Annotated in this window: 60 protein-coding genes and 4 pseudogenes (1 of these 64 cut by a window edge); 41 read left to right on the forward strand and 23 right to left on the reverse strand. The window is 68.8% G+C overall.

The window, feature by feature from the left end; translation table 11 throughout:
* Positions 1-1,034: IS21 family transposase (gene istA / locus ACIQMX_RS36430; protein ID WP_402484521.1), on the reverse strand; the 1,034-nt coding region annotated here is incomplete at its 3' end.
* Between the two features lie 110 nt (positions 1,035-1,144).
* On the opposite strand from istA, the gene ACIQMX_RS36435 reads away from it, so the two are divergent.
* From ACIQMX_RS36435 to ACIQMX_RS36460, 6 genes are all read left to right on the forward strand, one after another.
* A complete protein-coding gene (locus tag ACIQMX_RS36435; protein WP_402484522.1) occupies positions 1,145-1,720 on the forward strand; it encodes a hypothetical protein in 576 nt (191 codons plus the stop codon).
* A complete protein-coding gene (locus ACIQMX_RS36440) occupies positions 1,714-2,112 on the forward strand; it encodes a tyrosine-type recombinase/integrase (protein ID WP_402484524.1) in 399 nt (132 codons plus the stop codon). Before ACIQMX_RS36435 ends, ACIQMX_RS36440 begins: the two co-directional genes overlap by 7 nt.
* Positions 2,109-2,444 (forward strand): helix-turn-helix domain-containing protein, encoded by a 336-nt coding sequence (locus ACIQMX_RS36445; protein ID WP_402484526.1) that lies wholly within the window; start codon positions 2,109-2,111, stop codon positions 2,442-2,444. The genes ACIQMX_RS36440 and ACIQMX_RS36445 overlap by 4 nt, the downstream gene beginning before the upstream one ends.
* On the forward strand, positions 2,441-3,982 hold the full coding sequence (locus ACIQMX_RS36450; RefSeq protein WP_402484528.1) for a hypothetical protein: 1,542 nt from the start codon (positions 2,441-2,443) through the stop codon (positions 3,980-3,982). The genes ACIQMX_RS36445 and ACIQMX_RS36450 overlap by 4 nt, the downstream gene beginning before the upstream one ends.
* 313 nt (positions 3,983-4,295) lie before the next feature.
* Entirely contained in the window at positions 4,296-4,496 is a 201-nt protein-coding gene (locus ACIQMX_RS36455; RefSeq protein ID WP_402484530.1) for a hypothetical protein, read from the forward strand.
* 344 nt (positions 4,497-4,840) lie between these two features.
* Positions 4,841-5,128, forward strand: coding sequence for a hypothetical protein (locus ACIQMX_RS36460; protein ID WP_402484532.1), 288 nt, complete (start codon positions 4,841-4,843; stop codon positions 5,126-5,128).
* Between the two features lie 476 nt (positions 5,129-5,604).
* Here ACIQMX_RS36460 and ACIQMX_RS36465 read toward each other — a convergent pair whose 3' ends face one another.
* From ACIQMX_RS36465 to ACIQMX_RS36485, 5 genes are read right to left on the reverse strand one after another with little or no spacing between them, the layout of a single operon-like run.
* The gene (locus tag ACIQMX_RS36465; protein WP_402484533.1) at positions 5,605-5,958 is read right to left on the reverse strand and encodes a hypothetical protein; all 354 of its coding nucleotides are present in this window, start codon (positions 5,956-5,958) and stop codon (positions 5,605-5,607) included.
* Entirely contained in the window at positions 5,955-6,161 is a 207-nt protein-coding gene (locus tag ACIQMX_RS36470; protein WP_402484535.1) for a hypothetical protein, read from the reverse strand. Before ACIQMX_RS36470 ends, ACIQMX_RS36465 begins: the two co-directional genes overlap by 4 nt.
* Positions 6,158-6,595, reverse strand: a complete 438-nt coding sequence (locus ACIQMX_RS36475) for a hypothetical protein (protein WP_402484537.1) — start codon at positions 6,593-6,595, stop codon at positions 6,158-6,160. Before ACIQMX_RS36475 ends, ACIQMX_RS36470 begins: the two co-directional genes overlap by 4 nt.
* Positions 6,596-6,597: 2 nt before the next feature.
* Positions 6,598-7,191 carry a hypothetical protein gene (locus ACIQMX_RS36480; RefSeq protein ID WP_402484538.1) on the reverse strand — a complete coding sequence of 198 codons (594 nt, stop codon included), beginning with the start codon at positions 7,189-7,191 and terminating at the stop codon, positions 6,598-6,600.
* Complete coding sequence (locus ACIQMX_RS36485) at positions 7,191-7,796, reverse strand: hypothetical protein (protein ID WP_402484540.1); 606 nt, start codon at positions 7,794-7,796, stop codon at positions 7,191-7,193. Before ACIQMX_RS36485 ends, ACIQMX_RS36480 begins: the two co-directional genes overlap by 1 nt.
* 148 nt (positions 7,797-7,944) lie before the next feature.
* On the opposite strand from ACIQMX_RS36485, the gene ACIQMX_RS36490 reads away from it, so the two are divergent.
* Positions 7,945-8,145: a hypothetical protein gene (locus ACIQMX_RS36490; RefSeq protein ID WP_402484542.1), complete on the forward strand. Its 201-nt coding sequence runs from the start codon at positions 7,945-7,947 to the stop codon at positions 8,143-8,145.
* 114 nt (positions 8,146-8,259) lie between these two features.
* Here ACIQMX_RS36490 and ACIQMX_RS36495 read toward each other — a convergent pair whose 3' ends face one another.
* Both ACIQMX_RS36495 and ACIQMX_RS36500 read right to left on the reverse strand, forming a co-directional pair.
* The gene (locus tag ACIQMX_RS36495; RefSeq protein WP_402484543.1) at positions 8,260-8,964 is read right to left on the reverse strand and encodes an SIP domain-containing protein; all 705 of its coding nucleotides are present in this window, start codon (positions 8,962-8,964) and stop codon (positions 8,260-8,262) included.
* Positions 8,965-9,056: 92 nt separating this feature from the next.
* Positions 9,057-9,368: pseudogene (locus tag ACIQMX_RS36500) on the reverse strand (siderophore-interacting protein); the annotation flags it as partial.
* Between the two features lie 766 nt (positions 9,369-10,134).
* Here ACIQMX_RS36500 and ACIQMX_RS36505 point away from each other — a divergent pair.
* Both ACIQMX_RS36505 and ACIQMX_RS36510 read left to right on the forward strand, forming a co-directional pair.
* Entirely contained in the window at positions 10,135-11,064 is a 930-nt protein-coding gene (locus ACIQMX_RS36505; RefSeq protein ID WP_402484545.1) for a hypothetical protein, read from the forward strand.
* The gene (locus ACIQMX_RS36510; protein ID WP_402484547.1) at positions 11,057-12,322 is read left to right on the forward strand and encodes a hypothetical protein; all 1,266 of its coding nucleotides are present in this window, start codon (positions 11,057-11,059) and stop codon (positions 12,320-12,322) included. Before ACIQMX_RS36505 ends, ACIQMX_RS36510 begins: the two co-directional genes overlap by 8 nt.
* A 970-nt stretch (positions 12,323-13,292) precedes the next feature.
* On the opposite strand, the gene ACIQMX_RS36515 is transcribed toward ACIQMX_RS36510, so the two are convergent.
* Complete coding sequence (locus ACIQMX_RS36515; RefSeq protein ID WP_402484549.1) at positions 13,293-13,466, reverse strand: hypothetical protein; 174 nt, start codon at positions 13,464-13,466, stop codon at positions 13,293-13,295.
* Positions 13,467-14,027: 561 nt separating this feature from the next.
* Between ACIQMX_RS36515 and ACIQMX_RS36520 the strand changes: the two genes are divergently transcribed.
* A complete protein-coding gene (locus tag ACIQMX_RS36520; protein WP_402484551.1) occupies positions 14,028-14,456 on the forward strand; it encodes an NUDIX domain-containing protein in 429 nt (142 codons plus the stop codon).
* Between the two features lie 297 nt (positions 14,457-14,753).
* Here the strand turns inward: ACIQMX_RS36520 and ACIQMX_RS36525 are convergent, their stop codons facing one another.
* On the reverse strand, positions 14,754-15,524 hold the full coding sequence (locus tag ACIQMX_RS36525; RefSeq protein ID WP_402484553.1) for a hypothetical protein: 771 nt from the start codon (positions 15,522-15,524) through the stop codon (positions 14,754-14,756).
* A gap of 104 nt (positions 15,525-15,628) precedes the next feature.
* Here ACIQMX_RS36525 and ACIQMX_RS36530 point away from each other — a divergent pair.
* The 5 genes and pseudogenes from ACIQMX_RS36530 to ACIQMX_RS36550 form a co-directional block, all read left to right on the forward strand.
* Positions 15,629-15,758: pseudogene (locus tag ACIQMX_RS36530) on the forward strand (NUDIX hydrolase); the annotation flags it as partial.
* A 930-nt stretch (positions 15,759-16,688) separates the two neighbouring features.
* On the forward strand, positions 16,689-16,838 hold the full coding sequence (locus tag ACIQMX_RS36535; RefSeq protein WP_402484555.1) for a hypothetical protein: 150 nt from the start codon (positions 16,689-16,691) through the stop codon (positions 16,836-16,838).
* A gap of 105 nt (positions 16,839-16,943) precedes the next feature.
* Positions 16,944-17,078: a hypothetical protein gene (locus ACIQMX_RS36540; protein ID WP_402484557.1), complete on the forward strand. Its 135-nt coding sequence runs from the start codon at positions 16,944-16,946 to the stop codon at positions 17,076-17,078.
* Positions 17,079-17,108: 30 nt separating this feature from the next.
* Complete coding sequence (locus ACIQMX_RS36545) at positions 17,109-17,267, forward strand: hypothetical protein (RefSeq protein WP_402484559.1); 159 nt, start codon at positions 17,109-17,111, stop codon at positions 17,265-17,267.
* Positions 17,268-17,353: 86 nt separating this feature from the next.
* On the forward strand, positions 17,354-17,890 hold the full coding sequence (locus ACIQMX_RS36550; RefSeq protein ID WP_402484561.1) for an NUDIX hydrolase: 537 nt from the start codon (positions 17,354-17,356) through the stop codon (positions 17,888-17,890).
* Positions 17,891-17,911: 21 nt separating this feature from the next.
* On the opposite strand, the gene ACIQMX_RS36555 is transcribed toward ACIQMX_RS36550, so the two are convergent.
* The gene (locus ACIQMX_RS36555) at positions 17,912-18,367 is read right to left on the reverse strand and encodes a hypothetical protein (protein ID WP_402484563.1); all 456 of its coding nucleotides are present in this window, start codon (positions 18,365-18,367) and stop codon (positions 17,912-17,914) included.
* Positions 18,368-18,687: 320 nt separating this feature from the next.
* Here ACIQMX_RS36555 and ACIQMX_RS36560 point away from each other — a divergent pair, with 320 nt between their 5' ends.
* Positions 18,688-19,059, forward strand: a complete 372-nt coding sequence (locus ACIQMX_RS36560) for a hypothetical protein (RefSeq protein ID WP_402484565.1) — start codon at positions 18,688-18,690, stop codon at positions 19,057-19,059.
* Positions 19,060-19,061: 2 nt separating this feature from the next.
* Here ACIQMX_RS36560 and ACIQMX_RS36565 read toward each other — a convergent pair whose 3' ends face one another.
* From ACIQMX_RS36565 to ACIQMX_RS36575, 3 genes are all read right to left on the reverse strand, one after another.
* Positions 19,062-19,520 carry a DUF6262 family protein gene (locus ACIQMX_RS36565; RefSeq protein ID WP_402484567.1) on the reverse strand — a complete coding sequence of 153 codons (459 nt, stop codon included), beginning with the start codon at positions 19,518-19,520 and terminating at the stop codon, positions 19,062-19,064.
* A 514-nt stretch (positions 19,521-20,034) separates the two neighbouring features.
* Positions 20,035-20,571 (reverse strand): ATP-binding protein, encoded by a 537-nt coding sequence (locus tag ACIQMX_RS36570; RefSeq protein ID WP_402484569.1) that lies wholly within the window; start codon positions 20,569-20,571, stop codon positions 20,035-20,037.
* Entirely contained in the window at positions 20,568-21,065 is a 498-nt protein-coding gene (locus tag ACIQMX_RS36575; RefSeq protein WP_402484571.1) for an ATP-binding protein, read from the reverse strand. Before ACIQMX_RS36575 ends, ACIQMX_RS36570 begins: the two co-directional genes overlap by 4 nt.
* 250 nt (positions 21,066-21,315) lie before the next feature.
* On the opposite strand from ACIQMX_RS36575, the gene ACIQMX_RS36580 reads away from it, so the two are divergent.
* The gene (locus tag ACIQMX_RS36580; protein ID WP_402484573.1) at positions 21,316-22,638 is read left to right on the forward strand and encodes a DNA-binding protein; all 1,323 of its coding nucleotides are present in this window, start codon (positions 21,316-21,318) and stop codon (positions 22,636-22,638) included.
* A gap of 1 nt (position 22,639) precedes the next feature.
* Here the strand turns inward: ACIQMX_RS36580 and ACIQMX_RS36585 are convergent, their stop codons facing one another.
* Complete coding sequence (locus tag ACIQMX_RS36585; protein WP_402484575.1) at positions 22,640-23,653, reverse strand: NAD-dependent epimerase/dehydratase family protein; 1,014 nt, start codon at positions 23,651-23,653, stop codon at positions 22,640-22,642.
* A gap of 133 nt (positions 23,654-23,786) precedes the next feature.
* On the reverse strand, positions 23,787-23,999 hold the full coding sequence (locus ACIQMX_RS36590; protein WP_402484577.1) for a hypothetical protein: 213 nt from the start codon (positions 23,997-23,999) through the stop codon (positions 23,787-23,789).
* A gap of 739 nt (positions 24,000-24,738) precedes the next feature.
* Between ACIQMX_RS36590 and ACIQMX_RS36595 the strand changes: the two genes are divergently transcribed.
* The 4 genes from ACIQMX_RS36595 to ACIQMX_RS36610 all read left to right on the forward strand — a co-directional run bounded on the left by ACIQMX_RS36595 (position 24,739) and on the right by ACIQMX_RS36610 (position 27,753).
* A complete protein-coding gene (locus ACIQMX_RS36595) occupies positions 24,739-25,332 on the forward strand; it encodes a hypothetical protein (protein ID WP_402484578.1) in 594 nt (197 codons plus the stop codon).
* Complete coding sequence (locus ACIQMX_RS36600) at positions 25,329-26,261, forward strand: hypothetical protein (protein WP_402484580.1); 933 nt, start codon at positions 25,329-25,331, stop codon at positions 26,259-26,261. Before ACIQMX_RS36595 ends, ACIQMX_RS36600 begins: the two co-directional genes overlap by 4 nt.
* Positions 26,262-26,514: 253 nt before the next feature.
* Complete coding sequence (locus ACIQMX_RS36605; RefSeq protein WP_402484582.1) at positions 26,515-27,159, forward strand: hypothetical protein; 645 nt, start codon at positions 26,515-26,517, stop codon at positions 27,157-27,159.
* A gap of 204 nt (positions 27,160-27,363) precedes the next feature.
* The gene (locus ACIQMX_RS36610) at positions 27,364-27,753 is read left to right on the forward strand and encodes a hypothetical protein (protein ID WP_402484584.1); all 390 of its coding nucleotides are present in this window, start codon (positions 27,364-27,366) and stop codon (positions 27,751-27,753) included.
* A gap of 18 nt (positions 27,754-27,771) precedes the next feature.
* Here ACIQMX_RS36610 and ACIQMX_RS36615 read toward each other — a convergent pair whose 3' ends face one another.
* Complete coding sequence (locus ACIQMX_RS36615; RefSeq protein ID WP_402484585.1) at positions 27,772-28,893, reverse strand: IS630 family transposase; 1,122 nt, start codon at positions 28,891-28,893, stop codon at positions 27,772-27,774.
* Positions 28,894-29,059: 166 nt separating this feature from the next.
* Here ACIQMX_RS36615 and ACIQMX_RS36620 point away from each other — a divergent pair, with 166 nt between their 5' ends.
* Entirely contained in the window at positions 29,060-29,221 is a 162-nt protein-coding gene (locus ACIQMX_RS36620) for a hypothetical protein (RefSeq protein WP_402484588.1), read from the forward strand.
* Between the two features lie 414 nt (positions 29,222-29,635).
* On the opposite strand, the gene ACIQMX_RS36625 is transcribed toward ACIQMX_RS36620, so the two are convergent.
* Positions 29,636-29,866, reverse strand: coding sequence for a DUF397 domain-containing protein (locus tag ACIQMX_RS36625; RefSeq protein WP_402484590.1), 231 nt, complete (start codon positions 29,864-29,866; stop codon positions 29,636-29,638).
* Positions 29,863-30,780, reverse strand: a complete 918-nt coding sequence (locus ACIQMX_RS36630) for a helix-turn-helix domain-containing protein (RefSeq protein WP_402484593.1) — start codon at positions 30,778-30,780, stop codon at positions 29,863-29,865. The genes ACIQMX_RS36625 and ACIQMX_RS36630 overlap by 4 nt, the downstream gene beginning before the upstream one ends.
* 319 nt (positions 30,781-31,099) lie before the next feature.
* On the opposite strand from ACIQMX_RS36630, the gene ACIQMX_RS36635 reads away from it, so the two are divergent.
* The 14 genes and pseudogenes from ACIQMX_RS36635 (at position 31,100) to ACIQMX_RS36700 (ending at position 46,254) form a co-directional block, all read left to right on the forward strand.
* Positions 31,100-31,597, forward strand: a complete 498-nt coding sequence (locus tag ACIQMX_RS36635; protein ID WP_402484595.1) for a hypothetical protein — start codon at positions 31,100-31,102, stop codon at positions 31,595-31,597.
* Positions 31,594-31,839: pseudogene (locus ACIQMX_RS36640) on the forward strand (hypothetical protein); the annotation flags it as partial. The gene ACIQMX_RS36635 and the pseudogene ACIQMX_RS36640, both read left to right, overlap by 4 nt.
* A 29-nt stretch (positions 31,840-31,868) precedes the next feature.
* Positions 31,869-32,189: a hypothetical protein gene (locus tag ACIQMX_RS36645; protein WP_402484597.1), complete on the forward strand. Its 321-nt coding sequence runs from the start codon at positions 31,869-31,871 to the stop codon at positions 32,187-32,189.
* Between the two features lie 114 nt (positions 32,190-32,303).
* Positions 32,304-32,726 (forward strand): hypothetical protein, encoded by a 423-nt coding sequence (locus tag ACIQMX_RS36650; RefSeq protein WP_402484599.1) that lies wholly within the window; start codon positions 32,304-32,306, stop codon positions 32,724-32,726.
* Between the two features lie 405 nt (positions 32,727-33,131).
* Positions 33,132-33,295: pseudogene (locus ACIQMX_RS36655) on the forward strand (acyl-CoA dehydrogenase); the annotation flags it as partial.
* An 83-nt stretch (positions 33,296-33,378) separates the two neighbouring features.
* Positions 33,379-33,576, forward strand: a complete 198-nt coding sequence (locus ACIQMX_RS36660) for a hypothetical protein (RefSeq protein WP_402484601.1) — start codon at positions 33,379-33,381, stop codon at positions 33,574-33,576.
* 58 nt (positions 33,577-33,634) lie between these two features.
* Complete coding sequence (locus ACIQMX_RS36665; RefSeq protein ID WP_402484603.1) at positions 33,635-36,763, forward strand: lantibiotic dehydratase; 3,129 nt, start codon at positions 33,635-33,637, stop codon at positions 36,761-36,763.
* A 64-nt stretch (positions 36,764-36,827) separates the two neighbouring features.
* Positions 36,828-38,678, forward strand: a complete 1,851-nt coding sequence (locus tag ACIQMX_RS36670; protein WP_402484605.1) for a glycoside hydrolase family 15 protein — start codon at positions 36,828-36,830, stop codon at positions 38,676-38,678.
* 350 nt (positions 38,679-39,028) lie between these two features.
* A complete protein-coding gene (locus tag ACIQMX_RS36675) occupies positions 39,029-39,745 on the forward strand; it encodes a hypothetical protein (protein ID WP_402484607.1) in 717 nt (238 codons plus the stop codon).
* A gap of 256 nt (positions 39,746-40,001) precedes the next feature.
* Positions 40,002-41,669, forward strand: a complete 1,668-nt coding sequence (locus tag ACIQMX_RS36680) for a DEAD/DEAH box helicase family protein (RefSeq protein ID WP_402484818.1) — start codon at positions 40,002-40,004, stop codon at positions 41,667-41,669.
* Positions 41,666-43,555 (forward strand): type I-E CRISPR-associated protein Cse1/CasA, encoded by a 1,890-nt coding sequence (locus ACIQMX_RS36685; protein ID WP_402484609.1) that lies wholly within the window; start codon positions 41,666-41,668, stop codon positions 43,553-43,555. Before ACIQMX_RS36680 ends, ACIQMX_RS36685 begins: the two co-directional genes overlap by 4 nt.
* Positions 43,552-44,802 carry a type I-E CRISPR-associated protein Cas7/Cse4/CasC gene (locus tag ACIQMX_RS36690; protein ID WP_402484612.1) on the forward strand — a complete coding sequence of 417 codons (1,251 nt, stop codon included), beginning with the start codon at positions 43,552-43,554 and terminating at the stop codon, positions 44,800-44,802. Before ACIQMX_RS36685 ends, ACIQMX_RS36690 begins: the two co-directional genes overlap by 4 nt.
* 1 nt (position 44,803) lies before the next feature.
* Positions 44,804-45,541, forward strand: coding sequence for a type I-E CRISPR-associated protein Cas5/CasD (gene cas5e, locus ACIQMX_RS36695; protein WP_402484614.1), 738 nt, complete (start codon positions 44,804-44,806; stop codon positions 45,539-45,541).
* Positions 45,538-46,254 carry a type I-E CRISPR-associated protein Cas6/Cse3/CasE gene (locus ACIQMX_RS36700; RefSeq protein WP_402484616.1) on the forward strand — a complete coding sequence of 239 codons (717 nt, stop codon included), beginning with the start codon at positions 45,538-45,540 and terminating at the stop codon, positions 46,252-46,254. Before cas5e ends, ACIQMX_RS36700 begins: the two co-directional genes overlap by 4 nt.
* 982 nt (positions 46,255-47,236) lie before the next feature.
* Here ACIQMX_RS36700 and ACIQMX_RS36705 read toward each other — a convergent pair.
* The 4 genes from ACIQMX_RS36705 to ACIQMX_RS36720 all read right to left on the reverse strand — a co-directional run bounded on the left by ACIQMX_RS36705 (position 47,237) and on the right by ACIQMX_RS36720 (position 51,271).
* Entirely contained in the window at positions 47,237-47,944 is a 708-nt protein-coding gene (locus tag ACIQMX_RS36705; protein ID WP_402484618.1) for an HAD family hydrolase, read from the reverse strand.
* Positions 47,941-49,296 (reverse strand): helix-turn-helix domain-containing protein, encoded by a 1,356-nt coding sequence (locus ACIQMX_RS36710; RefSeq protein WP_402484620.1) that lies wholly within the window; start codon positions 49,294-49,296, stop codon positions 47,941-47,943. Before ACIQMX_RS36710 ends, ACIQMX_RS36705 begins: the two co-directional genes overlap by 4 nt.
* A gap of 358 nt (positions 49,297-49,654) precedes the next feature.
* Positions 49,655-50,794 (reverse strand): helix-turn-helix domain-containing protein, encoded by a 1,140-nt coding sequence (locus ACIQMX_RS36715; protein WP_402484622.1) that lies wholly within the window; start codon positions 50,792-50,794, stop codon positions 49,655-49,657.
* A gap of 36 nt (positions 50,795-50,830) precedes the next feature.
* Entirely contained in the window at positions 50,831-51,271 is a 441-nt protein-coding gene (locus ACIQMX_RS36720; protein WP_402484624.1) for an NUDIX domain-containing protein, read from the reverse strand.
* Between the two features lie 480 nt (positions 51,272-51,751).
* Between ACIQMX_RS36720 and ACIQMX_RS36725 the strand changes: the two genes are divergently transcribed.
* The 5 genes from ACIQMX_RS36725 to ACIQMX_RS36745 form a co-directional block, all read left to right on the forward strand.
* Entirely contained in the window at positions 51,752-52,306 is a 555-nt protein-coding gene (locus ACIQMX_RS36725; protein WP_402484821.1) for a TauD/TfdA family dioxygenase, read from the forward strand.
* Positions 52,307-53,295: 989 nt separating this feature from the next.
* Positions 53,296-54,576, forward strand: a complete 1,281-nt coding sequence (locus ACIQMX_RS36730) for a hypothetical protein (protein ID WP_402484627.1) — start codon at positions 53,296-53,298, stop codon at positions 54,574-54,576.
* Positions 54,576-55,013: a roadblock/LC7 domain-containing protein gene (locus ACIQMX_RS36735; RefSeq protein ID WP_402484629.1), complete on the forward strand. Its 438-nt coding sequence runs from the start codon at positions 54,576-54,578 to the stop codon at positions 55,011-55,013. Before ACIQMX_RS36730 ends, ACIQMX_RS36735 begins: the two co-directional genes overlap by 1 nt.
* A complete protein-coding gene (locus ACIQMX_RS36740; protein ID WP_402484631.1) occupies positions 55,000-55,353 on the forward strand; it encodes a DUF742 domain-containing protein in 354 nt (117 codons plus the stop codon). The genes ACIQMX_RS36735 and ACIQMX_RS36740 overlap by 14 nt, the downstream gene beginning before the upstream one ends.
* Positions 55,322-55,588, forward strand: the 5' end (the start) of a protein-coding gene (locus tag ACIQMX_RS36745) for a GTP-binding protein (protein ID WP_402484633.1). Its footprint extends 357 nt past the window's final position; only the first 267 of its 624 coding nucleotides appear in the window; its start codon is at positions 55,322-55,324; its stop codon lies off the right edge, out of view. The genes ACIQMX_RS36740 and ACIQMX_RS36745 overlap by 32 nt, the downstream gene beginning before the upstream one ends.

Genomic DNA, 55,588 nt, shown 5'->3' on the forward strand with positions numbered 1-55,588 from the left:
GCCGGCACGGAGTAGAGGTTGCCGTCGAAGGCGACGAGGCAGTCCTTGCCGACGTGCCGCAGCTGCCGTTCGGCCACCAAGTAGGGGGTCGGCGGCAGCGGTTTGAGAGCCGCGTGATCGCGGGCCGCCCGCTCCGCGATGACCTCCCGGTGGGTTTTGTGGATCTGGCCCCGTCTCAGGGGCACCCAGGCGGTGAACGCGGCGTCCATCTCCTCGAGAGAGGAGAACGACCTGCCCGACAGGACGTGGTCGCGGACGATCAGTACTTGTCGCTCGACCCGGCCCTTGCCCTGCGGCCGGTAAGCGGCCAGGACGTCGATGTCGAAGTCGTAGTGGCCGGCGAAGCCGACAGCTTCGGGATGCAGCGGGACCGCCTCACCAGGGGCGACGTGGCGGCGGACGACGGTTTTGGTCCGGTCGTAGACGATCGTCATCGGGGCACCGCCGAAGTGGGCGAATGCGCGGCGGTGGCAGTCGAAGAACGTCTGCAGGTCCTGGCTGGTGGTGAAGCAGCAGAACGGATCCCGTGAGTACGAGAGCGTCATGTGGAAGGAGTAGACCTTCGCGATCCCCATGTGGGCGAGGATCCTTCCCTCATCGCCCCAGTCGACCTGGGCCTGGGCGCCGGGGATCACCTCGAACCGGCGGTGCATCCCTGCCAGCTCCTTGGGCGTGATCCCCAGTTCCTCGGCGATTCTGGGCCGGGCCGTCTGGACGTAGAGCTTGACTCGCTGATAGTTGCCGGCGAAGCCGTACTCCTGGGCCAGTCGCTCGTGGATGACCGCGGCCTTCATCAGGACTTCGGCCCTGAGCATCGAGTCGATCAGCGGCCCGAACTCGTCGATCACCCTCACCCGCCGACCACTCGGGGACCGGCTCGGAGGCGTCGCCGGCCCCGGTGCCGAGAGGTATTTGCGGACCGTCTTGCGGTCCAACCCGGTCTCCCTGGCAATCTCCGACAGGCTCATCGCCCCGGACTCCAGCAGGCCGCGAAAGCGCCTGAGCTCCAGCCAACGCTGCGGATCCAAGACCACTGCCAGCCCCCTCCGCCGCCCGAATCGACCAAACAGCAGAGTGCCGAGCAGCAGGTCTCACCGCACCAGCAATTGTCCCCTTTCATCCGTACGAGGCTGGGGACGTTCACGTGTACGCCGACATCAAGGCGTTCGTCGCGTACGTGAACACCTACCCGTGGCACTGGACGCCGGCGATGGTCGACGAATGGCTCGGTGACCTGCGCTCGCTGAGGGACCTGCGCCGTTCCACGATCCGGTCCTACTCGGAGGCGGTCCGGGCGTTCTGCCACTTCGTCACCGACCCGCTCTACGCCTGGGCGGCCACCTGCGAGGAGCGGTTCGGCACCCACCCAGTCCAGGTCGTGCATGAGTGGAACACCGCGGTGCACGTCCAGGACAACGAGGCCGACGCGAAGAAGCGGGCGTTCACCAAGGCCGAGCTGCACGCGTTCTTTGAGCACTGCGACGACGAGGTCGCCCGGATCAGGGCCTTCGGCCGCAAGGGCTGGCTGCCGGCGTTCCGCGACGCCACCTGTTCAAGACCGCCTACGCCTACGGGCTGCGGCGCAACGAGACGCGGATGCTCGACGCCGCCGACTTCGGCCGCAACCCGCACGGCGCCGAGTACGGCGAGTTCGGCCGCTGCCAGGTCCGGTTCGGCAAGGCCAAGAAGGGGTCACCGCCCAAGCGCCGCGGCGTGCTGACCGTGTTCGGGTGGACCCCCGATGTCCTGGACGAGTGGTTCGCCGAGGTCCGCCCGCTGCTGGGCACCGACGGCAACCCGGCAGCCTGGCCGTCCGAGCGCGGACTGCGGATCGGCTGCCAGCGCATCAACTCCCGCTTCATCACCTACCGCAAGGCCCTGGGCTTGGACGACGGGCTGGACTACCACTCCTTCCGAAGGTCCTACGTCACCCACCTCATCGAGGACGGCTGGGACCCCCGCTTCGTCCAGGAACAGGTCGGTCACGAGCACGCCAGCACCACGTCCATCTACACCTGCGTCTCCTCGGACTTCCGCACCCGCACCCTGCGCCGGCACCTGGACGCCACCGTCGCCGCCGCCCTCCAAGCCCAGAACGGCAAGCAGGCATGAAGCGCAACGTCGGCTACACCTGGCGGCTGCGTGAGGTGATGGCCCAACATCGCGTCTTCACCGCGACCGAGTTGGTCCCGCTGCTGCGCGAACGCGGCATCGACCTGTCCGCCTCCCAGGTCCACCGCCTGGTCTCCGGGACCCCGGAGCGGCTGTCGCTGCAGGTCCTGTCCGCGCTCTGCGACATCCTCTCCTGCACCCCGTCCGACCTGGTGAACACCACTGCCGAGAACGCCGGTGTCCGCAAGACCGCCACCGGCGACCTGCCCACCCCGCCCGCGAACGTCGCGAATCTCCGGCCCCGCGCGGCCCGCATCCTGCCCGACGCATGAGCCGCCCTTACGCCACCGACGAGCAGTACGAACGCTGGTTCATGGCCGAGTGCTGCCGCTGCGGCCGCCGCAGACACAAGGCCGGCACCTGGCCGGATGGATACGTCTGCCGGACCTGCTCGGACCGCGCGGTGCGAACGCGAGGAACCTGCCCAGGATGCGGCCAGGACCGTGCCCTCCCCGGGCGCCAGCCCGTCGACGGCTCCGCGATCTGCACGACCTGCGCCGGCTTCTCCCAGACCTTCGACTGCTCGCGCTGCGGCTTCGAGGGCAAACTGCTGGGCTGCCGGCTCTGCGAACGCTGCACGCTCACCGACCGGCTGACCGCGCTCCTGGATGACGGCACCGGCCGCGTCCGGCCCGCGCTGACACCCTTGTTTAACCTGCTGGTGGCGATGGACAAGCCGGGAAGCGGCCTGTCCTGGCTGGCGATGCGCCGCAACCATCTCGGAAACGCCTCCCAGATGCTGCGGCGGCTCGGCCGCGGACAGATCCCCCTGACCCACGACGCCTTCCACGAACTCCAGCCCTGGCGGGCGGCGGCGCATCTGGAAGAACTCCTGATGGCCAGCGGAGTCCTACCCGCCGTCGACAAGTACATCTGCTCCTTTCAACGATGGCTGCCCGGCCACCTGGCCAGCATCGCGGAACCCGAGCACCTGAAGACGATCAAGCTCTTCGCGACCTGGCATGTCCTTCCCCACCTGCGGGAACGAGCCGATCGCAGTCGGATCACACCGAGCGTCCGCGGCTTCGCAGCCGAGCAGATCACCTGCGCGACGGCCTTCCTGCAGTGGCTCAGCGCCCGGAACAGTACCCTCGCGTCCTTGGGCCAGCTCGACATCGACGCCTGGTTCGCCGAGAACACCGAACGTGGCCGCACCTCTCTGAGGCCCTTCCTCAACTGGGCTATGCAGAGCCGCCGGTGCCCACGTTCCCTCTCCATCCCCGCACTGAGGATCTCCCGGCGGCCCACCCTGAGCGAGGACGAACGCTTGGCCGCACTCGGCCGGCTGCTGGCCGACGCGGACACACCGATGCGCCTGCGCGTCGCCGGCGTCATCGTCCTCCTCTACGCGCAACCCCTCACCCGGATCGTCCGGCTGACGATCGACGACGTGCTCCACGACGGAGAGACCACACTGCTGCGGCTCGGGGAGCCCGCCTCACCCGTCCCCTCACCGGTCGCGGCCCTGCTGCTGGCGTACATCGCGGACCGCGGCAACATGAACACCGCCACCAACCAGGCGTCCCGCTGGCTCTTCCCCGGCCGCCGAGCCGGCCAGCCAGCCCGCCCCGACCACCTGTCCGCGCTCCTGGGTGAGATCGGCATCCCGGTCGCCGCCGCCCGCGGCGCCGCCATCCGACAGCAACTCCTCGAACTTCCCGCCCCCGTCGTCGCGGACGCCCTCGGCTACCACGACAAGACCACCAGCCGACTCCTCCGAGAGAACGGCGGAACCTGGAGCCCATACGCCGCAGGCGACCACACCCGGTCACCAGCGGGCTGGGCTCCTTGGGGAACCCAGGGCAGTTGAATGCGCGAGCCCACCAGTACCGAGGCCGTTCAAGCCTTCGGCGGAGGCCATCGCGACCGGGCGAGCAAGCCGCACCGCCGCCGGGCCCTGTCGTTGACGGTGCGGGGCCAGCGGACGAGAAGGACGTGAGTCACGTTCCAGTTCCGAATAGGGTGACGCTGTGCCTCAACGTTCTGGTCAGCCGCCTCTCCCATCCCGCCAGCAACTTGCCAGCCTGCGGGACTTCGTCCATGGAAGGACCTACTCGGCTGCCTCGGTCGCCATCCGGCTCGACGGCGCTCCGCCTCACGCCGCGGGGTCGCCCCTGGACGACGTGAGCAAGGTCGCAAATGCCCTGTATGAGGTCGTGAACGCTCTCGGCAGGCCGGTGCTGGACGCGGTGTATTCCGGGCAGCCGAACGACGAGGCGTGCGACTCGTGGGTTGCGCTCTTGCTGATCGCCCAGCACTGGCGGGACTCACCTGATCTGCCAGTAGACCTGAAAGCCCTGGTCGATGGGGCGCTTCCTCTCTGACGCACCTCGCCCGGTCGGACCCCCGGAGGCTGTCACGTTCAGTAGCAATGCCGGAACGAGGTGGGCCAACTCGCGACGGTTGAATACGCGAGCCCACCAGTACCGAAGCCGGTATCCGCTGGCGGAGGGGCACCTGTCCGCTCAGCGGCAGAGGCCGGCGCCTATAGCGCACCGGGCGCAGTACGGGGCGGTGCTTGCGGCCTCGCCTCGCCGGCACCGGTGTTCGCGCCCGCTCATCGCAGGGCGGGAGCTGGCCGAACTCGCCAGGAGACGGCTCTCGGTCACGAAAGGGGTCTACTGCTGACAGCCGCGCAAGGCGGCCAGTTTTGCGAATCGAGGGCCCTATGACCACGACCTATCCCCCAGGCCTACCGGCTGTACCCGACGACGCCTGGAACACCGAACCTTTGGGCGACCTTGGCATCGACCAGCCAGAGGAGGGCCCGGCCACCGCGGTGTCCCGTCACGCTGTCGACGCCGAGAGCGCTGAGCAGGCTGAGCTGCGGCTCCTGGCGTACGTCAGCTGGGGCACATCGCCCGGTGCCGACCTGCGCGGGATGACCGCCAAGGCTATCGAGGAGCTGCGGACGGGACGCTGGAGCGTCGAACTGCGAGTTCCCGGCGAGTACTGACCAGGTCCCTCGGTCATTTCGATACGGCCTGATGGGCTGGTCGAGGAAGGGCCGTTCCGGCTGAGCGGTGGTCGACGGGCCCGAAGCAGATCACGTTTGACGGATAGGGAGGAGCGGCCTGCGCGCGGACCTGCCGATCTCGGCCTGCGCGTCGGGCGAGATCCACGCGCCCTCCGGCGCCTTCAGCGTCGCTCGCCAGACGGTGGTGTGAGTCGCTCCTCCACGACCTCCCGCGCCCTGCCGAGGAAGGTCGCGGAGCGAAGCTGCCCGGGACGGCGGGGCACATCGGTCAAGCAGTGACTCGCATAGCTCTCTCTGAAGGCGTGGGGCATGGATCGGGAACGCGGATGGCGGCGACCCACCCGGCTGCCGTCTCGTACGCCATCCCGGAGGTGACCTGGCGGACGCGCGGCGTCTCCTCCCCGTCGAACAAGATCTTCAGATACTGCCCTGCGGTGTCCACGATGGTGCCCTGGTTACCGTGACTGAGCACCCGCCCTCCGATCGCGACCCGGATGCCGAAGCGCTGCTCCAGCCTCGACGACCGGGCCGGTGAGCCGCCCTGCCCGCCAGGACTCGCGCAGTCCCGCGTCGAGGAGGTCGCCGCGGGTGGCCAGCAGCCGCACCTCGCCCGTCAGGCAGCCGGTCAAGGCCGTGTCCGGGGTGACTACGGTCAGCTTCCCGGCGCGGTCGGCGACGAGGACGGAGCGGTCGCGGCCCTCGTCGTCGACGAGCGAGGTCAGCGCCCGCAGGTGGTCCGGGCTCACGACAGCAGGCGTCCAGTTCCTCGGCGCGGTCTCGTCGCCGGGCGGCAGGGGGAGGGCGTTCACGCGGTGGTACCTCCGTCGTCGTCTGTACGGGCAGGCGGCTGCTGCCGGGTCAGGTGCTCCAGCGGCGTGCGCGTCACGAGCACCCACGCGGGGATCCGGGTGTCGCGGTCGGGGGCCGTCATCGCGTCGACGGCCGTTATCTCGTCGGCGAACGGCTTCATGGGCGGCGGCGTCCGGCGAGCGGACAGGCGGTCGGGGTTCACCGCTCCCCCTCTCCCGCCGCCGTGGCGACGCGGGCTCCCGCCAGGCGGTAGGCGGACAGGAGGCGCTCCAGGGCGACGAAGTCTCCGTCGGTAAGCGCACCGCCGTCATAACGCCGCCAGGTCAGCTCGGTACGCACGGCCGGGGCGGGCAAGGGCGGCTGGACGGGGCGCTCCGAGGCCCTGGCGACGGCGGGCGTGACGCCGTCGGACGTCAGAACCGGACGGCAGGCAGTGCACCAACGCTGCCCCGGCTCGGACAGGACGTCGGGTACCTCGCGCAGGCCGCCGGGCACGCTGACTCCCGGCTCGCCGCAGGCGATGGGGTGGTAGTCGCAGTCTCCGTCGCACGCGTCGGGGTCGGTGGGCCGGTGCCAGATGATCTCCACCGGTCCGAAAGGGCCCTCGGGGTGGAGGCGTTCGGCGGTCGCGAGCATGCTCAGTCCTCCGGGCAGGTCGATGCGGCAGCGGCCAGGGCGCTGCTGGGCAGCTCGGCGGCCAGCACCTCGTTCAGCTGTGTCCGCAGAGGGTCACGGCCGTAGGTCAGCACGGCGTCGTCGCCGCGCACCTGGCGGTGCTCGGCGCGGAAATCCTCGGCCAGTGGCAGGCCCCAGTACAGAGCGGCGTAGCCGTCCGGCAGCGCGGGGTCGGCCACCCGGCCGTCGGCGGTCAGGCACCAGGCGTGCTCGCCGACACCGTGCGGGACGGGCCCGGCGGAGGAGGGAATGAGAGCGAACCCTTCGCAGTAGGTCCAGCCGGTCCGGTCGGCGAGGGCGTGCGCGGCGGCGAAGCACTCCCCCGGACGCTGGATGCCTCCGGGCCACGGGGCCGGTGCGTACAGGCGGCCGTGCGCGAGGACCAGGTCCGCGAAGGTCGGGTAGGCCCAGTGCCGGAAGCTGTCGGGCGCCAGCGGACGGTAGAAGTCCAGGCCCGCGCGCAGCTGCCGCACCGTGCCCACATCGATTCCCCCCGGCGGGCGCGGGTCCGCGGCGGCCAGGCCCCCCTGCATCGGCGGGCAAGGAGAAGCGCTCATCACAGTTCCTCGTCGGCCTGGGGGTGCTCGACGTCGAACTCGACCATCTCGACGCCCCTGCGGGTGACGGTGCGCTCGGTGTACCGGGCCCCGCGGGCGTCCAGCTCGGTGCGGATCCGTTCGGCTTCGCCGGGCGTCTTGCCGCTGCGCATCGTCCCGGAGGCGACCGCGCCGCCCGCGCCCGGCTCGGGGCGGAGGCGGTCGAGGAGGGCTCGGACGGCGGAGCTCTTCCCCACGCCGCCGCGCCGGTGGTTCCAGACGGTGGCGCTGGGCTGCCGGTCGAGGTCCGGGATGGGGCGGCGGGAGGTGGAGGTTCGGGCGAGGTCGTCGATGAGGGCGTCAACGGTGGTGCCGCGGCGTTCGGCCTCGGCCCTCAGCAGCCGCTCGGCGTCGGCGGCCTCCGGCTGCTCGGTCCGCGGGTCGAGGTCGAGGAGCAGCGGGCGGTGATAGTCGCGGATGAGCATCTCGGCGATCTCGTCGGTGTCCAGGCCCTGGCGCGCGGCCTCGGCCTTGGCCTCGGGGGTGCGCAGCAGCCGCCGGACCGTCTCCTCGTACGACGGCACGGCGTGCCCGCCGGCCTCCCCCTGCGGGATCTCCTCGGTCATCCTGCTCCCCCGGTGCTCTCGGGCCGTCCTGGCGAAGTCGTTGCGCAGGTCGGTTACCCGCGCCCGCCTGTTGTCGTGTCCGCGCCGGATTCTGATGCCGGATAAGGGGAGCATATCCGGCATCGTCAACCGTGCACTCGGCTTTCAGATGATCTCCGATGTCGGTCGCAGGTACATGCAGCTCCACAACAGCGACTACTACTACTTCTTCCGCCGACCGGAGAACCTACGCATCCACCTCGCCGGGCTCCATGCAGTAGGCAAGATCACCGATGAGGAGTACGAACTCGTCACGACCCAGCTGATCGTCGCCGGCATGCTGCCCGCGTCACAGGGAACCCCTATGTGACCCTGTCGCAGGCCACTTGGTGCAGTGAACGGTCACCGTGAGCGCGCGAGGGAGTTCTGGCTCGTACGGTGACCCGGAACGCACATCCCGAGAGCGTGCGGGCATGCAGTCTTCTTACGTCGTCGACTTGGGGACGACGGGGACGCTGGCGTCGCCGTCACTCCTGCCGACGGCGGGTCTCGTTCGCCCCTCTGCAGTGGTCGCCGGTGGTACGCCGACAGAGACCACATGGATTCGCCGATCGGCGACATTACGGGCTGAATCCCGTTCGCTGTGCGTGGCAGCGGCACAGACGCTGCTGCCACCGCAACGGGAGACCTCGTTGGCCTTCGGGCCCATGTCCTCCCAGTGAGGAGAACCGCGTGAACGACTTGCCTCTCTCCAGCGCCGAGACCGGTGCCGTGGCCCTGACGATGGGTCCATGAGGTGTGGTTTCGCGGTGGGGTGGCTGGCGCGCCCGTGACTGAAGTAGCCACGGAAGGAGATATCGGACTTCGCCACGCAGCGTTCGCCGACCAGGTGGCGGCGGATCCCCGTGGCCAGCGAGGACTCGCCAGCCGCCCAGGCATAGAAGGGGCCGTCGGGAAGACGGGCCTGCTTCACCGCGTCCAGGGCGAGGGTGCCGGGTTTCGCGCCGGCGTCAGTGCGGGGCAGCCAGTGGACGATGCTGCCGGGCGGCGCGGTGACGTCGTTGCGGATGTCCTCGGGCGACGGGACTTCCAGGAAGACCTCGGCGGGCAGGTCCGCCGCGGACTGTTCCAGGATGGCGCCGATCGCCGGAAGAGCGCTCTCGTCACCAACGAGGAGTTGCCAGGCCATGCCGGGGCGGGCGCGTAGCTGTGTACTTCGTCGAGGAACGCGACCCTGGTGCCGGGCTCGGCGGCCCGCGCCCATCGGGTGCCCGGGCCGGCCGCCCTGGGGCCATCGTCGGCGTGGAGCGAGATCTCGATGTCGAACGCCGACGCGTCGGGCCGAAAGCGCCGGATCGAGTATGTCCTGACCCGCGGGCGCTGCTTGCCGCCCTGAAGCGTGAGCTGAAGGATCCACCGCTCGCTGGTGGGCAGGAACACGTCCGCAGCGTCGTCGTCAGGATCGGCGAAGAACAGACGTCCGGCCTGGTCGAATCCGGAGCGTTGGAGGTGCTGGACGTCCTCGCCGCCGAGCGTGATGGTCATGAAGTGCGGACTGGGCTGCTCAATCCCTTGCACAGTCAGCGACAGCATGCGCCACTTGCGCGGGCGCTGGATCCGGGAGGCTATCGCTACCTCCCCCGAGGACAGGACTTGGGCTTCGTCGTGGTCATGCGACCACTTTCGGCGCGGCGTTGACGCCGGCCCTCATGGCAGGCAAGGTCGTCTCAACTACCGCCAAGACCGTCTCCGTCGTGATGATCCCAACGCCACATGACGGGTGGGAGTGCAATGTCGAGGTGCTACGGCTTGCTTGGCGCACTGGCTCTCCCTCGGCAGGGACCCACGCGCTCGGATAGTCGGCAACGCCCCTTCGGTGTCGGCGAGGCGTGGCTGTGGCGCCATGTTCGCGCAGGACAGTCGAGCAGTTTGCAACTATGGGTTGCATTTGAATGCAACCCATAGTTGTATATGGATGTCCAGGCGGCCAATCCGACGCTCCGTACTGCTGCTGGACTCTCCAACAGGGCACGTACCAGGGAGCACCCCATGCGCTGCATCCGGCCGTCGCTGGCCAGAACACGAGGAGTTCACCCTTTGTTTTCGAGGCCGCGTCCGGCTTAAGACCGGGAGCCGTCCAAACCGCTGCCTTGCGGGTGACGGTGCCCGGCACAACGGTGACGGGGTCCGTCTGGCACTGCTCTGTCCGCGAGTTCGAGCCCGCGCGGTTGACGGAGGCTGACGCCGAGCAGCGCACCCCGCAGTCTGACCGGCCCATCAGGTGAGCGGCCTTGCCGCAGCACGCTATTCCTGCCCGCCCCAGTACTGGCGCACCATCAAAAACGATCAAAGGGACGACATGAACTTCGAGGAGACTGCGGCCGCCATCAGGGCCATGGCCGACCCAGCCGACCGGGCCAAAGCAGCCGCCGAGGCCGCCCTGGATGCGACCCGGCAGTTCCGGGGTATTGAGCTGGCGGCTATGCAAGACCTGGTCAACGCCCACGGCGGAACCAGTAAGCATGGGGCTGTTGCGGCGGCTGCCCGGGAGCTGGGCCGTACCACGGAGGCGGTCCGTAAGCGGATCGTCTCCGTCAGCGGAGAGGATGGCTCCGAGCCGCAGGAGCCGGGGGGCGAGCCCGGCCGGTACTTCGAGTCGGCTGATGAGGCCTACGCCGCACTCCTGGACTGGCACCTCCAGCAGCAGGAGATGACGCACCGCCGCGACCCGCTGGTGCGCGGCGCCCTGTCCAAAGGCCTGTCGCCGCGCGTGGTCCGGGACACGATCGCCCTCTCGCTCGACACGATCGACCGTCTGGAATCGACGTCGCCGGGCACCGCCGTGGACGTCCCCTGGGACGTGTGGGAAGGGGTTATCGCCTTGCTCGCTGATCTCGCCCCCCGGCTCGGCCGGCACGACCTTGCTGCCCGCTCGGCGGCCCGTCAACTGGCCGGCGTAATCGACGTGCCGGTCGATGACGCAGGGCGCCCGGCCGAGTTGCCCGACACCCTGCGCGGCCCCGAGTTCGAGGCACTGAGCCCCGAGGAAAAGGCCGAGCTGACCCTGTCGACGCCGTGGCCCGAGAGCGACAATCAGCCCGCGGTGAGTCCCGAGGACGTGCTGGGAGGGCCCGACGGATGGGCGGCGAAGTTCTGCGCCGAGCTGGAGGAGGCAGCCGGCGGCCAGGACGAGCAGATGGCCGCGGCAAGTCGCAAGGTTGCCGCAGTGCTCCGTCACGTCCGGCTCACCGGCACGCTGCCCGTGGCTGAGGGGGTGGACCGTGGCTGAGCCGATGGACTGGATCGGCCTGGTGACCTACCTGCACCAGGAGAAGTCGATGGCTGTCACGGGGCACTATCGGGACGCCATCGCGACCCTGCTGTGCACGGTCGACTCGCACGGCGAGGATCGCGACCGGGACCAGATCGCCCTGCGGATTCAGGAGGGCGCCCACGCCCACGGGGGGCGTGGTGATCGCCTGCCCCTAGGGCTCGCCTCGCTGGCGGCGCACGCCGCAGCGATCTGGCTGGCTTCGTATCTTGAGTACCGTTTGCCCCGCAATGTCGGCACACCGAGTCTGCACGCCGACGTCGCCGACGTCGCCACCGCCGTGTGGAGCCTCTGGGACGATCGCTATCCGCCAGGTCGGCGTCTGTTTCAGAGCACGCACGACCGTGCCGGTGAACTGCGCGAGATCGGCGCGTACCAGGCAGTGCGGCGGCTCTCCGCGTACACGACCAGCAACAACATCACCGCCGCCCACGGCGCGCTTGTTCACCAGGTACTGCGCCTGGCTCTGCGCCTGGACACCGCCCACCGCGACCATCGCGACGGCGACGGTCCCGCGCACCTGAACGTGTCTCGCGCCATGGACCGGGCCCTTGGGTGGGGCCCGATCACGCCGCGCGCCACCGGTCAGAAGACACTCACATCCTTTCAGGCGCTCGACAGGGCGTTGGCGGCGCGGCCGACGACCCTCTCCAGCACTTCGGTGGGCACCTGGCGCGGTCTTCCCGCCATGCTCGGTCCCGGGACCCAGTCAACCCCGGGCACATACCAGGCCGAGATCGCGCAGGTCCTCGAAGCCGGCCGACTGCTCGGCGCCGCCTACACGCGCCACGGGGAGTGGGGCCAGGTCCACTCCGGCCTGGTCGTCCTCACCGGGCAGATCGCCGCCCGCACCCTCCACTACATGATCGCCCAGGAACACGGCGGACCCGACGGGTTCGAGGCCCTGGACACACTCATCGACCACGTCTACCACCGGCCCCACCAGGAGTTCGAGCCCACACACTCCGATCCCGTCATGGCGGTCAGCCGCATGCTGCGCACCCCGTACGGTGCCGCTCTGCCTCGGTGGCAGCATCAGAGCATCAGAACGATCGCATTCCTGCACGACACCAGCAGCAGCGACAAGAACCTCCTCGTCCATGCCCGTCTCAGTGCCGAGGTCGCCGGCCACTGCCACGGGCACAGGAACACCATCGTCCGCGCGCGCGCTCACGTCATCGGCGAGCAGTTCCAAGAGATCGGAGTTCCAGGCTGAATTGTCACAGCCAGTGGGGAGCCGCATGTTCGTTGCCGACGAGCGGGCAAGCGGTCCCTGGCCAATAGATGCCGGGCGAGGACTCCGGCAGTCAAGGCGGCCACAACTTCGGTGGATGCCGCCCCTGCCGGTGCTTCTCGGGGTGGTGCCGGAGCCCACCAACCGCCCGGTCAACGAGCACCGGCAGGCGGCGTCACCGGTCCGGCCTGTCCGTGCCCCTGTGCTAAGGGATTGCGGCCACGCAACCGGTAGGGAACCACCGCTCGGCGTAGCGTGAGGTCTCGGCCAGGACATCACGCCGCGGCCGGTGCCGTGCAACATCACGCGGGCGGGATGTCGTCGCACACAGACGTCGGCCGCGGCAACACGTCCTGGCCGATGAACAGGTCCATGATCCGGTCCGGGCATAGCCTGCCGACTGTGAGGTGGGAGAACATCGGCCCCACCTCCACCCGCAGTAGACGAACGATCGGGGGACCGGGTGAGCGACATACCGTCGGCCCACACCACAACGCGGGCGACGCTCGTCCGCGTGGGCACGCAGACGGCTCACGTCGTGCTGCCTCTCTGGTACGGCGGGCAGATACTCGCACCGGTCGAGACTTGGGCCGTCATGATGGACACCGGTCTCACCCGCGCCCAATTGCTGGGCGCAGCCCTGTGCGTGAGCGCCCGACTCGATGCCCGTACCGAGCGCGGCCTGGAGCTCCGCGACTGGGCACTGCAGCCCCTGGCAGGCGCTGGCACTCACGGAGGGTGCTGCGACCCGCGGCCGTTTTCCTGCGACACTCCTGCCGGCCCCGTGTTGTAGGGCACCAGTCCGCGGGTCGGAGAAGTCGCTGTTTGCTTTCGTACTCGTCAAAGCGCACGTGTGTCAGGGATGTTCTCTCAACCTGCTGCGATCGCTCCGCCGTCCGCCTCGGGGACGGCGCCGTTGCGGGAGGCAATCCCGCCATTGACTTCACCGGCCTCACTGGCGAGGGTCATGCCGAGCCAGACAACCGGGTCGCCCGACGTCCAGCCCATGCTCCGCTGCCCACTCCAGGATGACGTCGGGGATGTCGACACTCTCATCGCCGGGCTCCACGATGCTGGCGCCGGAGAACTCACCCCGCACGACGGACCAGACGACCTTGACCGGCACGCTAGGCATCATCCGCAGTGCGCCCGGGCAGGACACGCCGGGAGCGGCCCGCTCCGCAAGGGCGTTCGTGCCGTGGCCGCTGTAGGCCTCCAGGGCGTCGCCCAGCTTCGAGTACCTGCCGATCCAGCATCTCGGCGTACAGGACGGCCTCCCGGGCGGCATCCACGGCGGGCAGGAGCTCGCGGCCGCAGGCAGCAGCGGTGCCCTCGTACTTCTCCGCCTCATCGCCCCGGCTGAGGACGCCCCAGGTGGGGTCCTCGGGTTTTCGGATACCTCGATCTAGTGCACGTAACGCATAGCGGAACCCTCCCCGTTGCAGTGGCCAACGCCATGACCAGACCGTATCGGTCAACGCGTTGACCACTTGCGCACGCTTGTTCCATGACTGCGCCCCATGGCACGGCTTCCGGCCCCGCTCCGACCGCCACCGCGTGCCCGAGATCCGCTGCGTGTCCTGCGACGCTCCCCGCCGGCGCCGTGTCGTAGGACACGGCGCCTGGGTATGACCATGTGCTGCCTCTTGCGGAGTTGGACCCGGTGTCCGGCGGGTAGCTTCGCCAGATGGACATTCGCGTGACGGGCATTCTGATCGAGGACGGCAAGCTCCTGGTGCTGGACCAGGACACCGGCGGGAAGAGGACATGGTCGCTTCCGGGTGGCCGGGTCGAGGACGGCGAACCCCTGGACGAAGCGCTGATCAGGGAGATGCGCGAGGAGACCGGTGTGGCCATCCGGGTCGGTCGGCTGCTATACGTGTGTGACAACACCAAGGCGACCATCGTCCACATGACTTTCGAGGTCAGCCGGACCGGCGGAACACTCGGAGCCATCACCGCCGACACGGAGACGCATCCGATCAGGGCGGTCGCATTTGTCGATCTGAACGACTTGCACAGGCTCGGCTTCAACCACCGGTTCGTCACCCTGTGCCGTGAAGATTTCCCCGGGGCAGGTTCCTACATGGGGCCCAAGTCCATCATCGGACTCTGACGGCCACGGTGGCTACGCGGGGAGGTCATCGCAGCGGCCCCCGCACCCGCCGGACGGTCCGACCGGCACGAAACAGAGCGTGACCGACATAGCCAGTGGCACTGCGCAGATGCGGAAGACCCGGTTGGACCAGGTCGGCTTGGTCGGCAGGATCGCGAGATCACTCACCATCGAGCCGACCGGCCCCACCGGCTGGCCGGCCGCCCGACCACCAGAGACAGCGGAAGTCGTCATCGCCGACCGAAGCAGTTCGGCCACCCGACCCGCATCAGAAGATCCGAGTCCGAGACACAGTGCCTAGACCACTGCCGCGGCCTTTTTCCCCGTCTCCACCGGTGCCGCCTCGCCAACTGCGGACGGCCCGGAAACGTCTGTGCCGCCATTGGCGTACGCGGTGTACATCACGCTTCCCTGCTGGGTCGACCTCTCGACACTGCCCTTCTTGACCAGGGTCTCCAGAGTGTTGCGAACGGTCTGGACAGACGTCGAACGATCGGGATGATCCTTCGCGAGTTGGTCGGTAATCTCGCGGGCCACGCGCGGCTCTCCGGGCACCGCGAGGAGAATCCCCAGAATGAGCTCGCGCAGCGGCAGCTCCTTCCGCTCCCCCTTGGCGGACGTGGGCTGGGCCGCTGACGCACCCGCGATCGCGGTCTTCTTCGCCACCCTCTTGCGGGTGACGGACTTTACCGCCGGCTGCTTGGCCGGGGCCTTCTTCGTCGCTCCTGCTGCCTTGTCCTGAGCGGCGGCCGCCTTGGCGGCTGCGGGCCTGGACATCGCCTTCTTGGCCGGGACGTCCTGCCGGGGCAGTGACACGGACGCGGTCGCCCCAGCCGTGTGCTGATTCCCTGCGGGCGCTGGCGACTCCGGGGCCACAGCTGCGTCTACCGTGGTCGTCTCAGAGCCGGGCACACCATCCAACTGCTGCAGCAGCCACGCCTCGTCGGACCTAAGCTTCTCCAGCGCCTGTGTGAGATCGTCCTGTTCCGCGCGATTGGCCTCCAGGTCGCGGCTGTACTGCTGCGCGTACCTGCTCTGGATGGTGGTCGCGGCAGGGTCGGTGGTCACAGTATGGGCTCCTTGTTCCGGGCGTTTCCACCGGATGTTACTCACTCAGGCAGAGCAGTCCGGGCTATACGTCACGAGGGCCACTCGCGCGGGCTCGTAGAGAGGGCGGCAAGCTGGAGCGTGCCGAGCTCATCCACTTGGTCAGCGACGAGCTGGCGGGCCGGCGTCGGCGTGCAGCACATTCTCGCCGCGCGGTTGGAGTCGATGGACCTGGCCGCGCGTACGGGGACGGACTCTCCAAGCCGAAGGGTGGTGCGGCAGGCGACTACGCTCGGTGGTGGCTCGGGACGTCAGGTTCCTACCGCTGCCCGCCCCCGACTCGTACCTGAGCGGCGAGCACCTGCGCACGGCCCGGCCTGTACCCGACTACGACGACGACACCCTGACCGGTGCGGGCCAAAAGCAACCGACAGCTGCGCACCGCTCCCACCCTGGAATGGGAGCGGTGGCGCACCGCGGCCCACGACGCTGATCTGCGGAGCGGGTGCCAAGGGACTCTGGGGCTACCTCGATCCCGACAGCGGCCCATCGGCCGCGCCTTCCCCGCTGGCCGCGCGGAGGCTTATGCGGCAACCTCCCGCCGTGCACGACGAACTGATGCGGATCAAGGAGAGCGGCAGTCCGGGCAAGCGGACGAAGCGGAAACGGGAGGACGGATCTCTGGCTCGGCGGGCCGAGCCCACGGCACCCCAATGGGCGCCGAGGGGACGTCAGGCCCCGCAGCGCCGGGCTCCGAACCGGGACAAGGCCCCGCCCCGCCGGAGCGCACCCCGCAGGACGTACGACATGCGCGATCTGTGCCGGGCCTCGGCGGGTCTGGCCCGGCCCGGGGTCTCCGACATGTGCCGCAGCACGTACGGGAGGTGACGGGCCAGTCGGTGGCGAGGTGACGCGGGCGAGCGCCGGTGGCCGCTGGTGACCTTCGGCGGCCCCCAGGCCCCCGCTGCCTCGGTGTCCCGCAGCGCGGCTCGGTATCGTGGTGGCAGGACGCCGTTCTCGTCGCGGGACACCGGGGACTGGGATGTTGTTCGCGGCGCCGTGTCACTGCGCACACGACCCGCCGAGCCGGACGGGAGCGAGGCCTCGGAGTTGTCCTATTTCCAGGGCGTACGTGTATCGACATCTCAGAACCCTTGGAGGACGTTCGTGCATACTCTGACCCGCTTGCGCGACCTGGTGGCTTTCATCTCCGTGCTGGTGACCGGCGTTGTTCTCGTCACGCTCTCACCAGGCATGTCATCCGGCGAAGCCGTGATCGGAATGGCTGCGCTGTACGGCGCATGGAAGGGCGTGCCCGCCAGTAACCGCTCCTGACTCAGAAGGGCTCTCGCCGGAATCGGCGAGAGCCCTTTGCTATGCCCTGCGATCTCGCCTGCAATCACTGCTATATGTACGACCCTGCGTGCTTGCTGGTCCAGGGTGAGCGGCCAGGACCGCCTGCACATCCCGCTCGGCCAGGCCAGCCTCTCCACCGTCCGCGGCCCGATCTGGCGGATCACCCCCATCCCCCTCACCCCCACCGGCCGGCTCCCCATCGCGGTCGCGGGAAAGTAGAACCCAGCCACCACCGCACCGAGCCTCCTGGTGGAAGAACTCGACCCCTGCCACCTCTCACCGGTCATGCGCGCCACGGGCTGCCGACTGCGCCGCCACGTCCTGCGCCTGCCGGACGGCTGGATCGAGCACACCAGCATGAACGAGGGACGCAGAGCGTTCGCCCTGCCCGGCCTGCCCGCTTCCTGACCGCCCGCGCGTGACCCCGGTGCCGGGCGGGTGAACTCAGGGCAAAGCCCGCCCGGCACCGGTGCCACGCCGAGATACTGGCGGTCATGACGACCACCCCGTCACCTACCCCGTTCTCCCGGATCAAGGTCCGTACCGGGGCGCTGGTGTTCTGCGGCGACGACGTCGCCCTCATCCGCCGGGACCGCGCCGACTCCACCCACTACACCCCGCCCGGCGGCAACGTCGAGGACGGCGAAGACCTCGACATCGCGCTCGCCCGCGAGCTCGCCGAGGAACTCGGCCTCGACACCGCGCAGGCCGAGGGCGGGGACCTGCTGTGGGTTGCCGACCAGCGTGTCACCCGCCCCGGCCCCACCCCGCCCCCGCGCAAACTCCACCTGATCTACCGCTTCCACATCACCCCCGGCCTTCGCGCCACCCTCGCCGAAGAGGAACATGACAAGCAGCCCGACGGAAGCCACGAAGTCGGCGTGATCGAGTGGATCGACTACCGCAAGACCGCCGACCTGCCGATCTTCCCGCCTATCGGACCTGCTCTCGCCGCCCTGCCCGACCCCCGGGCCGCGGTCACCAACGCCGCGCTGCCCGCCATCACCGACGAGAACTACACCTGGGTCTGACCTGACAGACCACCACGGGGATCAGACCCGGGCGGTCGTTTCCCGGGTCAGCGGGGCAAGCAGCCGCGCCAGCTCGTGGAAGCCGTCGCGCAGGATCAGGTGATCGGCGGCGGGGAGCCGGGCCGTGCGGCCGTCCTCCAGCTCGATGTCCTGGTGCGCGGTCTCGTGCGTGAGCCGGACCGTGGCCGACCGGCCGCCCGCAAGAAGGAGCTCCGCCGACAGGCCCTTCTCTAGGTTGCTGTCGACCAGCCCGGTGGTGCAGGCCTCCAGCTCGGGGACCGGCACCGTGGAGGCCATGTGCTCGTGGACGTGGAGCGAGGCCTGGCGCAGCCGCTCCACGGCGGCCTCGCCCTCGGCGAGCTGGTCGTCGGCGTCGGCCTCGACCAGCCGGGCGAACGCGCACAGCGCGATGGCGAGTTGCCCGGCGGCCTCCCTGAGCGCCTTGGCCTGGTCGCGGGGGCCGGTGGCCGTGGGCATTAGGACGTCCATGGCGTGGCGGGCGAGCTGGTGCACGGCCTGCGGGTCCAGCGGCGACTGAGCCCGGGCCCACGAGGTACCCGCCGCGGCGGCGGCCGGGCCCGCGCACGTCGATCCCGGGCCCGAGCCGCGTGCGCCCGCCGGAGACGCTGTCGATGACACAGTCCGCCGGCGCCCGGAAGTAGAGGTGCTGCCCACCGCTGGTTATCGACGGTTCGCGGCCGTCTCCTGGCATTCACCACAGGTGAGAGTGATGATGCGATCGATGGAACGTTGACTGGACGCGCTGCTGTGTCCGTCGTGGGTGATAGACACTCGCTGTGGCGACGTTCATGGTGTTTGTCGAAGATGAAGCAGCCGGATGGCGGGTCGATCGCGAGGCCCTGACGTCCGCGATCCGGGATCGCTGGACGGATGTCGAAATCGATCCGACCCACCACAGCGTGGCGCGGAGCTTCTGCTGGTCCTTCGAAACGCAGGACGGTCCGGGAGAGGTGTATCTCCATGAGGACGGCACCGGCGTCTATATGGATCTTTGGCAAGACGATGCCGTTTGGCTGGCGGTCGTGTTCCGCCGACTGACTCCAGCGGGTCTTGACCTGGTGTTCTGCGACGAGGGATACAACTTCGACGTCCGACTCCGGTCTGATGCCACTGACGCCGAGCTGATCAAGCTGATGAACGACGCCTGAGCTCAGGAGGGCTCGACGGCCCCGCCGCGGCGGGCGAGTTCGCGTCGGAGGTCGAGGTTCTCGCCGTGAGCCTGCTCCAGAGCGTCCCGTAGTCCCTGGACTTCTTCTCGGTGCTGCCTCTTAAGGCGGGTGATCTGGCTGGTCAGCGCGAGGACGAGAGTGCTGCGCTCGTCGGCCGGAGGGGCCGATGCCGGAACTGGGCGGGCCTGAGCCCGCAGGCGTTGGATCCGTCCGCGCAGGTCGGCATGGTTGTAGAGGAAGGCGTGGGAGACGCCGGCCTCTCGCTGGACGGCCTGGAAGGTGATCGACTCGCCCTGCTTGATTAGCCTGCGGAGCGCCTCCTCTGCGGCCTTCGTTTTGGCCTCGGACTTCGCCTTCGCCGCGGCGGCGAGGGTTTCGGTGCGCTCTGGTGTGCGAGGCGGGAGTTGAAGGCCCTCTTCGACGGCCGACAGGGAAATCACGGGGGTGTCAAGACCGTCGAAGAGGGTGTCAGGGGGTAGGCCGGTCACGACTGCGGCAGCCAGCGCGGGTGATCCCCGCGGTCGGTCGGGGGCGGGGAAACAAGTCGCGCAGTTTGTCCAGTGGAACGCGCCGGTCGCTCACGCCGCGCCGGAGCCTGTACAAGTCGGGCGGAGCGGGTTAACTGAGGGCGGGAAGGCCAAATGGGCGCGGTGGTGTGCGAGGCTCCGAAGTACAAGGCGTGCGTGTGTGGCTTCCACGATGCGGCGGAGCCGGGCGGCACGAGACAGAACCTCAGGCAGCCTTGGTCGGGGCACTCGATGGCAGGCCCGCACTCGGTTTGGACCTTGACCAGCTGGGCGACGACCTCACGATGGGCCTCTCCGGCGCCGCTGATGAGCATGTCGAACAGATCACCGCCCAGGGGCATGCGTACTTCAATCAGTCCTCCATGCCTTCGGTGACGCCCCGGAGGCCCGGGGCGGGCAGGGCAGGCGGGGCCGGGATCGCGGGCGCTCACGGTGACACCGGGCCCGGGGCTACAAGGGCGCGTACGGTCTTGCCGTTCATGCTCTGCGGGAGGAACCAGGACAGGTGCCCTCCCATGCGGCTGATCTCCCACAGTCCCTGGCCCCGCTCGCCGAGAACGGCATCAGCAAAATTGGGGAAGCTGGGGTTGGAGTCGCTGACTTCGATCAGGAGCTGGCCCTTCTCGGTGACGGCAAGACGCAGCCGGATGGGGGCGGGCTGCCCGTCATAACGGCCACCATAGGCAACCGCGTTGCGAACAAGCCGGTCGGTAATCGCGATCGCGGCGTGGTTGCGGCCCCTCCAGCCGAGCACGGTCAGGCAGGTGCGCGCATGGACGCGGGCGACCCTGGAGGCGCTGCCGGTTGGTGCCAGATCGAGTTGCCATTCCTGCGCGATGGGCAGCACGCAGACCGTGTTGCAGGAGGTCGCACCGCCGGAAGTGTCGTACGGCGCGGTGGCCGGCGGCCCTGGCGTCGCGGGGCCGGCCGGGGTGTCGTGCGACACCACCTCGGTGGGCTTCATGACGTGCGTCCTTCGGTCAAGGACAGCGAGCACCAGACGCTCCCGTCCTCGGCGACTCCCCAGGCATCAGCGAGCGCATCGACAAGGAACAGACCCCGGCCGCATTCGTCGAACGCCGATGCCTGCCCGAGGGTACGGACACCGGCATCGGCGGTTCCGCCACGGACCTCGATCCGTACCGTCCGGGTGGTGTGGATCATGCGAAGCTCAATCGAGTCGGTGAGCCCGTACCGGAGTGCGTTCGTCACCAGTTCGGTGATCAGGAGAGCGGCAGCATCCGCCAGCCGCCACAGACCCCACCGATGCAGATAAGAGCATGCTGTGAGCCGCATCTGCCCCGGCCACCGGGCATCGCGGTCCGTCAGCACAGCCTGCCCCGGCCGGGTTGTGCGGGCCATGCTCGCGGCCATGGCAGCAATGGCTGTGTCGGGGGCGCCAGCGGAGAATTCGGCCGGCGCTGCTGGCGTCGCGGTTCTCGGTTGCACGGCTTCCACTCCCAATCCGGGTGTGTCGGTCCGCTGCCTCAGCGGTGACTGCGGGTCACACTGCGCCTTCCATGGATGGCCTTGCCATGACTTTCGGGTAGCTCTTTGAGCCACTTCTGAGCGACAGGCATGGCTTCGGGGTAGCTTCTGAATGCCCTCTGCCCAGCACCAGTTGCGCTGCCGAGCGCACTTGGGTTCCTCTTACAGGGGGGCCTGCCGACGCTTGGCTGACGATGACACGCTACGAACTGGTGGTGCAGTGAGCGAGCCGAGGACACTACTCAAGGCGCTGATCGATCAGCGTAAATGGACCTGGGCAGTCTTCGAGCGCGAGTTCGCAAGAGCCGCGGCACGGGTCATCGGTGCCGGGTTCCGCACCCCCACAGTCGGTGAGACGCAGTACCGCCGGTGGACGAGCGGGACGCTCAAGGGCTTGCCGAGCGCCGATGCGTGCCGGGTGCTTGAGGACATGTTCCGGGTGGAGGCGTCCGCGCTGTTCGGGCCTCCGCCCCAGCCGTCAGAGCCAGCTGTTGCACAGTTCGATCTGGAAGCCGAGATCGCAATGACCGCACGTGAAGCCCAGGACGACGCTGGCGCCACCGCTGCGTCGTCTCTGTCAGACCTGACCATCGACCAGTTACGCGATGACGTGTATGAACTGGCCAGGACCTATAGCCACGAATCACCGGTCGAGATCTGGCGGCAGGCCAAGATCCTGCGCGACCAGGCGGAGAGGCATCGCGACCGCACCGCTGTGCCGGCCCAGCAGCAAGCCCTGCTCATCATTGCGGGCCAAGCCGCTGCACTCCTGTCCACGGCCGCCTTCGACCTTGGGTCTTTCGACGGCGCAAGGCGGCTGGCCCGGGTATCCGCGCTCTACGGCGAAACCGCCCGGTACGAGCCGCTGCAGGCTTACGCGACGGGCAACCTGGCGTACATCGCCTACTACTCTGGAGAGCAGTCCCAGGCTCCGGTCCATGCTCGGCGGGCACTCGCCTACGCCGGGCTCGGAAACACCGCCGTGCGGCGCCTGCACGCGATCGAGGCACGAGCATACGGGCACCTCGGCGACAAGCCGTCCGCCCAGCGTGCCCTGGCCCTGTCTCAGGACACCGGCGTCGACGGGCAGGACGAGTTGCACGACACCGTCGGCGGGGAGTTCGGATTCACCGACGAACGACTGGCTATGTCGACCGCCTCAACCGCCCTCCTCCTGGGCGACGGGCGCACCGCCGAGTCGGCGGCGATGCGCGCGCTGGAGCTGATGGCCGCCCGGCCTCCCCGGCACCGGTCCTCCGAGGTGTTCGGGAAGGCCGCCGCAGATCTGGCGATGGCCCGGTTGTTGTCCAACGATCTCGACGGAGCAGCCGAGGCCATTGAGACGATGCTGTCGACCCTCGGCACGCACCGGGGAACCGGGTTGGTTGCCAGGGCGCTGACGCTGCGGCAGGCCCTCACACGCAAGCACTTGCGGAGCGCGCCGCTCACTACCGATCTTGGAGAGCGCCTGGAGGATTTCACCCGCTTCCACAGCCACAGGCAGGTGCATTCCCCATGCAGCGCGCCCGCCCTGGACGCCTGATTCAGAGGGAGGCGAGAACCGCCGCTTCCTTCGCCGGATCGATTCCGTGCTCGGCCCACCGAGGGTGAGGCACGGGACGGCCCTCGCTCCGCAGCCAAGCCCACGTATCAGCGATCGTCTCAGCCACAGGGCGGCACCGCAGTCCCGCGGCCGTGGCCCTGCTCGCATCCACCGCCCACACCCCCTCATGAGTGCGCCACAAAGGGATCTCCGTCCACTGCTTAACACCGTTGGCAGAGAGAGTCTCTGGCCCCACCCACACCGGATCCCCTGCAGCACCTGTCACGGTCAGGCAGGTCTCCAGGAACCTCGTGAAGGTGATGCCCTCAGGGTGCGCGACGTTGAAGCTCCCGGGCAGGACACCCTGCGCCTGGTCGAGGGCGAAGGTGGCCACATCACGAACGTCGACAGGCTGAATGACCCGAGAACCCGGCGCCGGGGCCAAGATCCGGCCCCCTCTCTCAGCACGGTTCAGCCACCATGGCAGGCGCCCCACGTACTCTCCAGGGCCGAGGATGACACCAGGGCGCAAGAACACCGCACGGCCAGCGAACGCCCTGTCGACCGCCCGTTCTCCGCCCGCCTTCTGGAAGCCGTAGACCGTGGGACTTCCTCCCTCGCCGGTATAGCCATAGGTGCTGTCCGCGTCAGCGGGGCACTCCAGCAGCGCGGAGCTCTCGGAAAGGGGATGGTGGGGCCAGTCCTGGTAAACGGACACAGTCGATACGTGTACCCACCGGGACACCACGTCCTTGAGTGCCGAGGTGGCCAGCAGGACATCTCGGGGAGCAAGATCGGAACTCGATGTATCGATGACCGCATCCCACGGTCCTTTCGTGGCAAGCCCGCGAAGATCATCAACCGCTGTCCGGTCCCCGCGCTGCGCCTGAACGCCGGGCACGTCAGTTCCGGAACGGCCTCGGGTGAATGTGCTCACCTCCCAGCCTCGCTTCATCGCATCCTCGGCGATGCGCCTGCCGAGAAACCAGGTGCCGCCCATCACTAGAAGTCTCATAGGCGGATCCTGCCGTACGCGCAGGGCGGCCACGCCACCGGTAGGAGAACCCGTCGAGGAGGGCTCGGACGCCGGCGGGCGGGCTCAGCGGGACAGCGGCGGAACTCTTCTCCACGCCGCCGCACCGGTAATTTCAGTGGGTGGCGCTGGGCTGCGGGTCCAAGTCGAGGTCGAGGCGGGGGTGGCGGCGGGGCGCGCGGATGAGGTTCTCGGCGATCTTGTCGGTGTCCAGGCCCCGGCGCGCGGTCTCGGCCTTGGCCTTGGGGGTCCGCAGCAGCCGCCGGACCCTCTCCTCGTACGAGAGGGGGTTCTCGCCGCCCTCCCCCTGCGGGATCTCGTCCGTCATCCTGCTCCCCCGTGCTCTCGGGCCGTCCTGGCGAAGTCGCTGCGCGGGCCGGTTACCGCTCGACCCGCACTAGGCCCTCGCCCCGTCGACGCCCTGCCCAGCCACCGTGGCCCATTCGATGACCGGCCTCGACGCCGCAGCCACCAGTCCGGTGGCCGACACCGCACGATGCGCCCAGCCCACCGGCGCCAGCTCGTCCGCGGCACGTGTCGACCGGCATGGTGCCGGCTCCGTGTCACACGACACCCAGTGCCGTATTCCACTATGCCGCCCGGCACATCCTACTGAGGTTCGGTCACCGAGGGGCCGAACTCCGCCCTGCCACGGGAGCAGGATTCGCAGCAGCTACAACTCGCGCGGCATGACGCCAGTCCGGCAGTTCGGGTGAGCGGTCTTCGGCTACCCACCGGAGCCGGTCACGACGTTCGCTGTCGGAAAGCCAGGCGCGAAGACCGTCCGCCCAGTCGGCAACAGAACCTGGCGGAAGGAGAAGGCCGGGGCGGCGCTCGCCTCGTGTCTTCCCCCATGACCTCTGGGATCCCATCCACGTCCAATGACGACGGGAATCGATCGGGAGAGAGCCTCCCGGACGACAAACCCGGAACGCTCCGGCCGAGATGCTTGATCGTGCCGCCCTGTCTCGGACGCCTGATGACCCTTCTCTATTTTTCGGGATTGAAAAATATGTCACGGCGGGCTATTTTAGGATCCTGGAAAATAGCCGTCGGAAGGTGCAGCGGTGACTGACGTACGACTGGAACAGCTGGCGGGGGGGCACCGGATCGCGGTGCGCACCCCGTACAACGCTGAGTTCATCTCCCAGGCCAAGGACCTGGACGGCGTATGGGGCTTGCCCGACGCGCCCGCGCGCAGTTGGGTATTCGACATCCGGGACGAGGAGCGCGTGCGGGGCCTGTTGCGTAAGGTTTTCGGCACTGACGGCAGCCTCGAAGCAGCCATTGACGTGGTGACCGTCCGGGTGCGGCTCACCGACCACATGGTCGCGCGCAACCGGGCCGAGTTCGCCGGCCGGAAAATCGCCGTTCGCCCGTCCCGCGACGAGCCAGTGCAGCTCGGCAAGGGCGTCGTACTCATCGAAGGCACACTCGCCGACGGGGGCGGCAGCGTCAGGTACCCCGAGATCAACGCGGGCGGCGACGTGGTCCTGGAGATCCGGGACATTCCGCGCGGGGCACTGGAGACCGAAGAAGCAGACTTCTACCAGATCGTCCCCGACGAACGGCCGGTGGGCCTGGAGGCGCTGCGCGCCGAGCGCGCGCGGCTGCTAGCCCGGGTTGCCGACATCGAGGCTCTATTGGAGGGCCAGAAATGAAGACACTGCCCGCCGCCCTGTTCGTGGAGGGCATCAACGACCACACCCCGGTGAAGCCCCTGCGCACCGCGCTCGCCCGAGTCGCAACCTGGCCCACCGAAAGTGGCCGTACCCACGCGGACCTGACCCTCTACCCCGTACACCAGGACCGGGCCAGCGCCTCGCGCTGGTATGAGGTGTGGTGGACCCACCGCACAGTCGTCGCGGCCCACGAGAGTCCCTGGGACGAGACCGAGGCGCACCCCGAGGTCAGCACCGTGCGTATCGAGCAGGCTGCCGTTCTGCCTGCCCCGCCCGTGGTCCCCCTCGACCAGCGTCTTGCCGCGATCCCGCCCGTGGATATCACCCGCTTCACCGAGGCCGAGCTGAGGCTCCTGGGTGGTGAGGACAAGGCCCGCACGTTCTTGGAGCGCCGTCAGAAGGTCGCCGTCGCCAACGACTCGACGGTCGATACCTACGACTGGGCCGCCTACGTCGTCTCGGTCATCGAGCACCTCGACGTCCCTGCCCGCTCCCTGACCGCTGGCCAGCGTGCCGCCGCGGCCCTGGCTCGCTACCTCGACGCCCAGCGCGCCGAGCGCGCCGCCCGGGCTTCCGTTCTCGGCATGACCGCCAACGCCATCCAGGCCAACGACCTGATCCCGTTGGATCACCTGCGCCAAACGGCGCCGCTGCTCGATCCGACGCTGGTCACGGAACCTACGGTCGCCGAGGCCATCGCCCACACCGCACAGACCCCGCAGACCGCAGGCCGACGCGGACGCCCGTCCATTGGCCCCGCCATCAACGTCTCCTACCCGGCCGACCTCCTCAGCCGGATTGACGCCATGGCCTGTCAGGCCGGCCTGCAGCGCGCCCCCTGGCTCCGCCAGGCTGCTGCCGCCGAAGTCGCCCGCGCCGAGAGGCGCGCCGCCGGTCTGCCCGACTAGTGCTCTGACCGGAAACGATCACCGGGGTGTCCTGCTGGCGTTGTCCACGAGAAAGGGTTCTGGCTCAACTTCTGTGAAACCGCATCCTGGCCTGCCCAGTAGTGCACCCAATCGCTGCTGTGACCTGCGGTTTCACTCGGAAGTACGGACAGCGCCCGCGCGGATCCAAGAAGTTGAGCCAAAACCCGAGAACGGACAGCGCATGTGATCGCATGGTGACATAGTGCGATGGGTGACCGCTACAGCGAACCGCTTGGACTTGCCCGCCCGTCGACGCCGCCACGCGCGGCTGATCGCCGCCCTGACCGAACTGATCGGGGCCGCCGCGGAAGCGGCGGGCGCGGTGTACCGGCCGATCGCCGCCGCCCCGCCAGGTCAAGAGGCCGTCGAGGTGAGCGTCTTGCCGTGCGTCCAGGTCAGCCTCGCCGCTGGCGCCCTGCTGGACCAGGCTCGTACCGAGGACTATGCCCGGTGGCCAGCCGCAGTGGCCTGGGAGCGGACGCAGGCCCAGCGGACGTACGCGGCACGATGCGCCGTGGCCCAGGCCGAAAAGTATGCGGCGCCGGCCGCCCCGCTCGGCGATCAGCCGCGCGTGCCGTTGCCGACGGCGGAGCAGACCGCAGCAATGGACCTTGTGAGCGCCGGTACCGAGGTTGCCACCCGCTGGCGGGCCGATCCGGAGGAGGCGGTCACCCTGGTGCACGAACTGGCCGCCAGTGGCGAGCTCGCCGTAGACGAGATCCTCGACGAGGCACTCGACACTGCGGTGGTGGCCGGTCTGCTGGTACTGCTGGAGGCGCGCACTGCCAAGGACCCAAGCACGGCGGCCGAGCGCTGCCTGGGCGCCCTTCCCTACATCACGCTCGCGATCTCTCTGGCCTCAGCCGACCTGGACTGATCGAGTTCAACGCTCCCCAGCGCTGCCCGATCTCGGGTTCTGGCTCAACTTCTGTGAAACCGCATCCTGGCCTGCCCAGCAGTGCACCCAATCGCTGCTGTGACCTGCGGTTTCACTCGGAAGTACGGACAGCGCCCGCGCGGATCACAGAAGTTGAGCCAGAACCCGTTCTCGTGAATAAAGCCATCCTGCGATGATCGGTGAATGAGTGAGCGTGAGTGGCAGGCGTTGACCAAGTCCGAGGAAGCGTTCATGGTCAATTCGTATGAGATCGATATCCTGGCTGGTGTTTGGGGCGACCTCGACGATGCCGATCAGTCCCGGCCTGTGAACGAGCTGGCAGCGATCTTGCTCACTCTCATCGATCGTGGATGGATCGAGGTTCGTAGAGTCGCCCCGTGGACGTCGCCGTCAGGGGAGAAGGGCCTCCAGCCTGGGGAGCTGGTGCCTCGCGGTCAGCTTCCCGCGGTCCTCGAAGATGCGGCCAACTGGGAGTACCCGGATGACGGCAACTGGATCGGTGCGGTGACCCTTGTGGAGACCGAAGCGGGCAAGAAGATCACCCGTCGTTCTCCCGAGGAGATGGCCGGGTAGACCGCCGTGACGGGCCCGTCAGACCGCTGCCGCCTGTGGTCGGCCGCCCCACCGCATTCCCCTCTCACTGCGGACACGTGCGCGTTCGCGCCGTTGGGCGGCCAGGACGTCGGGATGGCGGGCGTTGTGGTTGCGCCAGCGCAGGTATCGCTGCAGCGCCCGTGTCTGCACGGTGTGGTTGGGGTGGTGGGAGTTGGCCAGGGTGAACTGTCGTAGCGGCCCGAAGTGGGCCTCGATCGGGTTGGCCCAGGACGCGTAGGTCGGGGTGAAGCACAGTTCGACCCGGTTCTTCTTCGCCCAGCACCGGATCGTCTGGCCCTTGTGGGCGGACAGGTTGTCCAGGATGACGTAGATCGGGGCGCCGTTCGGGCGGGCCGCGCGGACTGACCTGAGGGCGGCCAGTGTGTTCGCGGCGCCCTTCTTGCGGCGGTTGACGCCCCAGAGCGTGTCGTCGCCGATCGAGTAGCAGCCATGGAAGTACCTGACGCCGTGAGTGCGGTGGTAGGTCGCGGGGTGCCGTTCGGGCCGGCTCTGCTCGGCCCAGCACGACCCGGCGGTGGGCCGGATGCTGAGCGGGCCGAACTCGTCGAACGCGAACACTCGGTCCGTGAAGTGCTCCAGCACGTGCTCGATCCGGTCGAGCTTGGCGTCCCGCTCCGGGTCGGGCGACTCCTTCCAGGTCTTGGTGCGCTGGAAGGTGACGCCACGACGGGCGAGCAGGCACCGTAACGCCTCACGGCCGATCCTGATCACGCGGCCGTGAACCTTCCGCAGGTAGGCGGCGAGTTTGCGGATGGACCAGCGAGTGAAGGGCTGGCCGCGTTTGGTCGGGCGGGTGGTGGCCGTCTGGATGACGAAATCCTCGTCATCAGGATTGAGCAGGCGGGGACGGCCTCCCGCCCATCGAGGGTCCAGACAGGCCAGACCAATCTCGTTGAACCGGTGGATCACGTCCCGGACGGTGTCCTCATCTGCCTGCACCAACTGGGCGATCACCGGGACCCGGTTCCCGCCGGCCGAGGCCAGCAGCATCATCGCCCGCCGATAGCGCACCGAACTGGTGCTGCCCCGGCGCACGATCTGCTGCAGCTTCTGCCCTTCCTGGTCAGTCAACCTGCGCACACGGACAGGCTCAGCCACCACACCCCCAGCGAACGGACGCACGTCGTGGGACATCCAACCGCCATGACCACCAACCCGGCGAACCTTCCCGGTCAGAGCACTAGCCGGCGCCTACCTGGAGACCAACCCGCTCGTGCCGGCCGCCGACGTCATCGCCTGCGCCCGGGTTGCGCTGCTACAGCTGATGACCAGTTTGTACGGGGTCAAGCAGCACTACCTGGGGCCCGGCCTCCTCCAGGAGGACCTGGACCAGTTCGGGCTCCTGCGGCACGCCGCGGCTCAGCGACTGCTGGCAAGCCTCGGCGAGGTCGAGAGCACCCTTGCACGAGCAGCACATCACCGCTGACGGCCCTATCTGGGGAGTCTGGCGAGGGCCAGGGCGCGGCGTGGCGGCTTGCGATGGTCGGGGCGGTGGAAAGCTGCTGCGGCTGCGCACTTCGCTTCTGCCGCCGGACAAGAGGGGCTCATCCGTGACTCGGTCCCTTCCGGCGATCCCCGCCCAGGGCTTCGCTGCTCTCGGCGTTCAGCTGCCCGCGCTCGCCGCGGTCCGCGTGGCGCTGACCGGCGGGCGTGGCGGGAAGTATCACGTCCCTCCCTCCGATCTACGCCGTTACTAGGCCGCTTTGGCCGTTGGCCGGGACCGGCGCTGGAAGGTCGCCGCAGGTAGGCTTCGATCGCCCATGGGCGTAGTTGTACGACAACGGCCCGCCTCCCCCCGCATATGCCGTGGGGGGAGGCGGGCCGTATGCCGTAAGTGAGATCAGACGTTGAAGCGTCCGTTTGCGACATTGCCGATGAACTCGGCAAACGAAGCCGGATTGATCAGCAGCGCAGGGCCGTTGGGGTCCTTCGAGTCACGGACGGCGATGCCCTGGTGCGACTCAACGACGTTGGCGACCTCGACGCACTGGCCTTCCTGAGCGCCGCTGTACGACGACTTGCGCCAGGCGGCGCAAGGCAGGTCAGTGGCCATGAGGGTCTTGGGTGTCACTTGGACTGTCCTTCCAGATACGTGGTGATGAGATCCCGTGATTCGTCCACGGGAAGTGCGATTGCGGCAGCGAGCGCGAAGACGTTCTCCATGTAGGCGATTTCTTCAGGATCTTCGCTGTGGGTGCCGCCCATCGGGTTGTCGACGCTGACGACAGGTACCCACGGGTGCCCGAAATTCAGAGTCGTGGTTGCCCCGTTGGAGCCGTAGGCCGGGTGCGCGTTGAGCGGGATCACCTGAAGATCCACGTTCGGCTGGTTCGAGGCGTCGATCAGCTTGCGCAACTGGTCACGCATGATGCCGGGGCCCGCTTCGAAGTGCGCGTGAAATGCCGACTCAGGAACGAGCGCGTGCAGCTGGACCGGGTTGTCCTTCCGCGTCAGCACTTCCTGCCGCGAGAGCCTGATCGAGACCAGCATTTCAGCCCGTTCGGGGCTGACGGAGACCGGCATGCCACCAATGATTTCCCGTACGTAGCCGGGCGTCTGCAGCAGGCCGGGTACGACGACCGGATGGTGCGTGCTGATCTTCCTGGCCCGTGCTTCGAGCTGAACGAAGTCGACGAGCGGCTGACTTACACGGCTTTCGTAAGCCTTCCACCAGCCGTGGTCACCTCCTGCCGGCTCCTCAGCGACCTTTGCGACCTCGTTGATCCCCGCCGCGTCGTCGACGCCGAGCTTGGCGCAGAGGTCTCGTACCTCGTCGCCCGAAATCCGATACAGGCCGCGCTCGATGCGACTCAGTTTCGTGGTGTCCCAGCCCGGCATGAGCTTCGCGGCTTCGCCTGACCGCATTGGCTCACGCCACCGACGGATCTGGGCGCCAACGCGACGTCGCATGACGGTTGGTGTGGCGCGCTTGGGGGTCTTCGACGACGCGCGCTCACGAGTCGTCGACGCACGATTCTGAGTCATGGACGCAGTGTTGCACGACGGCGACTCATCTGACGATGCCGGACACGTGTTCGCTCTTTCAGGCAATTCTGCCATCGCTGTTGCGAGTTGACCGCCAAAAGGAGCAAGCTGAGTGCAGCGAAGAGCGCGACGGTACCTCCAGTCGCACTCCAGACATCACGCTGCGTTACATCTTGTTGTTTGAACGCGGTCGGGGTCCCAGGCCCGACCGGAATGGCCCGTCCGTGTCCCGTCAGGACGGAGCCACGCCCCCAACGACGGAGACCCTGCGATGCGAGCGCGAGCGTTACCAACCGAGCCCCGTCCTGTCAGGACGTGGATGGACCTCGACAACAAGCGCCAGAGGCAGTCGGCGCTCAGGCCGGCGGCGAATCGCGGCCTGTACCTGCAGCGGCTGCGGGTCGCCAACAACCGCCACTGGTGGGACACCCTGCCGGCCCCGGAGAGCCGTCGTCAGACGCGTTACGTCACATACGCGTTGAGATGCACGAACGGCAGTGCCGACGAGGACCTGAGCGCCCTCCGACGGTGCGTCGAGGACGCGGACGGCGCGGTCGGCTACTACGTGACTGACTCGTACGGAACCACCAACCCGAACGACAGGCCGGGCTGGCTTGAGGCGTGCCGCCTGCTACAGCTCGGCTTCGTCGACGGCATCGCGGTCATGAACCGAGACGTGATCAGCCCTTCGGACGACCACTACGAAGCCGTCGTCCAGTGGATCGGTGGAAGGCCCGCGCTGCTGATGCTCGTCCGCGCAGAGGGCAGCGACTCGCGCCTGTCTCCTGTCACGCCCACAATCCGGAAAGGCTTGTGACCACGTCTCGCGGGTTTTCACGCCCGCCCACCCGTAGCCCGCACCTCGCCCTGTCTGAGCCCAACGCTCTGGGCGCGCTAACCACGGCGCAGGCCAAGAACCCCGCTGGCAAGCGGTTCAGAAGAGGTGCTCGTGTTCAGCCAGGGCCAGGCCCACGTGCCCTGGCGGTTGTCGATTCCGAACTGTTGCGTAACGCGGTGGCGGTGGCGCTCTTCCGGGTCCCGCTGCTTGCCGTGCCCACGGGAGCAACCCGGCGGGGCGGGGCGGCCAGTTGCACACGGTGGAAGAGGTCTTCGCCCGTCAGACCGCGGCCGCGTTGGAAGGGCTTCCGGGCTTCGCCGAACTGTCACACAGCGGTCCGATCGTCGAATGGGGCGAGCAGCCTCCGGCGCATTACCGACCGTACGAGTGTCACCAGTTCTACGGCCTGGTGGATCCGGCCGGGGACATGGACAGCCCTTCGACACTGCCAGCTAGGCGAAGACGATACGGCACGGAGACGGGTCTCTGTCCTCCCCCAGCCGAGCAGGTATCCGGCCGTGTTCTAGCACCTCGCGAGTCCGCTCGAACCGTCGCCGCGACGCTCCCTTAACGCCGCGCGACGTCACATACCCGCCCTGGTGCCGTGCCGGCATCCCCCGCTACGGCGCGGCACCAGGGCGGCCCTACCAACCGGACGGTCACCACCGTCCCTATCGGAGAGCTGATGAGTCCCCATCTGAGCACTCGCCACCCTTGGCGGCTGCAATTCGGCGAGGCCCCGCTGCCTTTCATGCTCGCGCCGGAGCTCGATGTCGTGCGCGTGAGTATGGGCCTCGGTATGGCCGCACTCGACGAGATGATCGACTGCGGGAACCGGGTCGGACCGCTGTTGTGCTGCATCGCCCACCGAAGGCTGCTCATTCCGGTCTCCTCCGGCACCGCCCACGTGTGGAGGGCCGCGCACTCGGCGTGCGAGCCGGGGCCCTCGCTTCGGTGCTCGCCCGAGGGGCCGCCCCAGTCGCTGTGCCACAGCCGTTTCTGGGTGGCGCCACCTGAAGCGCTGGCCTATCCGACCACTGACGCAGTCGTACTGCACGGCAGCCTGAGTCTGATGCGTGCCCGGATGCGGGAGATGTGCCATGTCTGATTACTCCGCAGAAGTCACGATGCCCTCCAGCTGGCGTCACCGCGCTCACGCCGGCGACAGCGTGCCCCTTCCGCCCGCGTTCGTGGAGAGTGCTCTCACGGGCGTGGTGGTGGCTGGCGGCGGTCGCTCCGCGCGCCGCAGCTTGTCCAGGATGGGGGAGTTCCGCGGGGAACACGACGCCGCCCTCCGGGCCCTGGGCGGGAGCGAGACGCCGCGCTTCAGCCTCTGCATGAGGTCATCGCCGCCAACGGGAAGGGCCGGCAGTGCGTCCGCTGGGCAGCGGAGCAAGCTGAGCAGGGCACAGACCAACTTCACGCCGCTCGCTGCCCCGCCGCGCACCGGAAGCCCGTGCGCTGACGCCGTTGTCCTGTTGGACGAGGCGTGGAAGGCGGTGTTGCTGGCAGCCCCATCGGCCGCTACCTGCGCGACGCACACACATCTTTGCCTCCGCCGACACCTCGGACATTCAGCTGCTGCGGCTTGCCGAGGTCGCGCTCGGTCAGATCAAAGGCCAGTGGTCGCGGCGTCTCTCGGCCGTGCTTTCTCCCGGCCTAGCCCCACGGCCCTGACCTGATAGAGCCCGCAAATCCGCCGCCCTGGTCAAGTCGAGCTGTCCCCGGCCGGTGGTCTTCCAGCCTTCCAGGAGAAGCACGTGCCGCACCTCGCCCTTTCCGCAGCCACCCACAGGCCCCCCGCCGCTGACCGTGGTCCGGCGGGATCCCTGCCCCCCACCGCTCCGTACGCGCACGACCAGCCCACGCGCCCCAACCTCGCCGATGCCCTTGACCTCCAGGAGAGCGAAGTCCCCCACACCGCGGACGCGCTGCGGCATTTCTTCCCGGACGCCTGACCGCCGCCCCCGGCCCTGACCCTTACGACAGCTGTCTCCAACAGGAAGGCCAGACGCCATGGGCTCCCGCCCGCTGTTCCGCGCCCAGTCCGGCATCATGGTGCGGTCCGTGCTCCTCCACGATCGTCCCCTCCCCCCGGCGCCGAACTTGCCCACGGCGACGCGGGCAGCTGCGGCGGCATGGCGGTGCTGGGCGCTTGAGATCTGGGATGTCCAGCTGATCGCGTCCGCCGTCCGGCATGCAAGTCCAGACCTCGCCCGAGAGCTCGACAGCCTGAAGGATGCGCCCGCCGACGCCGAGGCCATGCGGCGCATCGCCCTGACTCTGCTGAGCTACGTCCTGCGCCTCACCCACAGAGCCACCCCTTTCGGCCTCTACGCCGGCATCGCTGACGGGCACTTCGGGGCACGTGCCGACGTCCGCTGGGGGAACGAGCACCGAACCCTCACCCGGGCCGCCGGGATGTGGTTCGCCACGGTCGTGCAGCAGCTGGAAGCGGTTACCGAGGTCCGGCGGCATCTGCGGCTGATCGCCAACAACGCGGTGTGTGTACGCGGCGAGCGCCTGGTCCTGCCCTGGCAGGTACGCGAGCTGGAGGAGACGGGCACGGCCGTGCGTGAGGTGTCGGTCCGGCACACCCCCGCAGTCAGGTCAGTCGTCCAGCTGGCGCGCACTCCAGTGCCGTACGAGGAGATCGTGCGCGAACTCGGTGTCGTCCACCCCGGTCTCGGCAGGGGCGGCGCCGAGGAGGTCCTGGACGTTCTTATCGCCAAGCGGATAGTGCTGACCAGTTTGCAGCCGTCGGGCACCGAGACGGACGCCCTGGGGTACGTGGTCGGTGAGCTCGAGCGGGTGGGCGCCATGCACAGCGGTCCGGCGGCGGAGGTGGCCCTCGCCCTGCGGGAGATCCACGTGCAGATGCGTGAACTCGACGACCATGACCCGCTGTCGGAGACGGCCAGTCGGCAACGGACCGCGATCGTCACCCGGATGCGGCGGATCGCCGACGAGACCTCACCGCTCGCCGTGGACACCCGCCTGGACGCGGAGCTGGTTCTTCCGCGGGCGGTTGCCTGGGAGGTAGAGGCGGCCGCCGGTGTCCTGGCCCGGGTCACCCCCGAGCCGCGCGGGACACAGGCGTGGATCCGCTACCGGAAACGCTTCCGCGACCGGTACGGGGAGGGCACGCTGGTCGCGCTGACGGACCTGCTCGACCCGAACCGCGGCATCGGCCTGCCCGAGGACTTCCACGGCACCGCGCGAGCCCCTGAGCCCGACACCCAGCACCGTGATCGGCTGCTGATAACGCTCGCCCAGCGCGCCTGGGCGGCGGGGGAAGACCTCGTGCTCGACGAGGACCTCATCCGCCAGCTCACCGCAGGGCAAGGGCCCACGGCAGCCCAGGACGTGCCGGCGCACGTGGAGCTGGCAGCCTCTGTGTTTGCCGCCAGCGTGCAACGCCTGGACGCCGGTGACTTCAGCCTCGCGACGCACCGCATCGGCCGCGGGTGGGGCCACTTCACCGGCGGCCGGCTCGCCGCGCTGCTCGCCGAGGACAACTCTCCCAGCGACCTGCTGGGGATGCTGGCCCGTCGGCCGACGACGGTAGAAGGCGCCTTGCCCGTTCAGGTGTCCTTCCCCTCGTTGATGCCGAGAGCGTCCTACATCACGCGCACACCCCGCCTGGTCGCCCCCCTGATCTCCCTGTCCGAGTACCGGAAGGCAGACCCTGACCTCATTCCACTAAGCGACCTTGCAGTGACCTGCCACGGGCAGCGGCTGCACCTCGTCTCCTTGTCGCGCGAACGCGTGCTGGAGGCCGCCATCCCCCACCCCCTGCAGCTCGAATGCCAGACACCCACAGTGGCGCGATTCCTCGACGAACTCCAGCGCGGCCAGAGCAGCCGGCTCATCGGCAGCATCGGCAACCTCGCCGCGTGGGACTGGGGCGCAGCCCAACACCTGGCGTTCCAGCCGCGCGTACGGGCCGGGCGCAGCATCCTGAGCCCGGCCACCTGGCGCCTGGCCCACACCGGCCTCCCCGCCGCGAGCGCCTCGACCGCCGAATGGGACGAGTCCTTCGCCGCACTGCGCGAGCGGTGGAGGCTGCCGCATCACGTCTATCTGGAGCGCTTCGATCACCGGCTCCGCCTGGACCTTGAGCACCCGGCACACCGTGCATTGCTGCGCTCCCACATGGACCGGAAGCAGTTCGGCCAGCTCACCCTCGCCGAGGCCGAGCCGGACGACGCCTACGGCTGGTGCGGCGGTCGGACCCACGAGTTCGTCACCTTCCTGGCATCCGCAGCGCCCGCCCGGCCGGCGCCAGTCGTGCACGGTGCGCCGATCGTTCGCCGCGACAATGCCCATCTGCCCGGTGCCTCCCGCTACCTGTCCGTCCGCCTGCACTGCCAGCCCCAGGTGCTTCGTGCGCTTCTCACCGATCACATGCCCTCGCTGGTCGCCGACTTTCCCCACTGCGTGTGGTGGGTCACCGCCCACGACAGGGGCGACCGTCCGTACACCGAGTTGACCCTTCGCTTGCCCCATCCGGCCGACGCGGCTGACGCCCTGTCCCGCCTCGGGCAGTGGACCGCCTATCTGACCGCTGCCGGAGTTGTCGGCGACATCGCCATCGTCCCGTACCGGCCGCACCTGGGTCTGTGGGGGTCAGGGGACGCGCTGAGCGCCGCAGAGGACACGCTCAGTGCCGACACAGCCGTCATCGCCTGCCAACTGGCTCGCCCGAGCCTCCATGCCTCTCAACCGGCACTGACTGCTGCCAACGTCATCGCTATCGCGAGCGGCTTCCACGAAGACTTCACCGAGGGGATGAGGTGGCTGGTCGCCCAACCCAAACCGGCCGCTACCTCGTCGCTGCCCCGCCCGCTGCTGCAACGGGCCAACACGCTCGCCGCCCCGGACGACGGGTGGGCTGGGCTGCGCCGCATCCCGGCCGCCACCGGTCTCGTCGACGGTCCCTGGCTGCGACGCCACAAGGCCCTGGCCACGTACCGCAACGTCCTGCGCACGTCCCCGACTACGGATCCGGACGCCGCACTCCGCGCGCTGCTGGCCGCCCACCTGCACCACGCCGGTGAGGCCTCTGAAGGCACCGCCTGGCGCCTGGCCCGGGCCGTCGCCCTCGCCGGCACGCGTCCCCGTCAACCGACGCCGACGCACTGACCACCTGCACCCGCACACGTCGCCGGCCGCTTCTCGGCCGGCGGTCTACCTGAACGGACCCTTCATGACCGCGCTCATCGAGGACCACGCTCTCATCGGTGACATGCACACCGCCGCCCTGATCCACCGCCGTGGCTCCGTCGTCTGGCAGAGCTTTCCGGACTTCGACTCCCCCGCCGCGTTCGCCTCGCTGGTCGGCACCCCGGAGCACGGGTCGTGGGACCTGTGCCCCACCGCCCCCGACGCCCAGGTGCATCGCCGGTACCTGCCGGGCACCGCGGTCCTGGAGACGACCTGGACCACGCCCCGCGCAAAGGCCCGCGTTCTGGACCTCATGCCGCATCGGGCCCCCGGCTGCGGCAACCCCCAGCTGATCCGTGTCGTCCAAGGCGTTCGCGGTGAGATGCGGATGTCTTCGCGGATCCTGGTCCGCTTTGCCTACGGCAAGGTCGCGCCCCGCCTGGTGCGCCACCCCCACCAGTTCGGCGGTGACCGGTACGCAGCCTTCGCCGGACCGGACTCGCTCTACCTGGACTCCTCGGCACCGCTGAGCGAACACGAGAACGGGACCGTGGAGGCCGCCTTCTGCGTCCGCGCCGGGGAACGGCAGGTCCTCGCGCTGTCCTGGCAGCCCTCCCACCTGCCCGCGCCGCCCCGCCCCGACCCCACGGCCGCCCTGGAGAGCACCATCGCGTTCTGGACCGACTGGTCCGCCCGCAGCACCTACACCGGCCCCTACCAGGAGGCGGTGCAACGCTCGCTGATCGTCCTCAAGGCCCTCACCTACTCCCCCACCGGCGGCATGGTCGCGGCCCCCACCACCTCGCTGCCCGAGGAAATCGGCGGCGAGCGACAGTGGGACTACCGCTACACATGGCTGCGGGACGCCGCAATCGCGCTGAGCGTCCTGGCGCTCACCGGTCACCTGGAGGAGGCGGCCGACTGGCGGGACTGGCTCGCCCGGGCCATCGCCGGCGACCCCGCCACCGTGCAGATCATGTACTCGATCAAGGGCGGCCGTGACCTCCCGGAGAACGTCCTTCCCCACCTTCCCGGGTACGAAGGCTCCTACCCGGTCCGCGTCGGCAACGGCGCCGCCCATCAGCCGCAGCTCGACGTGTTCGGCGAAGTCCTCGACGCCTTCCACCTCGCCGAGGAAGCCGGACTCGCTCCCTGCGACGACGCCTTCGCCCTCCAGAGCGCTCTGCTCACCCAGGTCGAGACCCGCTGGCACCTGCCGGACGCGGGAATCTGGGAGATGCGCGGCCCCGAGCGGCACTTCGTCCACTCGAAGGTCATGGGCTGGGTCGCCGCCGACCGGATGGTCCGCCGGATCGAGTCCGGCCGCGCCACCGGCCCCATCGAGAAGTGGCGCACGCTGCGGGCCGCCATCCATGCCGACGTGTGCGCCCACGGCTACGACCAGGTTCGCAACACCTTCACCCAGTCCTACGGTTCCACCGAACTGGACGCCTCGCTGCTGCTCATCCCCCTGGTGGGCTTCCTCCCGCCGGACGACAAGCGGGTCATCGGCACCATCGAGGCGATCCAGCGCGAGCTGTCCACCGGCGACGACGGCCTGATCCTGCGCTACCGCACAGCGGGAGCCGTGACCGGCGCCGACGGCCTGGCCGGCGATGAGGGTGCCTTCCTCGCCTGCTCCTTCTGGCTGGTCGAGGCCCTGACGATGATCGGCCGGACCGCGGAGGCGACCACGCTGTTCGAAACGCTGCTGTCCCTCACCAACGATGTCGGGCTGCTGGCCGAAGAGTACGACTGCGTCGCCCGCCGACAACTCGGCAACTTCCCACAAGCTTTCAGCCATTTCGCCCTGGTTTCCGCCGCTTTACGACTTGCCTCCGAGGAGAAGACCGCGGCCCGCGACGAAGCGCTCGGTCTGGACACCGCCGCCTGACCGGCACCTGCCCGGCCCCGCACAGGACCAGGCAGCCGCCACCCCCTGACCACCGACGAAGAGGACGAAGCCGAACCGTGTCCCCGGCCCTGCTTCCATCACTGCCAAGCGCCCGCCCGCACCATAGCGGCGACGGCGGCGCGCCCACGGCGGCCAGCACACCCGCCTCCATGCCGTGCCCTTCGCGATGCGCTGTCCCCTCCTTGCCGCTGGTCCTGGCCGGTGCGCTGATGCGTCACCATCGGACGCGCGCCGGGCTGAGCCTGCAGAAGGCCAGCAGTGCCGTCCAAGAGCCAGCCAGCCTGATCGGTGCCGCGGAGTCTGCCGGGCACGTGCTGCCGGGCGCGAGCGTGCGCGCCCTACTGGGCTCCTACGGCGCACCCGCCTCCGCGATCCAGTACACGCTGAGTCTGGTGACCCACCCGGACCACCTGCACCACATCGACCAGATCGCCCCGCGGCAGGCGTGGGTGGACGCGCTGGTAGCCGGATGCCGGTCCGTCCTCGTCTACAGCGCCGCCCCGGACGCACTGACGCTGCTCGCCCCGACCGCTTCCCCGGCGCCCGGCGCCGCGACCCGAGAGCCAGCCATGGAGCGCCGCTGCCGGATGGTGCTGCTCCTGAGCGAGACCTTGCTGGACGAACTCGTCGACGGACATCGGGCCGCGGCGATATCGGACCTCGTCCGCCAGGCCGAGAGCGGGTCCGTCACCGTGCACCTCGTTCCGGGGCGGCTCCAGGCCCCCGCGCCGCTGCTGGCCGAGTACACGAACACAGCGTGGAGATGGGACGGCAGCAGCGCTGACCGGCTACGCCGCCAGATCTTCGCTGCCCACCACTATGACGGCACGCAGCCCAGTCTCTGCAACGGGCCGGCGGCACGGGCCGAACGCCAGCTGATGGAGCAGGCCGTCCGGACCGCGCAGTCCTCCCAGTGGAGCCTTCACCGGTTGCGGCAGGCCCTCGACACCCCACAGTATTCCGTCGCCACCGACGGTCGCACCGTTCTCTCCCCCCGTCCCACGCCTCCGGCGTCAGCTCCCCGCCCGGCACGGAGGACGGCATGACCCTCTCTGTGCCGCACGTCTCGGCAGCCCGTGTCCACGCCGAACTCCTGGGCAGCGAGCAAGCCTTCACGTTGAGCGGCTGATCCAGTTCGGCCCAGGCAGGCGGCACAGCAGCAACCGCGCGGCCAGAACGTGCCTCTCAGTCTCTTCCCAGCCCTCTGTCTATTCGTTGGTCCAGCACCAGGAGCACAGCATCGTGAGTTCTCAGACCACCCGGGCGATATCCACGCCCTCGCCTCCGGATCAGACCAAGCACGTGTTCGTCCTGAGCTGGGCGACACCCAGTCTTCCCGGAGTCCGGTGGGATGCACGATGGCGTCTTCCCGTGTACCGAGGGCGGCGTCTTCCTCGTGCTCTTCTTCCATATGCGGCACGGCGGCACTCTCTGGAGTGGCTGGTCCAGGACATTCTCAACGGGCGTATGCCGCCCCCGCCCGCTCAGCGTGAGCGTCCGGCTCTGCGAGACCACCAGGTCCAGCCGGTGCGGCTGATGACTGAGGCGTATGCATCGGGGGCACCGGGTTTCCTGCTGGCCTATCCCACGGGATCGGGGAAGACCGCCATGCTCATCAACGCCACGCTCGACCTCCCGAAAGTGAAAACGGTACTCGTGGTGACCAAGCTGGACGTGGTCCCCGCGTGGCGCAACGCGATCAACTACTTCGGGAACGGCGGCAAACGGTGGGTGGTGGTCAATCCCGAGCAGCTGTGGCGGCTGTTCGATCACCCTTTGTGGCAGCTCAACTCTCTGCCGGCTGACGTGGCCGCCGAGCGTGCGGCCGAGGGAGGATTACCACGCGTCCGGTTCGACGCTGTCATCGTGGACGAGTCGCACATGCTGGTGTCGCCCGACTCCGTGCGCTCGCGGCTGATCAACCGACTCGTCCTGCCCGATCGCGTGACCGGACGCCGCCCGTGGTTCGCACGCGCCTCGGCCTCCCCCTTCTCCAGCCCGGAAGAAACGGGCTACGTGAGCGATCTGCTGGCGCACGTCGCACAAGTTCCGGCGCCGGGCAGGCTGAGCACGGCCGACCACAAGAAGTGGCTGCAGAAGCTCGGCTTCGAACTGAACACCGGGCAGGACGGACGGTGGAATCACAACCTGAGCGGGACCGACGTGAAGAGCATCGATGCTCTCCTGTTCTCCGGGAAGGCGGGCACGACCGCGACGGCCGAGCAGATCGGCCTTCCCACGCTGACAAGGGACCTGCGCCCGGTGGAGCTGTCTCCGGAGGACCGGGACCGCTACGAAGCCGCCTGGACACAGTTCCGTGCGCTGCACGGGCTGGATATCGGGAACAGCACCGTCGACGACACGTCCCCCGCCCTGCGCCGGGTGCAGAAGGCGTCGCTACTCAAGGCGCCGAAGGTCGCCGAGATCGTGGCCGGGCTGGTGGAGGACGGCTATCAGGTGGTGGTCCCCGCCTGGTACCTCGACAGCATCTCCGCCCTTTCCCGCCTCACCGCAGCGGCTCTGGCAGCGCGTGGGCTGCCGGACCGGGTCGTGGAGATCACGGGCGCCTCGCGAGGCCTGCGGGAGAGGAAGCGACAGGCGTTCCAAGCGGGGAAGGCCCTCGTCGCGGTCGTCAACTCACTGGAGAGCATCAACCTCCACGCGGGTGAACGCGGCGGCGCTGGCGACGGCAAGGACGCCACAAAGACGCCCCGGGCCTGCGTGATCGCCGACGTGCTGACCGGCGGAAAGCGGAGCCTGCAGGCGGAAGGACGCACGCAGCGCGACGGGGAGCGGTCGCTGACCCTGTACGTCTACGCCGAGGGGACCACTGAGCAGCAGTGGCTGGCCCGAATGCTGCGCGCCACGGCCGGTACACAGGCCCTGGTTCAGTCTCCTGGGGAAGCGCAGACTCTGCAGGATCTGGCGGACCGGCTGTCCGTCGAGCAGGAGGAGGCGGAACCCCAGTGACGGCCTCCGCAGCCACCGCGGCGGCCCGTCCTTCCGCGAGCCTGGCCGAACTCCCCTTCATAGAGGCCGTGTACCCGTCAGGGGAGCTGGTCCTTCTGTCGCTCGCGCAGGTTCTGGAGCAGGGAGACCGGGTCCGTCTGGTCACCACCGATCCGTTGTTGTGGGCGGCGACGGTGCGGCTGCTTCTCGCCGTCACGTACGCGGCAGGATCCGCGCCTTCGGGAGAGCAGCAGTACCGGGACCAGGTCCTGCATGGTCTCGACCTGGGGCCCGCGGCCCGTTGGGTGCGCAACCACGCCCATGGCCTGGATCTCTTCGAGCCCGACAAGCCGCTCTTCCAGGACGGGTCTCTGCACGCTGTGGCAGACAGGCAGCCCGGTGCCGCGGTCCCGGTGTTGTATCTCGATGTGACCGCGGCTATCCGGCGGCCGCTGCTCTCCGACCACCGTCATCTGCACGCCTCTGTTCCCGTGTCCGCCGCCTGCGCGGCACGTCTGCTTCTGGTCCAGCAGATGTGGTCCATGAGCGGGCGGATCTCCGCCAGCGACGCCATCTACGGCAAAGGGTCCACCTTCGGGTCCCGGTCGCAGGTATGCGGCGGGTTGGTCATCCAACCGGACGGCACCGTTGAACAGGTGCTCAGCTGGCGGCTGATCCCTCTCCACGGCGGGCCCGGCACGGCCCATTGGACCTACACCTCACGCCCGGCACCCCGGCGGGGGCAGGTACCCGACGGTGAGAGTGACGCGCTGACGTGGCATCACCGGCGGATTCTGCTGCTGGCGCGGGACGACGGCACGGTCGCCCGGGTCCTGTTCGCCCAGGGCCGGAGCATCGGCAAGGAGACTGCCCCTCTCACTGACCGCCCTGGTTGCCGCGACCTCCTGACGACCGAGTCGGGAGCTCTGCTGCCCGCAAGGGCCGTAACCGGTGAAGAGGACATTGCGCCGCTGTTGCAGAGCTGGTGGACCGCTCCCGAGGGCAGCTGGGCACACACCGCCCGCCGCACCGCCGAGGCTCTCGGCTGTCAGCCGCCGGACGTCCGCGTCACCGGCCTGACCGTCAACCACAAGAAGATCGACAACGTCCGCCACGTCTTCCTGCCCGGCTCGCTGCTTGCCGACTTCCGGGGGAAGGGCGCCGCCGCTCATGTCATGAACACTCGCGCCCAGGCCGCCGGCGCCGGGCCGGGCTTCGGCTCCACGCACCTGCAACGGGAGACCTTCATGCGCTCGTCCGGCACGGAGCGGACCGCTGCACTGCTCGGCGACCTCGCCCCCGACGACCTCGATCTGTTCGTCACCGCGGACACACTCCATCGCCCCGGCACCGCGGAGACGGACGACCCGGTCGATGTTCTGACCCGGAAGCTGGGCAGCTGGGCGCGCAGCCACCGCACCCGGGCGCTCATGGCGGCCCTCGCCGTCTGGGCAGCCGAACCGTCCCCGGCCAACTGGGCCTTCTCCTCCGTGACCAGACTCGTGCCCGAGGATCTGCACGAGGCGGCCATGCTCACCGCCGCCCTGTTCGCCGCCCACCGGCGGGCCGCCTCCAGTGCGCCCATGTACGGGAGCGCGCCGATCGCCCGGCTGATGCGGGCGAGCGGCACAGGCTGCCACCGCGGCCCCGGGCACCGCCCTACCCGCGCGTCCATGACCCTGGCCCTGGCCGCCCAGTCCCTTGAGGACCTCCGTCCCCCGCTCCTGCACCTGATCCGCGATGCCGCGAGCAGCAGCATGACCCCCGACTGGACCCATCTCCTGCACGACCTCGCCAACTGGGGGCCGGCCGTCCGGCAGAAGTGGCAGGCGCAGTTCTACACCAACAGCCCTCTGCCGCGCCGTGAACAGTCCGTATCCGCTGACGAAGGACTCCCCGCCGCATGACCACGCACGCCACCGACCTCTCCCCCCGCCCACTGCCCGGCCGCGCAGCGCCCACTGACGTCACCGACAGCCCCGGACCGTTCGTGGTCGTCCACTCACTGACCTCCCTCGTCGGGATGAACCTCAACATGGACATGAACCACCTGCCCAAAACCCTCCGCTACGGCGGCACCGAACGGATTCGGGTCTCCTCTCAGTCCCTCGCCCGGGCCGCCCGCGAGTACATGCGCACCGACCGCACTCAGCAGCACCCTGGCACCCACGCCCTCTCCACCCGATCGCTCCCGACAGCAGTGGCCCAGCAACTGGAAACGGCACACGACGTCGACACCGCCGACGCCCACCCGCTGGCCGCCCTCGTCGTTGCCGCCTGCGGCCTCAGCATCAACCCGTCCCGGCCCGGCCAGACCAAGGTCATGACCTACGTCCCGGCCAACGCCCCGGCCCAGCTGGCCCGCATCGTCATGACGCACCTAGGAGACCTCGACGGCCCCCGGGAAGCCATGGAGGACACCATCGCGCACTGGGTAGCCGCATCGCAGACCACAGCCACATCCCCGGCCGACGGCGACCCGGTGAGCCCGCTCGAGGGACTCCCGAAGTCGCTGATCACCGCAGCCAAAGAAGCCCTGGCGCCCGGGACCGTTGAGGAGATCGCCCTCTTCGGCCGATTCCTCGCCGAACTCCCCAGCCCGGGCGGCAGGATCTTCTCCGCCGCCCACATCGCCCACGGCTTCGGCGCCGACCCGCTCAACCGCCTCACCGACGAATTCACCGCCCATGACGACTACCAGGAGGGCGGCGTCTTCAGCGGATCAGGAATGCTGGGCCTCCAATACCTCGTCTCGGGCACCCTCTACCGGCAGGCATCACTGGACCGGCGCCAGTTGCGCCACACGCTCGCTCTCTCGGGCCGCAGCGAGGCGGAAGTGGAAGCCCGGGCCCAGAGCGCCGAACGCCGCTGGACCCAGGCCATCGTCCGCAGCCTGCCCACGGCCAGACGCTCCCGCCACGGATCCCCGCCCCGCCCGACGCTCGCCGTCATCGCCACCAGCGACGAAGCCCTGACCGCCGGACCCGCCTTCGAAGAGCCGATCACCTCACAACCCGCAGGCCCTCACGCCGCCGCACGCCTGGCCGCCTACCTCCACCACCTGGACCTACGACAGGGAGCCGCCCTGTGGATGTCGCCGACCGGACAAGCCCCGCCCACGTTCCCGGACGTACTGACAGTGAAGGGGTTCTGACGTGTACACCGTCCTGCTTCGGCTCACCGGCCCCATGCAGTCGTACGGGACCTCAGCGCACTGGGAGGACCACGGAACCCGGATACGCCCCACCAAGAGCGCGGTCATCGGCCTGGTCGCCAACGCCCTCGGGCTCCCCCACGACGAGCCGCTCCACCACCTCAGCCAGATGGCGTTCGCCGTCCGAGCCGACAGGCCCGGACGAGAGATGAGCGACCAGCAGACCGCCGGAGGCGGGCACTTCCCTCCGGCCGGCAGTAACACCTCGAATCAGGACAGCAGATACGGGGCGCCGCGCGACCCCAGATCGAGCCGGGACGGGACACTGCGCCCCTCCCGGCAGAAACGCAGCCGCGATTCCGTCCTGATCACCAAGCACTACCTCGAAGATGCAGGATTCCTCGCCGGGCTCAGCACCGACGACGCAACCCTCGCCGCCACCATCGACGGCTCCCTGCGTCGGCCCGCCCGTGTGCTCTTTCTCGGTCGACACTGCTGTCCGCCCGCACACACCATCGCCCACGGAACCACCCCGTACGGCCCCGGCCAATGGCCTGGCCATGTCCCCCTGCTGCCTGAAGCCACCGTGGCCGATCCGACCGTATGGACCGAAGCGCAGCCCACCACCGGGGCATTCGCCAGTCCTGAGAACCCTGTCCGATTCTCCACCCGTTCCCACACCGCGCTGTTCCTTCAGGCCTCGACCGTCCTGCCACCTGCTCCGGAGCTCCCCCGATGACCATCCGCCCCGCGGCCATCTTCAGCACACTGCGGTCCGCAATCACGCTCACTCCGCAGGAGCGGGCTCGCTGCCACAACGTGCACTTCCTCCATTCGTTGGTCCTCGCCGGGTTCCCCACCGCCACGCCCAGCGAAGCTGATTCCGCACCCCGCCGGGTGAACGTGCTGTTTGCCGCACACCGTGGCGATCCTCTGACTGACCGGCAGCGCCAGCTCGCGGCAGCGCCGCCCGAACGCATGCTGGTGCAGTCTTCCGCCCGGCCGGACTGGCAACCACTGATCGACGACGGCCGCCTCACCAAAGCAGACACGTTCCCGGTCGAACACCGTGTCCAAGCCGGCGACATCATCGACATCAGGTTGATCGCAAACCCTGTGAAGAGGAGCATCAGTAACGGCAAACGCCTCAGCCTCACCGCGCCCCACGACGCAACCGGCTGGCTGCACCGCCGCTTGACGCGCATCGGTCTGGACACGGCCCTCGGCGACATCACCACGGGCGAGCGAGTCCGTATCACTGGAAGCCGCAGAGGCAGGCCCCTCACCGTGATCTGCAGGGACATGGCCGCCCGGAGTCGCGTGCTCGACCCTGAACCTCTCGTGCAGGCCCTGACCGTGGGCCTCGGCCCGGCAAAGGCCTACGGTTGCGGCCTCTTACGCATTCACCTCAACGAACAGAACGAGGAAGACAAACTCGCGGTTGTCAGCTAGGGTCGGGCAGTTGAAATTCTTCACAATCTTCGTCTCCCCGCTTGGGGCTCATTCACCGTTCTGAGCCCCATCCAACGCGTACTGTGTTCGCTTCCTCACGTTGGTGAGGCTGCACCGTTTCCAGCGAACTAATTAGCCGCATCTGCCCCTCCTCCCCACACCGGTGGGGAAAGGGCGCGGAGGCAACGCCTCTCAGCGCCCCTGCTTCAGCCTTCCGGTTCCCGATGTGTACGCATGCACCGGAACCGGAAGGTCGAGGGCGGGGATCTGGGCGCTGACGAGCGCAGAGTGACAACGCGAGGCGTGGGCAGTCGGTGGCCAAGGTAGGAGACGGTGGGCGGGCGGACACGTCCGCGATCATCCCGTTGAATCGACCGCGGCCGGCCGCCGCCGTCGAGCCGCTGGCTATTCCTCAGGTCTGGGGCCTCTGTCTCGCGCCGCAGGATGCCCCAGGGCCACGGTCACGGCACGGGCGGAGGGTAGAACGCTCGGGCGACTTCGACGGCGCAGGCGAAGTCGCGGAACACGGTCCAAGGCTGACGCGCCGAGGTGGAGCTCAGCGTCGCCTCCATCGGCGGCTCTTCCTGGGCATTTCTGGAGTAGCCAGCTCGGCGGCTGCGAAGGGCGGGGCGGTCCGCTCTGAGGGGAGGCCCACCCGCCCTGGATGAACACAGACGGGGGTCCGGTCATCAGCCGTGTACCGGTAGCCGTCCGAGGCGTCGAACGGCCAGAGCCTGCTGGGGCGGTCGGCAACGAGGAAGTCGGTGCGCGGGAGCCGCAAAGCTGGGCAGAACCAGCAGCATGGGTAGTCGGACTCCGGATCGATGAAGGGCCTCGGGGCAGCGTCGGGCATATCCGTCCTGTGGGGGAAGGTCTGGAGGATGTGCTAGATAGGCCCGCTTCCATCGGGGCGTAGCCAGCTTCCGGTCGATTCCTGCGGTGAACACGACAGATCCCGGCATCGGCCGTACTGAACGCGGGCCTATTCGTTCGTGAGTGTTCGGATCCGGGACAGGAGGCCCTCCGGATCACGAAGATCGGGGAGGACGTAGTGAGCTCCCGCGTCGGACAGCTGCTGGGCCGAGGTGGTGCCGGACGCCACGCCGATGACCTTCGCCCCTCCCTCCAGCCCCGTAATCACGTCCTGTCGGGAGTCCCCGATGATGACCGTGGTCGCGGCGTTGAACCGGATGCCGTGCCGGGCAGCCGCTCGTGATTGCGCAATGCCCACGAGGTCCGGCCTGTGGGCGCTGTCCGATGCGTAGCCGCCGAGAGGTATGTCGACGTACTGGATCAGGGACATGGCCGAGAGCTTGATCTCCGCGCTCGCGCGGAGGTTCCCCGTGACGACTGTCGGGATGAGGTCTGGGGCCTGGTGTACGGCGGCCAGCGCCTCGGCAGCGCCGGGCATCACCGTGCCGTGACGGACGAGTTCCTCCCGGTGAGTCTCCAGGCGGTCGGGCAGGTGGTCCACGATGAGGCCGGCGAAGCGCTCGGCTTCGGTCTCAGGTACCGCGTTGGCGGTGAGAAGCTCGCGTACGGCCCGGGGCATCGTTACGCCGGTACCTCTCGCCGGAAGCTCCGTAGCTTCCCGGCCAACCACGTCTCGGAACACTTCCCGGTAGACCAGTCGGTCGGTATCCCCGACGTAGAGCAGGGTCCTGTCGACGTCCCACAGTACGAGCTTCATGCGGCAGCCCGTTCCTTCAGGATGACGTCGCCTCGCTCAAGGAGCGTACGGACAGGCTTTGCGCTGGTGAGCTGACGTGCTTCGCCCAGCATGGAACGCAGGTGATCGTCGAGGCGCGCTGACTGGATCCCGTTCACCATGGTGAGTACCTCGTGGCCGGTGGCGGCGCCGGCGTCTGCGTCACCGGCTCGCATCTGCGCTGTGGCGGCGCGGCTCAGGAACTGCGCGCATGTGCGCGTCTCGTCGTGCCTCAGCGCGCCTCGGGCGGCGCTGAACGCGTCGGATGCTTCCGCGGGCCGGCCAAGCTCCAGGAAGCAACTGGCTCGTTGGCCGAGGATCTCGCCTGGGTTGATCCAGTACAGCCAGTGAGGGTCGTCCTCGCCGCGTCCTTGGCCGCAGAGGGTCGAGGCCTCCTCGAGTGCAGCCATGGCGCGGCGCTCATCCCGGAGTTTCGCGTGTCCTCGTGCTTCCCGTGTCAGCAGCATCGCGTTGAGGGCTGGTGCGTCCTGGTCCTGGATGCACTGTCGCCCGGTGCGTGCGGCGGCGACTGCGGTCCCGGGGTCTTCGCCGGAGTAGCCGTGGATGGCCAGGAACGACAGGGCGCCGGCGCGTAGGCGTGAGTCTCCGGAGAGCTTGGCTGCCCGGAGAGCGCCCGCGAAGAGAACTTGGGCTTCGTCGCGTTCGCCGCCGTCGAGTGCATACCAGCCTGTTTGGTTCGCGGTGTCGGCGATCACGGCGGCGAGCTGATGACCTGTTCCTTGGTCGAAAGTTCCGGTCTTCATCAGGTCAACGAGAAAGCGTAGGTGCTTCCTTGCTGTCTCGAGCAGGCTGCCGCTGCCGCTGGTGGCGTCCATCTGGCGCAGGACGTTGGTGGTGGTCTGCAGTGATCCGAGGAGTGGAGGGGTCACGCGGGGGCCGCCGGGGGCCGTGTCAAGTTCTTCCGCGGGCGCGGTCATCGACTGCAGGACGTAGTGGGCCGCACCGGCTCCGCCCAAGGTGGCCAGCACGCTTCGTCGTTTCATGGGACCTCCAAGAGCTTCTTCGAGTGAGGTCACCATACGATCTGCAGACCACGGCAAGGCCGGGTCCAGGTACGCCGAGACACCAGTACGCGGCTGATCGGCAAAAGCGGCCAGGAGGGTGGGGCGCAGGTCTGTGGGAAGGCCGAGACCGTTGAGGAGGTCAATGATCGCCTCCCGTCCGCCGAGCTCCTTTCGGCCGGTCTCGAGTTGAGAGATGTGGGCCTGCGTGAAGCCTGTCAGGGCTGCTACCGCCGACTGGGTGAGGCCCGCGCGGCGCCGGAGCAGTCGCACCAATTGCCCGAAATCCCATAACGCGAGGGCTTGTTGCACTCGCTCGTCCCGCCAGGCTCGGTCGGGAACGCAGGAGAGCGTACTGCCTCGTGAGCATGCTGAGCACAGGGCTTCGGCGTTGTACTGGCTGAGGCCCATCCCACATCGGCCGCACCTGCGCGTTGGCTCTCTCATAGCACTCCGTCATACCGAGTCGGTCCTGCCTGGGATGTGAAGACAGGCTATGCGGAGATCCGCATAACCACAGTTATATAACTGTGGTTATACGGACCGCATGGTTCCGCCCCCACACTCTTGCCACCGCCACGTAACTGCGTGAGCGGTCGGCTACCGAACGGGCTGGGGAGGGGGCGGCGTCATGGGAATCGATCCGCGTACGTCCTCGACCGAGCGTGGGCTACGCCGCCATCTGGTTCCGCAGCCGCGACAGCCTCTGTTCGGCCTCCTCCATCACCCCGGCGATGTCCGGGCTGTTCATGCGGATGATGCGCTGCAGCTGGTGGGGCAGCCTATGGGCGTGCGCGGCGGTAACCGCTCGGGCGAGCAGGTCCTGGGCCCCTGGGACGTCGCCGCTGACAAGGCGGACCTTCCCCGTGGTGATGAGCTGGATGACGTGCCACTGGGGCGCGACGGCGGTAGTCGGTGCGGGGGCCTGTTCCTCGGACTGCTGTATGGCTTGGCGTGCGCGGCCGGTCCCGAGGAGGCCTCGGATCTGGATTTCGTGCAGCGCGATGGGGTTGACCAGGCTTGTGTGCTCGACCTCATCGAGCATCGCTCGGGCTTCTTGGACGGTGTGGTCGAAGAGCGGGGCGTTGCCCAGAGCGCCGGCTGCTCGCGCGAGGAGTGGGAGCACTGCTGCTCGGCCGGAGCGATCCGGGGCGAGGGATGCGGCGCGTACGAGGCGGTTCACGGCGGCGCCGAGCAGTCCGGCCTTGCGCAGCTCGTTGCCGTGCATCCGCAGAGCGGTCGTGGTCAGGGCTGGGTCGTCGAAATGCGTCACGGCGTTGAGGCTCTTGGCAGTCCAGTGGGCCGCCGTTGCAAGTCGTTCTTCGGGAAGGACGTTGCCCAGGGCGGTTCCGAGTCCCAGGCGTGCGTTCGCCAGGAGCCGCAGGGCCTCTCGCTCCGTGTATCCGTCTCGGGCGCGGGCTTCGAGACGGGCGACGAGGGGCCAGAGTTCGGCCACTGCCTCCGAAGCGTGGCCAGCCTGTCGGGCGAGCTCGGCAAGACGAACGGTGGACTGGCCGAATTGAAGCATGGCCCGGAAGTCGGTGTCGGCGATGTCGGTAACTCCGAGGACGTGCGGGGGCACTCCGATTCGCTCGGCGATGTGCCGCAGCGAGGCCACGTCGGTCACCCTCCGTTTGCCGAGTTCGATGGCCGATACGTATGTCTTGTCGTAGCCGAGGAGGATGCCGGTGGCCGTTTGGCTCTCGCTGCGCATCCTTCGGTAGGCGCGAAGAATGGGGCCGAGCTCTCGCGTGGCGAGGACGGCCTGGGCCTCAGGTGTCGTCCAGAGCCAGGCCGCATGCCGTGTCATGGGAGCCGGGCGAATGTCCGGATTGGTCACGCCGGCTTACCCCCTGCTCGTGGAGGCGTAGACGGCAGCGATGGACCGCTTGTACCCCGCGGGCATGTTCAGGTCGGCCACCTCTGTCTCGGAGAAGAGCCCGACGCGGGAATGCTCATGGCTCACGACCGGAGCCTGGTCTGGAGTGAGGACGACGCATGCGTACGTCACTATCAGGACCCGTCGCCCGGGCAGCGGCTCGTAGATCCAGGTGTCGATCAGTTCGCCGGCCTGAACCTCCCAGCCCGTCTCTTCTCTGAGCTCTCGCTCGACCGTCGCCTCCGGGCTGGGGTCGCCGGGGCACGATCCCTCTGGGGGGCCGATCTCCAAGCGGCCACCGGGCAGTTCCCACTCGGCACGCTCGTTCCGGAGCAGAACGACACGGGCCCTGCGGTCGAGCGCGACCGCCTTCACCGAGACGGGCCACAGCGACGGTCGGTACGACATGCAGATTCCCAAGGTACGGGGTTGACCAGACCTTCGGAACCTAGCAGTCGCTCTCTGCCGGGGCTGGTGAATGCCCGACTTGTCCGGGTCGCCAATCTGTCGCTTTACCCGCCAACTCCCTTTCCGGAACCTGATCGGACCGTGCCCGAACCGCCAAGGAGCACCTTGATGCCGTCCATAGCGCGCGACACCGGATTCGAAGGTTTCTACATCGCGCCCCAGGCGAGCCACCTGATTCCCGCACAACTGCGTGAACTCGGCATAGTCACCATCGACCAGCTCGGTTCCCGGCAGGCTGTGCGCGGCTGCGCCGACCGCGTCATGACTGCGTGGAAGCACCCGGATAGTGACGCCGACCGGCTGACGATCATCCGCGATGCCGGCCCCAGGGCCCGGCGCGTGGGACAGGCGGGGTTCGGGCGCGGCGAACTGGGGCCTCATACCGAGCGGTCCAGCATTCCGCGGCCGCCCAGACTCATGATGCTGGTCTGCCTCCGAAAAGCTGATGCGGGAGGTGAGGTCCTCCTCACGGACGGCCAAGCGGTCCACGAGCACCTCAGCAGAACGGCCCCGGAGGCGTTGGAGTACATGAGCCGGCCCGGAACAGCTTTCTACGGGGGCGGCGGAGGCCATGCCTCACAGATCTTCACCCCCCTCGCCAGCCGGGCCCTGCTCCGCTTTCGACGTGACCAGCTCGCTCAGTTCAGCCCGCTGATCCAGCGGTTTCTTCCGCACCTGCATGAGGCGATCGCCGCGCACCAGCGTACTTTCCTCCTGGAACCCGGTCAGGGCTACATCGTGGACAACCACCGCTATCTCCACGCGCGGGCCGCCTTCGACGGCCCCCGGGAGTGCGTACGCGCCCTCGGCGAGCCCCGGTTCCCCATGCTCCCGGGCTTCTCCGTTGGGGACCTCTGGCAATCTCCGTCGGCCACTCCGGTCGGCATCCCGCGCCCGGCTTGTCGCTCTGCTCAGCCCGCCAGAGCCGGGGGTCGACCGTTCCTCGCTCCTACCCCGCAAGGGGTGGCAAGGTGACTTCCGCTACGACGTGGCCCCCGAGAACGAGGGACACCGACTCGGTCATCGCGGCCTACGACCGGGTGATGGGCTGGCCGTTGATCGTGCACTCCACCTTCGTCAGTCCGGATCGGGCCGCCTGCGAGCTGGCTGATGACCCTGGAGCCGCGCTCAGCACACCTTGCTGTGGCTTCGACGCTGTGTCCGTCCCGCCTGCCGTCGGCTTGGAGGCACTGGTCCTGGCCGGCCGACGTGGGCTGGAGAGCCCTCCGTGTCTGGTCATTCCCGATCAGCTGGTCGTCTTCCTTGTGCGTCCAGGCTCGGCGGACCACCTCCTGAGGCTGAAAAGCGTCTGTGTCGAGTCAGGTCCGGGAGGCCGCCTGGTGCTCCCCCCTGCAGGCGGAGCAAGGTGGGACACCCCTCCCTGGAGGATTCGGGAGGAAGCACGATGTCAGCTTCTTGACGGAGCTGATTTCGCAGCCTGCGTCACGGACGCCTTCCGCCTTGCGCCGGCCGTATCACCCTTGGCTGAACTGCATTCCGCCACGGCGCCCCGGTCTCCCCGGTCGGAGCTGGAGCAGCGCGACCTGGTGCTGTCTCCCAGCTGCGGTGCCCCCGGGCCAGCGGCGGTACCCGTCGGCGGCTTCCCGGCTGGCGGCGTCGGCCCGTAGTGGCCAGGCGGGCTCTCGTTCCGAGCCTCGCGGACCCATGTACCTCTCGAAACGATCTGAGTCTCCGCAGTGGCGGGGCTCCGACTACGTCCGGACATCCACTCATACAGGAGACCCTGTGACATCCCGCGAACGCCATTCCTTCCCGCTCTCGGGCGTATGCCTGGCCGGTGAGCGCTGATGTGGCTGTACGCCGTTGTTGCGGTCGCCGTGGCGGCTGCTGTGGCTGGTGCGATATCGGCCGTCCGGGAGCGAGCGCGCTCCCGGACGGCCGAGCAGCGAGCGAAGCACCTTGAGCGGGAATCAGCGAAGTCAGCGGAGCAGGCCCAAAGTGCGGTGCGACAAGCGCAGCAGGACGCGGGCCGCGCGGATAGCCACAGCCGGGCCGTCGTGCGGGAGCTCCAGCATCTGGCTGCCGTGCGGGTTCCGGCGCGGGTGGACCAGTTGCGCGGACCGGGCCGGCTGGTGCCGGGCCTGGCAGATGAGCGGCTGCTTGGCACGCCGGCCGGCGAAGCGTGCGAGCAGGTGCTCCTGGCCGTTGCCGATGCGGTGATGAACGACCGGATCCGCACCGACGAGGCCGCCCAGGAGAGCGTGCGGTCAGCGATGAGCACCATGCGAACACGGGCGAACGAGGCTGTGGCGCTGGTGGAGCAGGTCCAGCACCTCATCACCGATCCGGAGCAGTTGCGGGTCGTCTACGAGCTGGACCACACACTGGTGGTGATCCACCGGGAGGCTCAGCGTACGGCGGTGGCCTGCGGCGACTTGCCGGGGACCGCTCGGGAGGACACGGCGCTGGACATGGCGCTGGGCACGGCCCAGTCCCGTATCAGTCGGCATCAGCGGGTTTCGGTGATGAACCACGTTCCGCGTGAGACCGACGGGCGGGTGCTGGGAGTCCAGGCGCCGGCCGCCGAGCCGGTGATCATGGTGCTCGCCGAGCTGATGGAGAACGCTGTGTACTGCTCGGTGGGTTCGGGTCTGGTCAGGGCGGAAGCGCACCGCACCGCGACCGGCGTGGTAGTGACGGTCAGCGACAGCGGACCGGGACTGGACACCGTGGAGAAGCAGCAGTTCGTACGCCAGATGCTGGAGTCCCCCCGGCTGTTGCTGCGGGATCTCGGCTCCCCGCCCCGCAAGGGAATGGCTGCGATCGGACGTCTGGTGGGCCGGCTCGATGGTCTGACGTTGAGCCTGGCCCCGTCCTCCGCCCGCGGACTGCGGGCGGACCTGCACATCGACGCCAGCCTCCTCGTCCTGGTCGGCGAACGGAAGCGTCCCGCCAGTTCGGGGACCCCGCTCCAGCCGATACACCAACGCCACGACCCGCTCGAAGTGCCGGCTGCGCAGCCGATGTACCCGTCGAGCGAGGGGCGCGAGGACCCCGCGCGTTCCGCCCTGCCCGTCCGTGGCGCCCCCAGCGGGTTCCCCACGCGCACGCGTAAATCCCCCGGCGCCTCCACACCGCAGCACGACCCGTACGAACCGCTGTCCGGGCGCAGCGCCGACGAGGTCGGCGCCTCGTATGCGGCCCTGCAGTCCGGCACCCGCCGGGGCCGTGAACACACCGACCACAGTCACGGATCGGCTGACACCACCTCTTGGGAGTCATGATGAGCAACACTGTTCGGTTCCAGCCCTCGGATGCGCCGCTGTCGCAGCAGATCAACTACGGCGAGCGGGCGCAGCGCCTTCTCGAGGAGGCGAACGCCCTTGCCGTGATCCTCACCTCCACGGACGGCCTTCTGGTCGGAGCGCACCACGGAGCGGATCGGGACGAAGCGGAGAAGGTGGCCGCTCTGGGAGCGGTCCAGAACAGCTCCGCGATGACTCTGGCGCAGCTCTTCTCCTCCACCGAGGGCACCTCCAAGGTGCGTCAGTTGACTCTGGAGCGGGAGGATGACGGGTTCGTGATCCTGACGCCGGTCGGGCCGGGCATGACCGTGGCCGTGTTCACCAAGCCGAGGCCGGATCTGGCGGCTGCGGCCTACGAGATCGCCAAATTCGCTCAGTGGTTCGCCCCAGAGGTAGCGGACCGTGCCGAGGCGTGAGCCGCCGCGCGAGATCCCCGCCTACCTGGCGACCGGTGGCCGTACGCAGCCTCACCATCCGCTGCCGGACCTGCTGACCCGGCTGGTGTGGACGCGCGTGGACAGCGACACCTTCCTCACTCCGGCGCAGCAGGCCCTCTTCGATGCCGTCCGGGGTGGCTCGCTCACTCTGGCGGACGCCGCGGTGTATCTGCGTCAGCCGCTGCTCGCGATCCGGATCCTGGCGTCCGACCTGATCGAGCACGCGCTCATTCAGGCCGCCCCTCCCTCTGCCCAGTCCGACATCTCACTCCTGGAAACGGTCCTCCATGGCCTCCGCAACCTCAAGGACACCGCATAGCCCACCCGACTACATCCCGGAGGCCGCGCCCCTGCTGAAGCTGGTGGTGGCGGGTGGCTTCGGGGTCGGCAAGACCACGCTGGTTCAGGCCGTGTCGGAGATGCGCTCGCTCCACACCGAGCAGAAGATGACCACCGCCAGCGTGCCGGTCGACTCTCTCGATCACACCCCGGACAAGACCACCACCACCATCACCATGGATTTCGGCCGGCTCACACTCGATCCGGCCGATCCC

The organism is Streptomyces sp. NPDC091416 (genome assembly GCF_044756845.1).
Taxonomy (GTDB): Bacteria; Actinomycetota; Actinomycetes; order Streptomycetales; family Streptomycetaceae; genus Streptomyces.

Excerpts from the sequence above, each read along its gene's own strand:
- ACIQMX_RS36445 (WP_402484526.1), top strand. The coding sequence starts at position 2,109 with ATGAAGCGCAACGTCGGCTACACCTGGCGGCTGCGTGAGGTGATGGCC.
- ACIQMX_RS36450 (WP_402484528.1), top strand. The coding sequence starts at position 2,441 with ATGAGCCGCCCTTACGCCACCGACGAGCAGTACGAACGCTGGTTCATG.
- ACIQMX_RS36460 (WP_402484532.1), top strand. The coding sequence starts at position 4,841 with ATGACCACGACCTATCCCCCAGGCCTACCGGCTGTACCCGACGACGCC.
- ACIQMX_RS36475 (WP_402484537.1), bottom strand. The coding sequence starts at position 6,595 with ATGCTCGCGACCGCCGAACGCCTCCACCCCGAGGGCCCTTTCGGACCG.
- ACIQMX_RS36480 (WP_402484538.1), bottom strand. The coding sequence starts at position 7,191 with ATGAGCGCTTCTCCTTGCCCGCCGATGCAGGGGGGCCTGGCCGCCGCG.
- ACIQMX_RS36485 (WP_402484540.1), bottom strand. The coding sequence starts at position 7,796 with ATGACCGAGGAGATCCCGCAGGGGGAGGCCGGCGGGCACGCCGTGCCG.
- ACIQMX_RS36490 (WP_402484542.1), top strand. The coding sequence starts at position 7,945 with ATGATCTCCGATGTCGGTCGCAGGTACATGCAGCTCCACAACAGCGAC.
- ACIQMX_RS36495 (WP_402484543.1), bottom strand. The coding sequence starts at position 8,964 with ATGGCCTGGCAACTCCTCGTTGGTGACGAGAGCGCTCTTCCGGCGATC.
- ACIQMX_RS36505 (WP_402484545.1), top strand. The coding sequence starts at position 10,135 with ATGAACTTCGAGGAGACTGCGGCCGCCATCAGGGCCATGGCCGACCCA.
- ACIQMX_RS36520 (WP_402484551.1), top strand. The coding sequence starts at position 14,028 with ATGGACATTCGCGTGACGGGCATTCTGATCGAGGACGGCAAGCTCCTG.
- ACIQMX_RS36550 (WP_402484561.1), top strand. The coding sequence starts at position 17,354 with ATGACGACCACCCCGTCACCTACCCCGTTCTCCCGGATCAAGGTCCGT.
- ACIQMX_RS36555 (WP_402484563.1), bottom strand. The coding sequence starts at position 18,367 with ATGCCCACGGCCACCGGCCCCCGCGACCAGGCCAAGGCGCTCAGGGAG.
- ACIQMX_RS36570 (WP_402484569.1), bottom strand. The coding sequence starts at position 20,571 with ATGAAGCCCACCGAGGTGGTGTCGCACGACACCCCGGCCGGCCCCGCG.
- ACIQMX_RS36585 (WP_402484575.1), bottom strand. The coding sequence starts at position 23,653 with ATGAGACTTCTAGTGATGGGCGGCACCTGGTTTCTCGGCAGGCGCATC.
- ACIQMX_RS36590 (WP_402484577.1), bottom strand. The coding sequence starts at position 23,999 with ATGACGGACGAGATCCCGCAGGGGGAGGGCGGCGAGAACCCCCTCTCG.
- ACIQMX_RS36600 (WP_402484580.1), top strand. The coding sequence starts at position 25,329 with ATGAAGACACTGCCCGCCGCCCTGTTCGTGGAGGGCATCAACGACCAC.
- ACIQMX_RS36610 (WP_402484584.1), top strand. The coding sequence starts at position 27,364 with ATGAGTGAGCGTGAGTGGCAGGCGTTGACCAAGTCCGAGGAAGCGTTC.
- ACIQMX_RS36620 (WP_402484588.1), top strand. The coding sequence starts at position 29,060 with ATGACCAGTTTGTACGGGGTCAAGCAGCACTACCTGGGGCCCGGCCTC.
- ACIQMX_RS36630 (WP_402484593.1), bottom strand. The coding sequence starts at position 30,780 with ATGACTCAGAATCGTGCGTCGACGACTCGTGAGCGCGCGTCGTCGAAG.
- ACIQMX_RS36635 (WP_402484595.1), top strand. The coding sequence starts at position 31,100 with ATGGACCTCGACAACAAGCGCCAGAGGCAGTCGGCGCTCAGGCCGGCG.
- ACIQMX_RS36650 (WP_402484599.1), top strand. The coding sequence starts at position 32,304 with ATGAGTCCCCATCTGAGCACTCGCCACCCTTGGCGGCTGCAATTCGGC.
- ACIQMX_RS36665 (WP_402484603.1), top strand. The coding sequence starts at position 33,635 with ATGGGCTCCCGCCCGCTGTTCCGCGCCCAGTCCGGCATCATGGTGCGG.
- ACIQMX_RS36670 (WP_402484605.1), top strand. The coding sequence starts at position 36,828 with ATGACCGCGCTCATCGAGGACCACGCTCTCATCGGTGACATGCACACC.
- ACIQMX_RS36690 (WP_402484612.1), top strand. The coding sequence starts at position 43,552 with ATGACCACGCACGCCACCGACCTCTCCCCCCGCCCACTGCCCGGCCGC.
- ACIQMX_RS36700 (WP_402484616.1), top strand. The coding sequence starts at position 45,538 with ATGACCATCCGCCCCGCGGCCATCTTCAGCACACTGCGGTCCGCAATC.
- ACIQMX_RS36705 (WP_402484618.1), bottom strand. The coding sequence starts at position 47,944 with ATGAAGCTCGTACTGTGGGACGTCGACAGGACCCTGCTCTACGTCGGG.
- ACIQMX_RS36715 (WP_402484622.1), bottom strand. The coding sequence starts at position 50,794 with ATGACACGGCATGCGGCCTGGCTCTGGACGACACCTGAGGCCCAGGCC.
- ACIQMX_RS36720 (WP_402484624.1), bottom strand. The coding sequence starts at position 51,271 with ATGTCGTACCGACCGTCGCTGTGGCCCGTCTCGGTGAAGGCGGTCGCG.
- ACIQMX_RS36725 (WP_402484821.1), top strand. The coding sequence starts at position 51,752 with ATGCTGGTCTGCCTCCGAAAAGCTGATGCGGGAGGTGAGGTCCTCCTC.
- ACIQMX_RS36735 (WP_402484629.1), top strand. The coding sequence starts at position 54,576 with ATGAGCAACACTGTTCGGTTCCAGCCCTCGGATGCGCCGCTGTCGCAG.